This window comes from Nocardia sp. NPDC049149 (assembly GCF_043197455.1).
GTDB lineage: Bacteria > Actinomycetota > Actinomycetes > Mycobacteriales > Mycobacteriaceae > Nocardia.
Window position 1 is genome coordinate 57,672 of sequence record NZ_JBICTD010000019.1, and the last position, 42,720, is coordinate 100,391.

Genomic DNA, 42,720 nt, shown 5'->3' on the forward strand with positions numbered 1-42,720 from the left:
ATGCAGGAGCCGACGCAGCTCGGAGCCCAGACCGTCAGCGCCTACAACGACGTCCGCACGCTGAGCAGTGCCATCGTCGACCAGGATGAACACACCGTCATCGTCCTGTGTCACGCCGATACAGCGATGACCCGGACGGATGACGCCGTCAGGTAGGGCATCGACGAGCGCACGGTGCAGATCGGCGCGGTGAACCGTGTAGTACGGGGCGCCATAATTTGCGGCCACATGGGCCCCAGCGTCGATACCCTTTATGACCTTTCCCGAGTTCCACCGACGGATTTCCATCCGGGCCGGCTCGACGGCCACGGCGGCGAGGGCCTGCGACAACCCGAGACGGTGCAGCAGCCGAGAGGCGTTCGGCCCGATCTGGACTCCAGCCCCTACCTCACCGAGCTCGCTGGACCGTTCAAAACACACCACCTCGTGCCCGGCACGCCGCACCGCGAGCGCGGCACTGACACCGCCGATACCCCCTCCGACGATGGCCACCTTCAATTGCGACGCCACGAACGTCTACCTTCTTTCGGCACGGTTGGGATCCATACCTCGACTATGTCAGCTGAAGTCGACTTCAGGTCAAGCTCGATGCACGCGCGGTTCTACATCACGAAAGCCCTTGTCCCGGGCCGAATCCGCGTCCGATTGCGCCAAACGATCCGAGGCGCCGCTGCGGTGCCACGAACATCGACACCAACTCGACCATCTCGGGCCGGTCATGATCAACCACCCTGCCATGCCGATCGGTTTGCCCTCCTGCAGGAGCTGCTGCGAGGGCTGTTTCGTTGTCAGCTGCGTGGTAGTGGTTTGACGAGATGGACGACGTGGTAATCGCCTGCCGGAGTTCGCTCGAATCCCGGTAACCGAACCGATCATAGACGCGCAAGTTGTCGTGGGCGTGCTCGCCGACGAATAGCCTGAGTTCGGTAATCTGTTCCGGCACAGAGGTTTCGGTTGCCAAAAGCAGGGTTGATCCAAGGCCGTCTCCCTGTCGGTCCGGTGCGACGGTCATACGGCCGATCCGCCCGATCCGGCCGTCCAGCAGGATGCGGATGGCCGCGACGAGACGCGCGTTCTCACGGATCCCGAGGGCCATGATGTCGGGGCGGGCGAGCTGACCGAGCAGGTCCGGCAGCGTCTGTGTCAGTGGTGCCAGGTGCACATCGTTGTGGGCTCGGGCTTCGGTCACGTAGGCGGCTCGCTGGAGGGTGAGGATCTCTCCGGCATCTTCCGCGCCGAGGGCGATGACCTTCGTGTTCGAGTTCACCTGCCAGCATATGGCTCGCGTCCAGCCAATTTCCGGAGTCGATCGTGCGCTCGTTGCGCGGCAAGCACACCCATCCGGCTGCTCACTGATCAGTGATGCCCGATCCCAGGTCGAGTGCAAAACGCGGTGGCTCCCTTAATGAGCGCACCACGTCCAGACCGGCCATGGCGACCGCGTCCGTGTGCTCGGTGGCATGGGAAACCGCGTGCCGCACTACCGAATTCGGCGGCCAACACCTCGCGCGCCACCACTGGCCAGCCAGCGGTACCGAGGCAGATGAACCCTACACCCACCCGGGGCGTACACAGCGAACGAGTTCGGCCACCGCCTGCTGCGGGTCGGTGGCGAAGATGATCATCGCATTCTTCGCACGATGTCCGGCAACGATAACGTTGCTACGCCGGTCGGATCGCCGTGACGAGCTGGAAGGCTCCGTTGACTCGGCTGACGCGCGGTTCGCCGAAGCCGGCGGTTTCGAGCAGGGCGACGAGTTCGGTGTCGGAGTGCAAGTGCATGCGCTTGGCTACCAACGGTGGTACGGCGGAGCGGGGAGGTTCGGGTGCGACGGTATGCAGCACCAGGCGGCCGCCGGGTGCGAGAACTCGGCGCAGTTCGGAGAATACTGGCGGGGCGTCGACGAAGAACAGCATGTTCATCGCCGTCGCGCAGGTGAATCGGCCGGGTGGCAATGGCAGGGCCGCCGCGTCGGCTCGGAGTACCTCGAGCCTGGCTTCTCGCACCGCGCCCTCGTTGGCGGATATGGTGAGCGCAACCATGTCGGCGCTGTGATCCACCGCGGTGACATGGCAACCGGATTCGAGTGCTAACCCGGCGAACGTGCCTCCACCGCAGCCTATTTCGAGTAGCTGGTCGTCGGCGGAGAGCTGCAGTGCCGCGAGGGTGTCGCGGAAGATGTCGTGGTGGGATTTCATGTCCCGCCACATCAGTCGGGCGAAGGGGCCGCGCGGACGACGCAGCATGTGGTCGATGAACGCGTCGATGAGAGCCAAGTCGTTCCTGTCGTGAGTGGTCGGCGATCGAGTCAGATCTCCGTGCGTGCGTCGATCCGCATGTCCCCGAACACGCTTCGGCGCGACAGCGGACGCGCGAGCACACCGTGCGGATATGTCGGTGCGGTGGTAGACGCCTCCCTCAACCGGTCGAGTTGATGGTCGTCGAAATTCAGCGTCATCGCGCCGACATTGTCCTCGAACTGCTGGCGTGTGCGAGCGCCGAGAATCGGCGCGGTGACCATGGGTTGGGCCAGCGTCCAGGCGAGGGCGACCTGCGCTGGTGAGCGTCCTAGCTGACGGGCGACGAGACGAACAACGTCGGCGAGCGCCAAGACCCGGTCGGTGAGTCCGTCGCCGGCGAGAATCAGGTCTCTGCGGGAGCTTCCCACGGTGGGGCGCTCGGTGTTCGATGGTAGATCGGCTCGGGTGTACTTGCCGGTAAGCACGCCGCCCGCGAGCGGTGACCAGCCGATCACCCCCAGGCCCAGTTCTTTCGCCATCGGCAGCAGGTCGTGCTCAGCGGTCCGCTCGGCAAGGTTGTACTCCAATTGCACTGCAGTCAGCGGCGTCCAGCCGCGCAGGTCGGCGATGGTCTGCATGCGCGAGATCTGCCAGGCCGGCGTGTTCGACAAGCCTACGTACAGCACCTTGCCCGCGCGCACCAGATCGTCCATGCCGCGCAGGATCTCGTCCACTGGGGTGCGGTCGTCCCACATGTGCAGGTACAGCAGGTCGAGGTAGTCGGTGCGCAGTCGACGCAGGCTGGCCTCGACGGACGCACGCATGTTCTTGCGGTGGTTGCCGCCGGAATTCGGGTCGGTGAGCCGGCGCAGCATGGTGTACTTCGTCGCGAGTACGAGCGATTCCCGGTTGCCCGTGGCGAATTCGCCGAGCCATTCCTCGGCGGTGCCGTTGGTGTAGTTGCTCGCAGTGTCGAGGAAGTTGCCGCCCCGGCTGACGTACGCGTCGAAGATCCGCCGGGCCTCATGTTTGTCAGCGCCCCAGCCCCAGTCGGTGCCGAAGGTCATGGTGCCCAAGGCCATCGGTGACACCCGCAGGCCCGACCGCCCCAGAAGTCGGTAGCCGTCCAAACTATTATTGAAAATCGTTGTCATTATCGGTTAGTGTAGATGCGATGGATACGGGGAGCAAGGGCTGGATATGGTGACAATTGAAAATGAAGTCCGGCGTTGCGCGGCAACGGTTCTCGGAATCGATGCGAGCGAGATCGACACGCGACGTCCATTGCAGGAGCATGGTCTGGATTCCTTCCTCGCCGTCCGCTTACACCTGAGACTGGCCGAACGGACGGGGGTGCGCGTTCCCCTCGAGTCCTTCGTGGGAGCCACTCTCGAATCTTTGGCCGATGCGATCGAGCAGCGCAGTGCCGCGGCGGAATCCGCGCCCGACGACAGCGCCCCGGCAGCAGAGGTCAGGGCAACCGAGTCGGTCGAAGAAGAGGAGCTGACTCCGATTCAGGTGTCCTATTGGGTCGGCCGTGAGCCGGGCATGCCCTTGGGTGGGGTAGCGACCTTCTACTACTTCGAATACGACCGCGATCCAGAGCGATTCGTGAGAGCCGATGCCGCGGCCGAGATCGAGGCGCTGGAGACTGCGTGGAACACGGTGGTGGGCCGGCACGACATGTTGCGGGCGGTAATCACCGACGACGGCAGGCAACGGGTGCTGCCTCCGGGGCGGCACTACCGGATCGAAATCACCGATCTGCGCGATCGCGGGCACGAGGCCACCGCCATACTGACGCGGCTGCGGCAGGAGAAGTCGCATCAGGTGTGCGACACCACGACCGGACCGTTGTTCGACATCCACGCCGCCGTGCTGCCATCCGGTGCGTTGCGGCTGTTCGTGGGCTTCGACATCATCATGCTGGACATGATGAGCTGGATAGTGCTCATGCGGGAGTGGGGGCAGTTGGTCGCGGACCCGGACGCCGCACTGCCCCGGTCGCAGGCCTCATTTCTCGGTGTTCTCCGCGATCGCCGGGTGACCGACACCGCCCGCAGGGAACGCGATCGCGCCTACTGGCAGGAACGCGTAACCGGCCTACCACCCGGCCCGCGCTTGCCGTACGCCGTTGCGCCCGAGACGATTCGCGCCGCCCGCTTCCGTCGCCACGAGGCCCGGCTCAGCCCCGCGCACTGGTCGGCGCTCACTGCGCGGGCCGCGCGGCGGGGAATCAGCCCCACCGCGGTCCTATTGGCGGCCTTCGGTCTCACCTTGTCCCGTTGGGGAGCCACCGAGGCGTTCTGCCTCAACACCACCTTGTTCGACCGGCCGGACGCCGAGGCCGAGACCCGTGATGTAGCCGGGGATTTCAGCACCACCGCCCTGGTCGAGCTGCCCACGCCGAATCCTGGCGGATGGCGGGGGTTCGCCGATTTCGCGCGGCGCGTCAATACCCGGTTCTGGGCCGATCTGGAGCACCGCTCCTTCAGCGGCGTCGAGGTGCAGCGCACCCAGACCGGCGATCTCACCCCGCGTTATCCAGTTGTGTTCACCAGTGGTGTGGGGCTTGGCCAGGCCGAGAGTCCCGCCGCTGGTTGGCTGGGTGACGAGGTCTTCGGCGTATCGCAGACGCCGCAGGTGGGCCTCGACCACATCGTGTGGGACGAAGCGGGCGGATTGCGATTGGCGTGGGACGCTGTCGAAGAGATCTTCCAGCCCGGCTTCGTCGCTGACATGCTCACCGCGCACATCCGCCTGCTGCGCTCTCTGGCGGACCATGACAACGCCTGGGACAGTGCCGGATTGAGCTGGAACCCGCATTTCGAACCAGTGCGGCCGTTGCCCAGCGGCCACGGTGCCGGGCTGATAACGGACCCAGCGCACCGGCAGGTCGTCGCACGCCCCGAAGCCGCCGCTCTATTCACCAGCGCCGGCTCGCTCACCCACGCCGAACTGTCGATGCGGGCGCGGGCGGTGGCCTCGAAGTTGATCGCGGCTGGGGTTCGGCCGCGCGACCGGGTAGGGGTTCTCGCCGCCAAGTCGGTCGAGCAGATTGCCGCCGTGTTCGGAATTCTCTGGGCAGGTGCCATTTTCGTGCCGATCGAGCCGGACTGGCCGGAATCGAGGATCGCCTCGGTCTGCCGTCGCGCCGGAATCACGCACGCTCTGACGGGACCGGCGGCATCCAGCAAACTACCTGAGACAGTCAACGCGCACTGGCTCGACGAGGCTGCCGGGTCGGCAGACGCCCGAAATCCGGTCGCGACGGCGCAGGACGATCTCGCCTACATCATCTTCACCTCCGGGTCGACGGGCGAACCGAAGGGGGTCGCGATCGAGCATCGCGCCGCCCGCACCACCATCGACGACATCAACGATCGATTCGGCATCGGTACGGATGATCGCGTCCTCGGCCTGTCGGCGCTGAGTTTCGACCTGTCCGTCTACGACATCTTCGGCGTGCTCGGGGCGGGTGGGGCGCTGGTGCTGCCCGATGCCGATCGGCTGCGCGATCCGGGCCATTGGTGTGACCTCGTTGCGGCGCATCGGGTTACCGTGTGGAATACAGCGCCCGCGCTGGCCGAAATGCTCGTCGAATACGCCGAGACTGATCCTGCCGCAGCGGCCCAGCTGCGTTCGCTGCGGGTACTGCTGTTGTCGGGTGACTGGATTCCGCTGTCCTTGCCGCAGCGGCTTCGCTCGGTGATCGGCGAACATGTGCGCGTGATCAGCTTGGGTGGCGCGACTGAAGCCGCGATCTGGTCGATCTGCTATCCCATCCGGGAGGTCCCGCGCGAGTGGACCAGCATTCCCTACGGCCGGGCGTTACGTGAGCAGTTCTTTCTCGTTCTCGACGACGACGGAAACCCGTGTCCGATCGGCACACCCGGTGAACTACACATCGGCGGAGCCGGTTTGGCGCGCGGATACATCGGCGACGACGAGCAGACCGCTCGACGTTTCTTCCGGCACCCGCAGTTGGGCGAACGACTATATCGCACCGGGGATTTGGGCAAATGGCGGTCCGACGGCACCATCGAGTTTCTCGGCCGCGCCGACCGGCAGGTCAAGATTCGCGGCCACCGTATCGAATTGGGCGAGATCGAGGCCGTCCTCACCCGGCATCCGGGGATACGCCGGTGCGTGGCCGCCGCGATGCCGGGTCCCGATGATCGACCGCAACTGGTGGCCTATCTGATAAGCGGCGAAACACCGGTGAACATCACTGAACTCACTGCGCATGCGGCGCGGCACCTGCCGCAGTACATGGTCCCATCCCGGTGGGTGCCGCTGGATGCGGTGCCGTTGTCACCGAACGGCAAAGTAGACGTCTCGAGGCTGCCGAACCCGTTCCACCGCAATGGTTCAGGGACATCCGCCGGCACAGCGAACAACGGCTCCCCCGCTCAGGTGGCCGGGAACGGGCCTCTCGCGCCCGAGCAACACACCACGGCGGTCGAGGTGGCGGGTACACCGGAGGACGAGTGGCTGCTGAGCGCGGTACGGCACGCCGAGGCACACGGACTGACGCTCACACTGCGCGCGGAATCCGGCACCGGCACAATCGAAGACAACGCCATCGCGTGGATCGAACGGCTCCAGGCCGCCGCCACCACACTCGGTCTCGACGCCCATGCCCACTACGGCGACGCCGTCGAGCTTTCACTCACCACGCTCCCCTCTGCCACCCGCGCCCACCTCGAATCCGTTGTCACTCAGGTCTTCATCGACCTGCTCGGCCCTGACGTGACCCCCGCCACCCCGTTCCACGACCTCGGCGCCACCTCCCTGACCCTGGTCCGCGCCCATCGCAGACTGCGCCATCTCACCCCGGCGCTCACGGTGCCCGACCTCTTCACGCTCGGCACGGTCCGCCGACTGACCGCCTGGATCGCCGAGCACGCCGACCCGAACAAGGCCAAGCGCGAATCGCAAACGCTGCGTGTCGATCTCACCGACGCGACCGCACGCGGACGCCGACGTCGCGGCCATCGAACGAAAGCGAGCCTCACCGATGTCGTTCACTGACACCGTACGGCGGCTGCACGGCGGATTGCGCCGAGCGGCCGACCGCAGGCAGCGGTTCACTGCCCACACCGAACACCAGATCGGCACCCCCACTGAGATACGCGTGCAGATCGGACGGCACGCCCTCGTGGTCGACGAGCCCGTAGCCGCGGGCGGCAGCGACGCCGGTCCCGACCCTATCGGGGTGGCGCTGGCAGCGCTCGGATCTTGTCAGGCCGTCACATATCAGTTCCATGCGGCGCGACTGGGTATCGACATCGATTCGCTGACAGTCGATGTCAGCGGCGACATCGATCTCGGCCCGGTCTTCGGACTCACCGAACCCGCCCAACCCGGTCGCATCCAGGTGCGCGCCCGGGTAGGCGGCCCGGCGGACCCGGCTCGCTATCGCGAACTGCATCAGCTGGTCGAGGCGTCCTGCCCGGTGCTGGCCATGATCCGCGGGCAACTATCCGTGGACTCGGAAGTGGAGATCGAATCGTGAACGGCGACAACACCGATACCGAGAATGCCTGCGACGACAATGCCATCGCCATTGTCGGTATGGCCTGCCGGTTCCCGGGTGCACCTGACCTTGCCAGCTACTGGGATCTGCTCACCTCGGGCCGGGAGGGGCTGACCCGATTCGAGGATGCCGAGCTGGCAGCACGCGGAGTCCCCGCCGAACTGCGCGGGCACCGCAATTACGTGCCGGTCGGGGCGATCATCGACGGGCAGGATCAATTCGATCCGGAGCACTTCGGCATCACCCCCCAGGATGCCGCCCTGCTCGATCCGCAGCTTCGGCTGCTGCTGGAGTGTGCGTGGGACGCCCTGGGCGACGCCGGACACCGCAGCGGCGCTTGCCTCGACGCGGTGGGAGTATTCACCGGAGCACAGCGCAGCGACTATCTCGAGCACAACCTGTCGGCCTACCGCGAAGGCGCCGAACGCGATCCGCTCGGACGGCTGCAGGCGGAGATGGGCACACTCACCGATTACTTCCCGCAGCAGCTGGCCTACCGGCTCGGGCTGGCCGGGCCCGCGATGGCAGTGCAGGCGAGCTGCGCGACCTCACTGGTCGCGGTGCACCTGGCGGCGCAGTCGCTGCTGTCGCAGGAGTGCGATGCCGCGCTCGCCGGGGGTGTGTCCCTGATCGTGCCGCAGGGGCGCGGATATCTGCATGTGCCCGATGCGATCTTCTCCGCCGACGGGCACACCCGGTCCTTCGGCGCAGGCGGTACCGGCATCGTGCACAGCCAGGGCGCAGGCGTCGTGGTGCTGCGGCGGCTCGCGGACGCGCTGACCGACGGCGACCCGATCTACGCGCTGCTGCGTGGCAGCGCGGTAAGCCACGACGGCAGTGGCAAGGCCGGATTCACCGCACCGTCGGCGGCCGGGCAAGCGCGGGCGATCGCAGAAGCGCTCGCTGTCGCCGATATCGCTATCGATGCGGTGGATATGATCGAGGCACACGGAACCGCGACCCCGCTGGGCGATGAGATCGAACTATCGGCTCTTGCAGCGGTTTTCGCCGACCGTGTGGTGCCCGAGCCGATCACGCTCGGGTCGGTGAAGAGCAATATCGGTCACACCAACAGCGCGGCGGGCATCGCTTCGCTGATCAAAACCGCGCTCGCGCTGCGGCATCGGCGCATTCCCGCGACGCTGCACGCGCAGCCCACGCACCCGAACCTGGATCGTCACCGCAGACTCTTCGACATCCCCCATCACAGCCGCGAGTGGCCCGAGCGCAACGGCACCCGCATCGCCGGGGTGAGTTCGTTCGGCATCGGCGGTACCAACTGTCACATGGTGCTCGAACAAGCTCCAGTACAACAGGATTCGGCCGATTCCGACCCGCGTGCACAGCTGCTGCTGGTCTCGGCCGCGACGGAATCGGGCTGCCTGGCACAGTTGGAACAGGCCGCCACCGGTGACATCGCGGACGCTCGCGCCGACTACGCCTATACGGTTTCCCGCGGGCAGCATCCGGAGGCCGGCTGGCGTGCCAGCGCACTGCTCACCGAATCGGACTCGGGCCTGCGGCAGATTGCCATCGGGCCGTTGCCGTCCAGGCGGCCGGAGATCGTCTTCGCGTTTCCGGGTGCGAGCGCGCAGTATCCGGGCATGGGTGCCGGGTTGTACCGGGATGAGCCGGTGTTCACGGCCTGCGTCGACGAATGCGCCGAAGAATTCCTTCCGAGACTGGACTACGACATCCGGGAAATCGTCACCGGTCGCGCGGCATTGGCTGACGTCGACGAGGTGCGCTACGGACAGCCTGCCCTGTTCGCGGTTTCGCTGGCCATGGCCTTCACCTTGCAGGACTACGGTATACAACCCGACGGCGTGCTCGGCCACAGCCTCGGCGAATACGCCGCCGCCGTGGTCGCCGGCATACTCAGTCTCACCGATGCCGCCCGCCTGGTCGCGGTCCGATCCCTGGCGCTGGCCGAAACCGCGCCTGGCGCGATGGCAGCTGTCGAACTCGGAGAGCAGGACGTGCGCGCGGCACTGGCTCGCCATCCTGACGTCGCGTTGGCCGCCGTCAACGGGCCAGAGGCCTGCGTGGTATCCGGCCCGATGCTGGCCGTCGACGCATTGTCCACCGCGTTCGGCCGTGCCGGAATCTCCACCAGCAGGCTGCGAATCACCGCAGCCCTGCATTCCCCCGCCGTGGCCCCGGCAGTGCAGATCCTGCACGACGCGGCGGCGACCGTCTCCCTCGCACCCGCCACGCTGGCCTTCTACAGCACGCTCACCGGTCGGCGGACCCGATCCGTCGATGCCGAGCACTGGGCGCGGCACCTGCGTGAACCGGTGCGCTTCGCCGCGGCGCTGGACGCCGCGACGGCCGCAGGTCCTACGACTATCGTTCACATCGGGCCGGGCAGTTCACTGGCCACACTCGCGCGGCGCAATGCGCCCGAGAATCTGCACACCGCGCTGACCACCCTTCCGGATGCTGCCCAACGCGGCGACCCCGCCGCGGACCGAGCCGCCCTACTGAGCGCGGCCGGTGAACTGTGGTGCGCCGGTACCGATCTCGACGTCGACGCGATGCACCGCCGTCGCAGACGGATCCGCCTGCCCGCCCATCCCTTCCAGCGCCGCCGCGTATGGATCGACCCGCCCGCCAATCACGAACCGGTTACTCCCTCGGTGACCGAAACAGCCGACCACCATGGCACCACACCCAGACCAACCGGAACTTCCAGCCAGGGGCGGAGCAACTCCGGCACCAGCGCCGCGCCCGATTTCGACGACGCTGTTGCGCATATTCCGGACAACGGCTCGCAGGTCGGCGAGCCCCGCCACCCGAGCCTGAAATCCGACGAGGTGATCTCCGACCTACCCGAAACAGCGCTCCGCGCACGGACCCTTGGCGCGGTGCCGGCACCCCAGACCACCGATTCCGGAACCGACGAATCTATTCCGGTGTCTGCCGAGGTGATCGACTGCTCAAACGAGATGACACTCGCCTCGTCGACACCCACCGAGTCACTGGGCGGCCGGGCCGTGCTCGCGGACGCACACCCGTTCGCGAATTCAGATGAACACGCGGTCGCTGAGCTGTGGGAACAGCTGCTTGGCGAGCAAGTGACCCATGGCGAGGCGGACTTTTTCGCGCTCGGCGGGACCTCCCTGGCGGCGACCCGCATGCTGGATCTGATCAATGGGAGGGAGCGGACCGATATCCGGATGCGGGAGTTGCTCACGCAATCGACCGTCGCCGCGTTCTCCGGGCTGCTCCGGCAGCGACGTCCATCCGCACCGAGTGCGCCCCGATCAGATTCGCTTACGAGAGAAAGAACGGCGATCGAGCTTCTCGAATCGCCCGCCGCGTCCGTCCTACATGAGGACAGTGTCACCTTCCCGCTCACTCGAGTGCAGCACGCGTACTGGGTTGGCCGTTCGGGCACGTTCGGGCTCAGCGACGTGGCCTGCCACATCTATCTCGAATATGACTGTGCCGACCTGGATCTCGAACGCTACGAGCGAGCCTGGAATCTGGTGATCCGGCGCCACGAGATGCTGCGCGCCGTCATCACCGAGGACGGTCGCAATCAGATCCTGGCCGAGGTGCCACAATTCCGGATTCGCCGCCACGACCTCACCGCGCTAGCAGGCGAGACGCGCGAGGACACCCTGGCCGATCTGCGGCGGCGGCTCTCGCACCGAGTGCATCGGCCCGACCGCTGGCCGCTGTTCGATGTGCGCGCTGCGATCCTGGACAGCGCCACCACCCGCATCTTCCTCGGCATCGACGCGCTCATCAGCGACGCAGGTAGCTTCCTCATCCTCGACCGTGACCTGCGCCGGTACTACGAGGACCCGGCGGCCATCTTGCCGCCGTTGCCTACTCGGTTCGCCGATTACGTCGCCCACACACAGGCGCGCGTCGACAACGCGGATCGACAACGGGCAGCGGACTTTTGGCGGCAGCGCATGACGGATCTGCCCGGCGCGCCCGCCCTGCCGACGCGCCCACGGACTCAGACCCAGCCATGGTTCGCCCGCAGGGGCGCACGGCTCGGGCCCCAGGAGTGGCAGGGACTGCGGCGGCTCGCCGCCGAACACGGCGTCACTCCGTCGGCGGTCCTGCTCACCGCTTACGCGGATGTGCTGGCGGCTTGGTCCGGAGACGAGCGGTTCACGATCTCGCTCACGCTGGTGGACCGGCCCGTCACCCTGCCCGGAATAACCGGCGCAGTCGGCGATTTCACCACCCTGCTGGCCCACGAGGTGGACCGCACCAATGGTGGTGATTTCGCGATACGAGTGGCGCGCACCCAACGGCAACTGTTCGACGATATCGATCATCGCGCCTATTCGGCACTCGATCTCCTCTCCGAGCTTTCCACCCGCACCGGCGAACGCCGGCTGCTGCCAGTGGTGTTCACCAGCGCCCTCGAGGTCGCCGACCTGGTCGGCGGTGCACCGGATCTGGAGTGGGCGGGCAGGATCGTGCACGGTGTCAGCCAGACACCGCAGGTGTGGCTGGACCACCAGGCCTTCGTGCAGACCGACGGCCTGCAAGTGCAGTGGGATGTGCTCGAGACCGTCCTCGATCCCGCGGCTGCCGACACCGCGTTCGCCTCCTATGTCGCCTGGCTGCGCAGGCTGGCCGCGGACCCACTGGCCTGGACCGCGCCTGAGGCGGCCGTATCCCCGGTCGACCGGGACGAGGACGTGGCCGAGGCGGTCACCGCCATCTGGACCCAGGTGCTGAATCTCGAATCCGCCGCTGTGCAACCCGATTCCACCTTCGTTGCGCTGGGAGGTGACTCGGTGCTGGCGGTGCGGATGGCCACTATGGTGCGCGGGCGGCTCGGTGTCGCGGTGCCCGTGGTTGACCTCGTCGGTGACATGACTTTCGTCGACCTGGTCGCTCTCGTCGCCGAACGCCGCACCGGGACCGCGATCACCGCGATCGAGCTGTCCCGACAGGCCGATCCGGCCGCGCCGTTCCCGCTCACCCCGTTGCAGCAGGCGTATTGGGTGGGCCAGCAGCACGGTTATGCGCTCAGCTATGACTCGGCCCACAACTACGTAGACTTCCGATTGACCGGTATAGATCCGGCCGCCGTCGATACGGCGGTTCGCCGCCAGGTGGAACGCCAGCCCATGCTACGGGCGGTCTTCCTGCCCGATGGCACTCAGCAGGTGCTGTCCGTCAGCGATCCGCGCTTGGCCGGCCAACCCGTCGCGCACCTCGATCTGCGCGCAGCGACCGTCGGCGAGGCCGATGAGCGAGTGGCCGCCATCCGCGCGGAAATGCAGCGCACGGGACCGGGAATGGATCCGTGGCCATTCCAGGTCACCGCCGTCCGGCTGCCCGGTGACGAGCTCAGCCTGCACATCGTGTGCAGCCTGCTCGTGGCCGATGGCTGGTCGGTGCAGTTGATGTTCACCGAGTTGTTCACCTATCTCGACGACCCCAATACGATGCTCGCGCCGCTCACCGCGCATTTCGGTGACTATGTCGAGACCATCTCACATCAGCGCGGCGAACCGGAATGGCAGGCGCAGCGGGACTGGTGGTGGGATCGGATTGGCGATCTGCCACCCGCTCCGACATTGCCGCTCGCGGTGCCGTTCGATCAGGTCCGCCCAGATACCTTGGAGCGCCGCGAATTTCGGGTTACCGGTGAACGCATGACGGTGTTGCGCGATCGCTGTGCCGAATACAACCTCACCCCGACCGCGGTCTTCGCGACTTGCTGGGCGCTGGCCCTGGCCAGGCTGGCCGGGCATCGCCGGTTCCTGCTCAATGTGTTGTACCTCAACAGATTGCATCTCCCCCGCGATCTCGACCACGCCATCGGCCCGTATGCGGGGACCGTACTGCTCGATATCGCGCTGCCCGCGCGGGCCGACTTCGTCACCGCCGCCCAGCACGTGCAGGAGGCTACCGCCACCATGCTCGATCATGGGCAGGTCACCGGCGTGGAGGTGCTGCGGGAACTGGGCCGTCGGCGGCGGGACACCGCACCGCAGGCGCCGGTCGTCTTCCACAGCACGCTCGGGCTGCACCCGCCGGGCGGCACTCCCGATACCGTGCAGGTGCGCGACTTCTACCAGCGTGTCCGCACGCCGCAGGTTGCTTTGGATATGCAGGTTTTCCAATGGGATTGGGACGACTCGGTGATGGTGAACCTGGACGCCGTCGCGGAACTGTTCCCGCCCGGCGTGCTCGACGCCCTGTTCGCCCAGGTGCACGAAACCGTCGACGCTCTCGTGGATCGGCCCGAAACCTGGACGGCGACAACTGATCTGCCCGAAGCCGAACAGCCTGCCCGACCCGATGATCCCGTCCCGGCAGCGCTCGACGGCCCGCCCGCGACTGCGACCGAACGTGCCGTCGCCGAGCTGTGGACCGACCTGCTGGAGATCTCGGGCGGCATCCACCGTGGTACCGACTTCTTCACCGCCGGAGGCGACTCCGTGCTCGCCATTCGGATGCTCAACCGGCTGCGCGGCGAGCACGAGCTCGGGTTGACACCGCGCGAATTCCTCGCCGACCCCACCCTGGCGGCCGTGGCCGCCGCCGCACGAGACGATCGCCGCGAGGCGGCGATCCCACGCGATTGTCTGGTCCCGCTGCGCGACGGCACCGGACGGCCCCTGTTCCTGATCCACCCCACTGGCGGTGACGTGCTGTGCTACGTCGATCTGGCGCGGACTCTGGACACCCACGCACCGATCATCGGCATCCAGGACCCGGCACTGGCCGGGGCCCCAGGCCCGGAGACCGTCACCGAACTGGCACAGGTTTACGAGGGTGTGATTCGCGCGCACCAGCCCACCGGCCCGTACCGGATCGGTGGCTGGTCGATGGGCGGCATCATCGCCCACGAGGTGGCCCGGCGACTGTGCGCGGCAGGTGAGACAGTCGGAGCGCTGGTATTGCTGGACGCAAATATCGCCGACCGGATCCACCACGTCGACGGTTACCAGTTCTGGACCCGCTATCTCGGTTCACTGGCGGCGTTCCTGGATTTGGATGTCGAAACGAATTCGATTGGAACGGACTTCGACCGGCTGCCGGACGACGAGCAGCGCGCTGAGATCCGCCGACGGCTGGCCGCGGTGGGGTTGGCTGAGCGTGGTGACCAGGCCGACCAGCGATTGGTGGAGGACATCTTCCGGCGTCATCTGCGTGCCCTCGGCATGCATCGCACCGGCGCGCTCGACGGCCCGGGACTCGAGGTGCTCCTGGTACGGGCCGACCAACGTGCACCACACAACTCCGGGGTGGGCATGGGTGTCGACGACTGCGGTGATCTACCGGACCTCGGCTGGGCGGCGCACACCGGCGTCGCGATCGACACTCGGCCCGTAGCGGCCCACCACTACGCCATGCTGCGCCGGCCTGCCGTGGCCACGGTGGCCCATCTGGTGTCGGAACTGCTCGCGACCCTGGATGATTCGGAGAAGCCGTGACCGACAACTATGCCGCCGCGGCGGAGTTCTACGACCTGATGGCCATCCCGTATATGGCCTCCGTGGAACCTGCGTTGACGAAGCTACTGACCGGGGTGGACACCGTAGCCGGACCGGTCGTCGACATCGGCGCGGGCACCGGCCTGTCCACCATGCTGATCGCCGACGCCCTGCCCGACGCACGGATCATCGCGGTGGAACCTGCCCCCGCCATGCGCGCGGTGCTGCTATCTCGGTTGGCCGCCCGTAAGGATCTGCGAGAGCGAATCACCGTGCTGCCCCACGGATTCCTCGAAACCGGACTGCCGCACATGTGCGCGGCGGTGGTCGCACTCGGCGTGATCGGGCATTTTGATACCGCTACCCGGCCCTGGGTGTGGTCGACCATCGCGGAGGCGCTGGTTCCCGGTGCGGACGCGATCGTGGAGATTCAACGCCCTGGGCGCGTGGAAATCTCACCGGAACGCCGTTACACCAGCGCTCAAGCGGGCGAGCTGCGCTACGAGGGCTGGAGCCGTGCGGACCCGATGGACGCCGACTCGCTGCGGTGGCGAATGACTTACCGCACCTACCGCGGCGACCGACTGGTCCGGGAAGTCGTCACCGACCACCACGTCTGGCCCGCCGACATCGACCGGCTCACCACCGAGGCCCGCGCGGCGGGCCTACACCGAGCCGACTCCGATCCGGCCACCGGCCTGGTGCGTTTCACCCGATGACGCCGCGCTACAAGCAATTTCCACCGATCACCCCGGTCCTTCCGATCCGATACGGAGAACTTCCGCAATGACCGACAACACCACCGACGCGGTGCTCACCGCGGTGGGTGACCTACTGCCGACCCTGCGCAGACGCGCGTCCGAAACGGAGCAGGCCCGCCGCATCCCTGCGGTATCCCTCGCGGAGATCACCGCGACCGGGTTTTTCGGCCTGTTGCGCCCAGGCCGCCGGGGTGGGCACGAGGCGCATCCGTCCGTCTTCTACGCCGCCGTCGCGGAGCTGGCCTCAGCCTGCGGCTCCACCGGGTGGGTTGCGTCCGTCCTCGGCGTATCCCCGTGGAATCTGGCGCTTTTCGACAGTCGCGCCCAGGACGACGTGTGGAGCGCGGACCCCGACGCGCTCATCTGCTCCTCCTACGCCATGACCGGCACCGCCACCCCCGCCGCGGACGGCTACCGGCTGACCGGCACCTGGGGTTTCGCCTCCGGTTGCGACCACGCCCGCTGGGCGATGCTGGGCGCGCGGGTAATGGTCGACGGTGAGCCCGTTGATTCGTGCACCTTCCTGGTACCTGCTACCGACTACACCATCGCCGACGTGTGGGAAGCGGTCGGACTGCGCGGCACCGGAAGCAATGACATCGCGGTGGACGGGGTGTTCGTGCCTGCGCATCGTGTGCTGGGCGCGGACGCGGTGACGGCCTGCCAGACTCCCGGACAGCGGGTCAATGCTGCCGCACTGTACCGAATTCCGTTCGGCTGCCTGCACACCAGCGCGATCACCGCGGCCATCGTCGGCATGGCGCGCGGCGGCTACCACGCCCATCTCGAGCAGCAACGCGACAGGGTGCGCGCCGCGCTGCCCGGCGATGCCCGCAAGGACACGGGTTATGCTGGTGACGCTTTCCGTGACGATCCGGCCACCCTGGAGCGGATCGCGATCGCCGCCAGTGAGATCGACGCCGCCTGGCGCCAGCTCACGCACAATATCGACGAACTGTACCGGTTAGCGTCGGCCGATGCTCCGATCGGACCGCTGGACCGGGCGCGGCTGCGGCGCGACCAAGTGCGCGGTACCGAGCGCGCCGTGACCGCCATGGACCGGCTGTTCGAGAACTCCGGCGGTAGGGCGCTGCGGCCGGACAATGTGCTGCAGCGTTTCTGGCGGGACGTGCACGGCGGGCGCGCCCATGCGGCCAACGATCCCGAGCGGGTGTACCGCATGTTCGGCGCCGCCGAACTCGCCGCCGGATCGCAGGCACGGAAACCGTGACGGCTCAGCTGGTTTCCGTGCTCGGCCGCCACCCGTGGGTGGGCTCGGCGTGCTGGGACGCACGCCACGCGGCGATCGTGGTGCGACCCGCGGCGGCGGCCGTCGCGGTGCGTCCCGAGCCCGGCGCACTGTGCACCGAATATCTCGAGCATTGGCGGCACCTGTACGAACACGTCTACTCCGCCGCCGAACTACGCCACAGTGATGATCTCGACTTGTCCGGGTGGCGGGCCTCCGATACCGGCGCGGCGCTGCCTCGGGAGCACATGCTGGAGTGGGTCGAGCACGCCGTCGGTCTGGTACGGCGGTCCCTGCCCAGCGCGGAACGGCCCGGGACCGTCCTCGAGATCGGCTGCGGCAGTGGACTACTCGTCCATCGACTGCACTCCTCGACCCGCGGCTACCTCGGCCTCGATCCGGCCGAGCCGGTGGTCGAACGGCTTCGCGCACAGCGACTTCCGGGCGTCGCGGTATTGCGGGCCGGCGCGCACGAGCTCGCCGCGCCGCACATCACCTCGGCCTTGCGCGCGCTGGACGCCGATGGACGGCCGGATTGCGTGGTGCTCAACAGTGTGACGCAGTGTTTTCCGGATGAGCGCTATCTGACCGCCGTCGTCCACGACGCCCTCGATCTGGTCGCGCCCGGTGGCACGGTGGTCATCGGCGATATCCGCAACCTCGCCAGCGCCGCGGCTTTCGCGCATTGGCTCGAACACGCCCGCAACCCTGATGCCGACACCGATCAGCTGGCCCGCCGGGTCGCCGCTCGTCTACGATCAGAGGAGGAATTGCTCTGCGATCCAAGGTTTTTCAGCCAGATCGCACAGCAGCACCCCCGGCCGGTGCGGGTCGCCTGCTTCGCCAAGACGATGCGCGGGGATACCGAACTGACGCGCTACCGCTATGACGTGGTGCTGACCGCAGACGCGCCGCCGTCCGCCACCGTTCGTCACATCGCGTGGGGAGAACTCCCCGGTCACGGCACCGTCGAGCGCCTCGCTACCCTCACCGGCACACTCGACCTGGACTCCCTCCTGATCACCGGGATCCCGAACGCCCTGCTCGAAGCCGAAGCCACGGATGCGGTGGCGCCCGCTCACCTCGCGGCGGCGCTACCGCCGGAGTTCGCGGTGCTGCTGGACTCCGCCGACGGCCGGCGGCTCGCGGCCGGGCGACCCGAACACCACACCGAACTCGAGGCCGTACGCCCCGACCCGCTGTCCGACGTCTGCAACGACCCGTTCGCCCGCTACCTGCGCCGCAGGATGCCGGAAGTACTGACGGACTATCTCGAATTACTCTCCGCCGCATCGGATTATCCACCCATCATCGTTGCCGAGGAGCTGGCCGGATGACCACGACACCCTCTCTGGACTATCTGACCGAACTGCGCGCGACCTGCCGGGGCGCCATCCTCGTGCCGAGCGATCCGGATTACGACCGGGTGCGGCAAGGCTGGAACACCGCCGTCGATCAGCGGCCCGCGGCGATCGTGCAGTGCGCGCGGGTTCCCGACGTGCGGGCCGCCGTCACCGCCGCGCAGCAGCACGGACTCGCGGTGGCGGTGCGCGGCGGCGGCCATGAGGTGGCCCGGCACGCGGCGGCCACCGGCGCACTGCTGATCGACCTTTCCGGACTGCGGACCGTCACCGTCGATCCGATCACCCGGCGCGCCACCGTCGCAGCGGGTGTCACCTGGGCGGAGTTCGATCGTGCCTGCCATCTCCACCGGCTGGCCGTGACCGGCGCGGACGTGTCCACGGTCGGCGTGGTCGGCTCCACGCTGTGCGGAGGGAGCGGATGGCTGCAGCGGATGGCCGGATTCACTTGTGACAGTGTGCGATCCGCGCAAGTGGTGCTGGCCGATGGCAGTCTCGTCCACACCACCCCCGAGCACCGGCCCGAGCTGCTGTGGGCGCTGCGCGGCGGCGGCGGAAATTACGGGATCGTGGTGGCCCTCGAGCTCGCACTGCAGTCGATCGGCACCCTGCACGCGGGCTCTCTACTGTTCCGGCTGGACCGGGCGCGCCACGTCTTTCGCGAGTTCCGGGAGCTGTGTGCCACCGCGCCCGACGAATTGGCATTGCGTGCCACCCTGCTGCACTGGCCACCGGCCGCACCCGACGGGCCACCGATGGCGGCAGTAACCGCAGCCTACTTCGGTCCACCTGATCGAGCACGGACGGTGCTGGATCGATTGCGGCGCTTGGGCGAACCCGAACTGGACCTCATTCGGCCGCTGGAATACCCGGAGTTGCAACGCAATACCGAGCAGGCATTCCACGAGGGCCACGGCACGGCCACCGGAACCGAATGGCTGCGCGCGTTCGACGACGACGCCATCGACGCCCTCGTCGACCTGGCGGCCCGCATGCCCACCCCGCACTCGCTGGTCTCGGTGCATCAACTCGGCGGCGCACTATCCCGAATGCCGTTGGACGCCACCGCATTCGGCTACCACGACGCCGCCTTCCACGCCGTCATGTTCGCTGGCGGACCGGCGGGCACGGACCTGGCGAACGCGCGCCGCTGGATCGCCGACGTCGTGGCCGCACTGCAAGGATGTTCGGCAGGCGGGCCCTACATCGGCATCCTGGACGACACCGCATCGCCGGAACGGGTGCGCCGCGGCTACCATCAGACTTCCTATCCGCGCCTGCAACAGCTCAAAGCCGTCTTCGATCCCGGCAATCTGTTCCGGTGCAATCACAATATCCCGCCGCTGGACGGTGCGCCGTGACCGACGAAACCCTCGACGTGGCCGAGCATGCGCGGGCAGCGGTCGCGGATTTCGATGCGCGGCAATGCCTTTCCGCCCGCGACGATCTCGATCTGTTCGGACTGCGGACCATGGCATCGGCATTGCGACCGGCATTGCCCGACGGCGCGGTGTTGACCGAAGACGACCTCGCGGTCCGGTTGAACGTCGCGCCGAGGCATACCTGGCTGCTGCGCCGCTGGCTGGGGTTGCTCACCACGCACGGCTGGCTGGAGCACGAACCGCGCCGAGGCTATTCGACGCTGCGGGAGCGCTGCGCGCCTGTTCGTGCCGATCTCGATCGGGTCTGCGCAGATCTCGGTTTACCGGCGCAGCTGGCCCGGTTCTTCACCGCTGCCAACCGGCAGGCACTGGATCTGCTGCAAGACCGGGTGCTCGCGCAAGAACTACTGTTCCCGGATGGCGACCTGTTCACCGCGGAGGCTGCCTACCGGCGGAATCCGATCAATCAGTACCTGAACGCGGCGGCCGGTGCGCTGATCACGAGGGCAGTAGACGATCTGGCCACCGACCGGCACCCGGTGCGCATCCTGGAACTCGGTGCGGGAGTGGGAGGCACCACTGCCGATTTGCTTCCGGCGCTCGACGGCATGCCCGTCGAATATCACTTCACCGACGTGTCGCCGTTCTTCCTCGACGCGGCCAAGACCCGCTTTTCGCGATACCCCTGGCTGCGGTTCGACCTGGTCGATCTCAACGCCGAACTACCGCCACCGGGTACCTTCGATATCGTCCTGGCCGCGAATGTGCTCCACAATGCTCAGCATTGCAGTATCGCACTGGAGCGGCTGCGTGAATTGCTGTGCCCCGGCGGCCACCTCATCATCATCGAGTCCTGCCGCGAACATTACCAATTGCTCACCTCGATGCACTTCCTGATGTCGCCGTGGCCCGGTGGCGTCCACCCAGGAACCGGTGACCTACGCGCCGGCACCGACCGCATCTTTCTCACCGAATCCCAATGGCGCGCCGAACTTCACATCGCCGACCTGACACCGTGGCTCGTACTCCCCGGGCCGGATCAGCCCCTGGCCACACACGGTCAGCGAATCTTCGCTGCCCGTACACCCCGGTGACCCGAGGAGCCCACATGTCCCCGCACCCCATCGAAGGTCGCCGATACACCGACACTGACCACTACGAGGTCAGTCGCGAGAAGATCCGCGAATTTGCCCGCGCCGTACAGGATTTCCATCCCGCGCACTGGGACGACGCCACCGCCCGGAGTTTTGGTCACCGGGGCCTGGTCGCGCCTGTCACCTTCGCCTCGACGGTCGCCTCCCTCGCGCAACGCTCGCTCATGCGCGCCGCCCTCGACGGGTACGATCCAGCCCGGCTATTGCACGTGGAGCAGGACATCCGCTGCTGCCGACCGGTGACCACCGGGGACCGGCTCACTCACGAGATCACCGTTGACTCCCACCGTCCGATCCGCGGCGGCGACCTCATCGCCGTCACCACCGTCATCCGAGACCAGGCGGACGAGGTGGTACAAACCGTGCACACCACGCTCGCAGGACGCCCGCACGATTCGGCGCCGACCATGGAAACTCTTGCCATGCTCGATATTCTGGGCCCGGCATCCGAGCCGAGAACGCCAGAGCCCTCCGCCGTACCCGCGAAACACCCTGCCGATCGTCGGATCGTCGCACCGAACCTCACCGCCGGACAGTTCTTCCCGCGTCGAACCTTCCGCCTCACCCGCGGCGAACTCGTCTACTACGCCGGAATCTCCGGCGACGTCAACCCGATCCATTGGCATGACCAATCCGCCCAGCATGCCAACCTCGACCAGGTGGTCGCCCACGGCATGCTGATCATGGGCCTGGGCGCCGCCTGCCTGACCGAATGGCTGGGCGTCCCCGACCGCATCGCCGCCTACTACACCCAATTCGCGACACCGGTACTCATCCACACCACTCGCCACTCCGAAATCGAGTTCAGCGGCACCGTCCGCGCGGTCGACTACACCACCCGGCAAGCAACCATATCCCTCACCGCCCAGTGCGACGGTACCGCAACTTTCGGTGCCGCTTCCGCGACAGTGCTCCTGAACTGAACTGACCGCACTGCAGCGCCTCAACCTTCCCCTAGCAACAAGAACAAAGCTGGAGCGCACACCGAGAGGGACTGTACATAGCTCCTCCGTCAAGCCGCGGTGAGCGAGCCGGCTGGAGTACTAAAGGCACGCCAGCTCCTCATACTGTTCGCCGAGCGAAACTTGGTGCCGCGAAATGTGAGTGGGGCCGGCGGGCGGGGCGAAGGACGCGCTCTAGTTGAAGTCGGGGTCTAGCCAGCGAGCCATTTCGACGCGAAGGCCACGCGGACCTTGTTCCTCGCGGCCTGTCCAGCCGAAGCCATGCCTTCGGTAGACGCTGTCGGCGCTCAGGTCGGCGCGGGGTGGTGGTGTCGTATCGAACGTTGAACCATTACGCAACAACGGAATTGGGGTTCGGGCAACGCAAGACCACGGTACGGGTGGCCAACTGCGACCCCGGCGCGGAGGTCCAGATCGACTTCAGCCGGCTCGGTTGCTCACCGATGCGAGCGACGGTCGTCGCGTGACGCAGAGCCGGATCTTCACCGCAGTGTATTCGCGGCACATGTTCGTCTGGCCGACCTACCGGCAGACATCGAACGGTGATCGCCGGATTCGAGACCGCGTGCGCGTTCTTCGGCGGCGTATTAGCGGTCACGATTCCCGACAACATGAAAGCGATCGTCGATCGAATTGCTTTGCTGGAGAAAGGTTCCGGGACCTAACTGACTGTCACGAACGCGCGGCCAGCTGATGCGGCCGTCGCCAGGACACGAGTGCACGGCACTATTCGACTACGGCCGGTCGAGGTGTTCGACAGCGACGAACTACTTGCGCTGAAGCCGCTGATCGACGAGCCGTTCGACAGCCCGACCTGGAGTCATCCCAAGTTCGCCCCGACTATCACATCCAGATTTCCAAGGCGCTGTACAGCGTTCCGGTGAACTCGTGAGCTGCCGCCTGGTTCACTACCAGAACTCTTGACTGACCTTCACTCGATGGCTCGTGTGTGCCGCCATGCGACGCCGAAGCCAAGAACTGTGAGGAAGATTGAGACGAGCACAATGGTCATGTATCCGAAACCGGGGATGAGCGCGAGTCCAACTGTGCTAGCGATCATGCGAAGCAGCCCGAGGATCGTCGCTTGCAACGAATAGTCCGTTGCCGATGAATCCGCGCGGCTGTTATCCATGTAGACAGTGTTTGTCCAGGTCATGATGGCCGCATAGCCGATACTCATCATGAGGATCCCGGTTGCCGCGACAGTGGCGGATACGTCGCCGCTGGCTATCGGGAGTGTCGCCGCGGCGGACAGGATCCCGGCGACGCCGATCACGATGAGCGGACGGGCCCGCCCCCACCGTGAGATTGCGGCGCCTGCTGCCAAGCCCGCGATTACGCCGACCACCGGCGCGTAGACGCCTTGGAGCGTCGCGATATCGCTCAGGCTCCATCCTCGATCCAGCAATAGCGCACCTTGAACGGCAGTAACGAGATACGCGCCGGAAACCAGGAGAGGTGCGACGATCAGCGCGAAGGTGCGTCGTGTCGTCGAGGTGAAAAAGGTACCTATCCGCGACCATTGGATCGCGGCCGGGGCCTCGCCTGCGGGTTCCCGGAAGCCGATCAGCATGGCGGCTGGGATCGCGAATAACGCCGCGAGAATCAGCAGAGTAACGCGCCAACCCCCGAGGTCGTAGAGAAGCAGCGCGCCGCCGGTGCCCAGGACGATCGACGCAGTGGCGGCGGCGACCTGGATGCCGTTGCCCAGCCCTCGTTCGGTGGGTCCCAGAATCCGTACCGCGAGCCCGTTGGTCGCAGTGTCGTTCAGTGCAGCGAACACGAGCAGGATCATCAGTCCGGCAAACACGAGCGGCAGGTCATGTGCTGGATCAACCACAGACAGCGCGGCGAGCGACGCAGCCAGGGCTGCTTGAGTCGCCCAGAGCCAACTGCGGTATGGCCCCTTACGAGACGGGTGGCCTCGGTCGATAATCGGACCGGCGATGAATCGCAGCACGTAGACCACACCGAACAGCGGCACAAGCGCCACCAGCTTCTTGGGGTGGCCGAGGCTCAGCAAAATCGTCGTGAGCGCCCCGAACAAGAAGGAGAACGCGATGTCGCTGACCAGGTAGAGGCTGACGATCAGCGAATAACGTCGCAATCGGCCCGTGATGGGGTAGTGGTCCAGACTGCTCGACAACGGGGCATTCACGAGACTCCTCATAGAGCCGATACTATGCAACCGACTGACCGTCGGTCAATGAGATTGTGTCAGACGAGAATGGCTCTTGCCACGTCGGTTGTTCTGATGAATGAGGCCACGACGTCGGTGACACGACGATCGTGCATGGGCGGCGGTAGCTGTCCGCCAGTCGCACCGTGCGGGCGGTGGTAGTTGCAATGTGTATTCCACACCCTCAGGGCGTTCGAGCGTTGCTGCTCGGAGGTCCAAGTTCGCCTTCGCGTCCGGCAGAGGTTCGGTGTAGGCGAGGCGGGTGTGGCCGACGACAGCGGAGTGCGGGCACTACCGTCGACCACACCCGGCCGCCGGAAACCGCATCAGGGCCTCATACATCTAGATGTTGCGGGTCAGGACGTTGGTGACGCCCTCGTCACCGCCGCCCCTGCGGTTGGCGTCAGCGGCGGCTGGTGCGTAGGTGGATGCGTTCGCCGGATTTTCCGAAGAGGCTGAGGACTTCGACACTTCCATTGTCGACGGCGCCGAACCAGTGCGGGATGTGGCAGTCGAACTCCGCTGCCTCGCCGGCGCTCATGATGAAGTCGTGATCGCCCAGCCGTACGCGTAGGCGCCCGCGAAGTACGTAGAGCCATTCGTGTCCGTCGTGAGTGCGCAGGTGGGGTTGTTCGTCGTGCGCGGGGATGATCAGCTTGTAGGCGCGAGGTTCTCCCTGATGCCGCGATAGCGGGATCAGCACGCGCCCGTCCTTCTTGGAGGGCTGTTGGGGCACGCGTGGGTCGACGATCCGGGGCGCGGCGACGATCTCGTCGAGGGGGATGCCCAATGCTGCTGTGATCGGTAGCAGCAGTTCTAGGCTCGGTCTGCGTTGACCGGATTCCAGCCGAGAAAGCGTGCTGGTCGAAATGCCGGTGGATCGCGCGAGGTCGGCGAGGCTGACGCCCTTGTTGTCCCGGGCGCGCCGCAGCCGGGGTGCGATCTGCTCGATCACGCCATCGACGGTGGGCTGGTCCATGACCGCAGTCAACCAATGTGTCCCGAAAACAGCAACATTGTTTGTCGATTTCGGATGAATCTCCCGATCCTGTCAATGGAGGTGATCCAGATGGACACAACATGCCGATCGGGCGAATTGCTCGCAAAGACGGTGTGGGACAGCATCATTATCGGTGGCGGGGCTGCCGGCCTGTCGGCGGGGATCGTGCTGGCGCGGGCCCGGTTCGCGACCCTGGTCGTGGACGGCGGCGCGCCACGGAACGGGCCGGCAGACCACATGCACGGGTACCTGACGCGGGACGGCATGGCGCCGAAGGAATTCCTCGCGGCCGGGCAGGACGAGTTCACCCGGTACAGCGGAACACTGACTCGAGCGACGGTGACAGACGTGCGCCGCGCCGAGGACGGGATGTTCGAGTTGCGGCTCGATGACCAACACTGCCTGCGGACTCGGTCGATTCTTGTCGCCACGGGGCTGACCGACGATCTCCCCGACGTTCCCGGCCTGTCCGCAGGGTGGGCATCGCTGGTACATCACTGCCCGCATTGCCACGGCTACGAGGTTCGAGGGCGCACAATCGCGGTCATCGGCAGCTCAATGGCTCCACACTCGGCACACCTGGCCGCTCTGATGCGCCGCTACAGCTCGACGGTAACGTTCTGCGTCAACGGCGCCGAGGTCGACCTCGCCGAACGAGGACGACTCACTGCCTACGGTGTACGTCTCATTGACGCGCGCGTCAGCCGGGTTGTGACAACCAGCGGCGATGAAGCGCTGGCGACGATCGAACTGGACGACGGCGCGACGGTGCCGTGTGAGGCGATCTTCGTTGGGACTCGTCCGGTGCCGAACGTTGCGCTCCTGACCACGCTCGGTGCGGAACGGGATCGGGTGAGCGGGCTGGTCTCGGTCGATTCGGTCGGCGCAACGTCCGTCGAAGGGGTGTGGGCCGCTGGGAACGTGGTCAACCCGCGAGCCCAGGTCGTCACGGCGGCCGGTGCGGGCTGCACTGCGGGCATCGCCATGACCAGTTGGCTGCTCGACCGCGAGCTGTCCGCCGCAGTCTCCGGCAACGGGGGTGCGAGCTGATGACCAGCAACCCGATCGAGACGTCCCGCTGCTCCACGAGGCTGCCCCTCGGCGTGTACCTGCTCGCCTTCAGCCTGTTCGCGATGGGCAGTGCAGAGTTCCTGCTCGCGGGTGTGCTGCCGGCCGTGGCCACCGATCTCGAGGTCCCGCTGTCCTCGGCGGGGTTTCTCATCACCTCGTTCGCACTCGGTGTCGTAGTCGGCGGGCCGCCGTTCGCTGTCCTCAGCCTGCGTTGGCCCCGACGCAGCGCGTTGATAGCCACTCAGGGTGTGTTCGCGGCCAGCGTCGCCGCCGGACTGGTGGGCAACTACGAAGTCCTGCTGCTGAGCAGGGTGATCTCGGGCGTGGCCTACGCCGGCTTCTTCGCCATCGCGTCCGTGACCGCGATCAGCCTGGTCACACCGGACCGCAACGCCCGCGCCTCGGGGGTCATCGTCAGTGGTCTGAGCGTGGCCATCGTGGCCGGAGGACCAGCAGGCACCCTGCTCAGCCACTTCACCCAGTGGCGAGGCGGATTCTGGGCCGTCATCGCCCTAACTCTCACCGGGATCGTCGGCTGCTTGATCGGGATCCCCGCAGCCGACACCGGCTCCCGGTCGACGACACAACCGAGTGTGTCACGGGAGCTTGCCACCATCCGCACACCGCGGCTCTGGGGCATCTACGGGATCACGATCCTGACCACAGCGGCCTACATGATCACGTTCAACTACCTCGCGGCCATGCTCGCCGACATCACCGGTATACCTGCGGTCTGGATCCCCGCGATCCTCGCCCTCTTCGGGATCGGCGCCTTCGCCGGCCTGTCCGTCGGCGGACGCATCTCCGACCGTCGCCCGCATGTCGCGCTCCTGAGCGGAACCGTTGCGATCCTGATCCTTTCGGTCATCATGGTCATCGCAATCCACCACTCGTGGGCGGTTATTCTCACCGTATTCCTGCTCGGGATCGCTGCGTTCGTGCTGAACCCGGCGATCTACGGACGTGTCTTCGCTATTGCAGGCGACGCTCCGACGCTCGCTGGGGCTATGACGGTGTCGGCTTTCCAGCTCGGGATCAGCTGCACTCCGGTCCTCGCGGCAGCCGCACTCACTCGAGGCACCTCCCTCACCTGGGTCAGCGTCATCGGAGCCGTCCTCGCCGCGATCGCCGTCCCTCTCGTCCTTATCGACCGCACCAGGCTAGAAGCTGACATCACACCCGACAAGACCACCACAACCCGGCCAACCACCTCACGGACCTCGCAGTGACACTGCCGCAACGCCCCTCAGTCCATCGGGGGACGACTCGCCGAGCGGTGCCGAACCAGGCCGATCGCACACGTGGTGGCCGAGAGGGGATCTCGCGGGCGTGCACGTCCAAGTGGGTGGGCCGGTGGCGCAGGTCTAGGGACATCGGCCCGATGGACCGGTCGTCCACGCCGCCGCCAATCGACAACGACGCCACCTAAGGTCGTCGAGCAGATCGAGACCTCATGAACGGTGAACTCGGCCCACGAGTTCTCCCAAAGCCGCACGATCGCTGGATATTTCGTTCCCAGACCTGGGCGAAACTCTTGAAACCGTCCCAGCGCCGCAGTCTCAGTGGGTGCGTGTAGACCGGTTTTTATGCATTGGCGGCGTTGCCGCTGCTCGGCCTCGTTTGGTGCGCCGAACTCCCCGAACCGAGAAAGGAAACTCACGAGCGAGTTCAGTTATCGCGGTAGCGACGGCTGCCTAATCCATGTCACTACCGTCGGCGACGGCGATCCGCTGGTTCTGTTGCACGGCGGCAGGCCCGATCACGCGAGTTTGATCCCATTAGCCAATCTGTTGGCCGATCGCTACACCGTGGTTTGCCGGATATCCGCGGGTATGGTCGATCGGTCTGTACCGACCCGGCTCTTCTTACCTGGGCGAAGTACACCGATGATGTCATCGCACTGTTGAATACGCTCTGTGCCCCCGCGCGCTCTTGGGCGGTACCGGCCTGGGCTCGACTATCACCTTGCGCATGAGCATTGCTCATCCAGACCGGGGCAAGGCTGGCGTCTTGATCGGCATCGAAGATATCGAGGATGACGAGGATGCCCAAGCCGCGACGGCCTTACTGGATGCCTTCGCCGAGCCGGTCCGGACTGAAGGACTCGAGGCGGCTTGGGCGCCGATCTTGGAGCTGTTCCCACCAGTGATCACGTCCACGGTGCGCGAAGCAATCCCCAGAGTTGATGAACGCGTCGGGCGCGGTGCTCAGAGATGACGGGTGCGGGGGGTGAGGAGCTATTACAGCAGTTGAAGCGGATGGCGGAGGGCATGGTCGAACTGCTCAGCCGCAGGACCGGTCCCCACCTGAGCGACACGTTGGGCGACCTGGCCGATGAGGTCCGCGCGACACGCAGATTCGGCTGCCGACGAACTCGGCCCCCGGCATGTCGAAAGCAGCGTGAGAGAGGCTGAGGGAACCGGGCACGAGTCGAGCGCGCCGCTGCGAGGTAGAGATCCAGATTTTTTCAAAGATAGATGTGTGGAAATAGTAGTCTCGCGCCCTGTCATGGAGTTGGTGGCTAGAGATTTCGAACACGCTATGGGAATCAGGCTGCCGCTCGCGTCGGATTTCAGGGTAGATCTGGACGCGTATCCTGATCCAGATGTGTGGCGTGAGCGAACTCCTGGGTCGTTTGAGAACTTCGTTTCCTATATTGACCGGAAAGGATTGGGCGAGGGCCAATTCACGGTTGTGGACAACGGCCTGCGCGGCAGCGCGCAAGAGATAATGACTCACGCCCTGGGAAAGGAGATCAATGGACACTATGCCTTTCTGTCAATATCCCCAAACGATCCGAACCCACGCGCTAAGAAGGGGCACGTATTCCACCTTCCAGCAAGCGAATGGCAAGGAGGAAACGCCCGTACCCTACCCGACGATCCGAGACTCACTTTCTTACACACCAGGTCTCTTTGGGTTATCGAGTCGCTCATGCCAGGCCCGGCGCAATCAGCGGTGGCGATTGAGCGGCGCGGGCCGGTGCAAACGTTACCTGATCTACTGCCGAGTCGTATGAAATTTCCAGGACCTCTAGATGGGGCATACCGGGAACCCGGCGTGGAAAAATACTGGGAGCCTGGCGTAGAGGAAGCAAGCAGAGTATCCATTCTCCTCGCCGCCACGCATCACGCACAAAGCGGCAGTCCCGGAAATTTGGATAATTTCACCGACCAGTTGAGAAAGTGGCTCCAGCGTGACGAAAGCCGCGATCCTGATTTGGCAAGACTTACGTCGGCGCTGAGCCTTTACAACGCACACTGAAGGCATCCCACCGACCTTCGTACGGTGCAGCTGTGAACCCGGCCCGACAGCGTCCCGCAGCCAGGACAGCCGACCGGATCCGCACCGGTCCGCACAGATCACCTCGATCCGCAAACCGTCCAGATGCGGGAACAGGACACTCATCAGTCCAAGATCAGAACACCAGCGACATGATGAATCAACCGCCCTTCACATCCCGAACGGGTCACTCACCAATACTGTGCCAGATCCATTTTCACGAGTTGCCGACACAACCGTGTCACGCCCAACCTCTCCGGCGTCAAATTCAGGCTGACATGGCCGCAGCGGACACGCGACTGCAGTCGTTCCTCGGAAGGCCGGAAATTGATCTGTCCGAAGCAGTCCTAGAGCTCGGGGAGGATGAATGAGCGGCACCAGCGGCGTACCTCGGCGATGACTCGCTCGGTGAGCGCTGGGTCGGCGGCGTGGAAGAGGTAGTCGGCGCCGTGATGGATCGAGCCGTACAGCAGCACGGCTGTGGACTCAGGATCCACAACTCGCAGCCCTCCGGCGTCGCGTCCGGCCGTCAACAGCGACCTCAGTACCTCGACATGTTGGAATCCGACCTCCTCGCTACCGGCATCATCGCCGGTCGATCCATGCGGCAAGTGGAACAAAGTGTTGTGCTTGGCTGGATCGAGCAGGAAGGTGCGAATTCCGGCGACGAGCCATGTCTCGATGCGACCGGCCCAGTCATCAGGGTGCAGGAGTGACATCGCCTCGTTCTGCGCGTCGAGCAAGGTCTCGATGTATCGCGCGCGCAGGGCTCCGAGAACGTCCTCGCGGGCTCGGAAGTACGAGTAAAAGGTGCCTTTCGAGACGCCGGCAGCCTGGGTGATGTCCTCGACCGTCACCGCGGCGATGCCCTTCTGTGCCAGCAGTTGCTCTGCGGCGTCGAGAAGTTCGGAGCGCCGTTGCTCCGCAGGTTTGGTCCGAGCCACTCACTGCCTCCTGATCAGGTGTCTGTTGACCTATCGTGCCATATGTTAAGTTATTGACTGACGGTCAGTCGATTTGGAGGCAGTTGATGACTTTGCTGGTTAAAGGTGCGGATGTGTCGGACGACAAGGTCGACGGGCCCGACCGGCCCCCGCGGTCCGCAGTGCGCGACCTGCTGCGCCCGGTTCGCCGGCAGCTGTATCTAGGAGCGGGTCTGGCGTTCGTCAGCTCGATGCTCGGCCTGCTTCCTTACGTGGCGGTGGCCGAAATAGGTCGCGAATTGACATCTGCACAGCAGGTCGACGTCGTGTGGATGTGGGTGTGGGTCGGTGTCGTCGGCGCTGCGGGGCGGTTGCTGCTGATGGTGGTGGCGAATCTGGTGACGCATTACGCCGATGCCGACTTGCAACGCTCTCTGCGCGCTCGGCTGGCGCGGCATGCGGCCGTGCTTCCGTTGGGTTGGTTCACCGGCCGCGGTTCGGGCGAGCTGAAGAAGGCGATGGAAGACGACATCGAGGACATGCACCACATGGTCGCCCATGCGGTCCTCGACCTTGCCAGCGCGATCGGGCTCCCGATCGTCGCACTGGTCTATCTCACGGCGACGGACTGGCGAATGACCCTGGTCACCCTGGCGGTGCTTCCCCTGGCGTCCTTCGCCATGGGAGCTGCGCACCGGACCCTGCCTGCGCGGATGGCCGAGCTGACTGCTGCCCAGGTCGAATTGAACAACGCGACCATCGAATACGTCGACGGCATCCAGGTCGTGAAGGCCTACGGCGGCGCCGGGCGGACCTATCGCCGTCTGTCCGAGGTCATCGACCGGTTCTGCGATACCCTAGCTGCCTGGACCGCTGAGGCAGGGCGGGCGATGTTCCTCACACTCCTGCTCCTTTCGCCCGCCTCGGTACTGCTGGTCGTGGCAGGAGCGGGGACCGGATTCGTCGCGGCCGGCTGGCTCGACCCGGTGGACCTGCTGCCCTTTTTGCTCGTCGGCGTCAGCCTGCCCACGCCGTACATGACGATCGTCCAAGGCACTCAACAGCTCCGTAAGGCTCGTGTCGCCGCAGAGCACCTGCGCAACGTGCTCGACCAGCCAGTACTTCCCGAGCCCGACGCACCGCAGACCCCAAGGGCGTACAGCATTCGATTCGATGCGGTGACCTTTGGCTACACCGCCGAAGAGCCCGTGCTGCAATCGGTGGACCTCCTCTGCCGGCAAGGCACCGTTACCGCTGTCGTGGGACCATCCGGCTCCGGCAAGACCACTCTCAGCAGGCTTATCCCCAGATTCTTCGATGTCGGCGCTGGATCGGTAACCATCGGCGGTGTCGATGTGCGTGACATCGAGCAGGAAAAGTTGCTGGCCAGCATTGCCATCGTGTTCCAGGACATTGTGCTGGTGCGCGACACGATACGGGAGAACATCCGCCTGGGACGTCCCGGCGCAAGCGACGCCGAGGTCGAGGCGGCTGCTCGCGCCGCCCGGATGCACGAGACGATTCTGACGCTGCCTGATGGGTACGACACGGTGATCGCCGGTCGTGGCGGCGTGCTCTCCGGTGGGCAGCGGCAGCGAATCACCATCGCTCGCGCCATCCTTCAAGACGCCCCGATCGTGCTGTTGGACGAGGCGACCGCTTATGTCGATCCCGAGAACGAACGCGCCGTCCAGGAAGCTCTGGGCAGATTGGCCCGCGGACGCACTGTGGTCGTGGTCGCGCACCGGTTGTACACGATCCAACACGCCGATCAGATCGTCGTTCTCGACGCCGGACGAGTGGTCGAACGCGGCACCCATGACGAACTGCTCTCCGCCGGTGGCCGCTACCGGGCCATGTGGACAGCGCAGAACCAGCCCCCTCAGGTCACGACCCCGCAAGAAAAGGACGAGTCTCGATGATCCGCCGCATCCTCCAGATTTGGCCGCACCGCGGCATGATCAATGCGCTCGCCCTGCGCTACATACTCTCCGGCGTCCTCCAGGGCCTCGTGCTTGTCATGCTCCTGCCGTTGCTGCGCGAGCTGTTGTCCGACCCGATTCGCATTGGAGATGTGCACTGGTGGTTGCTCGCGATCGCCATCGTCGGAGTCGCATATCTTGCGAGCGTGTGGTGGAGCCACGCGGTGGGATACCCGACCGCCAACCAGATTATGCGCGACCTGCAACATAGCCTTGGTGAGCACCTCGGGCGGCTCCCGCTGGGTTGGTATGTGAATCAGACACCGGGGCGCATCGCGCGCGTCGTTGCCCAGAACACCCCCTCGGCGGCGAGCATCGTTTCGCACGTCTGGCCTGAGCGGATTGCGGCGATCGCCACTCCGGCCACGGTCGTCGCCGGCGTGTTTTTCGTGGATTGGCGGATCGGCCTAGCCTTCCTGGCGGCGGTGCCCGCCGCCGTATTTGTGATGCGCTGGTCGGCTCCGATCATCCGCGACACGCAGCACCGCATGGACGAGGCTTCTGAGGAAGCAGCTGCCCGCGCCATCGAGTTCGCCCAAGCCCAGCCGGTGCTCCGGGCCACCGGAAGAGCCAGTGCTGGCTTCGCCCCGATGGAGCAGGCTCTCGACCAGCAACGACGCGCGTTCCGTCACGCGCTCGCCCGACATACACTGCCGCAATACGCCTACGTCGGGATCGTCCAGATCGGCTTCACCCTTGTCGTGGTCACCGGAGCCTGGCTCGCCACCCGCGGCGAGCTCGCCGTGCCTGAGGCCATTGCGCTGCTCGTGCTCGCGTCACGCTTCATCGAACCACTCGCCGCGATCGCCAGCCTCTCCGGCGCGATCCAGGTCGCAGACGTGGCCCTCGAACGCGTGGGCACCATCCTGAACGCCCCGCCCCTTCCCGAGCCTACGAGCGGTCAGGCTCCCACTAAGTACGACATCACCTTGAACCGAGTGAGCTTCGCCTACGAGCACACTCGTGTCATCGACGACGTCACCGTCGCAATCCCCTCTGGAGGTATGACAGCGATCGTCGGACCATCGGGATCGGGCAAGACCACCCTGCTCCGACTCATCGCCCGCTTCTGGGATGTCGATTCCGGCTCGATCCAGATCGGCGGGATCGACCTTCGTGAGATCCCCACTCCCGATCTGATGCGCACTCTGGCGATCGTCTTCCAAGACACCTACCTGTTCGACGGCACCATCGAGGACAACCTGACTATCGCTGCCCCGGACGCCGATGAGGCACAACTCCACCGGGCCTCGGCCGCCGCCAGACTTGATGAAATCATCGAACGGCTCCCCGAAGGCTGGCAGGCCCGTACCGGCGAAGGCGGTATCGCGCTCTCCGGCGGGGAACGCCAGCGGGTCGCGATTGCTCGTGCTCTGCTCAAGAATTCGCCCATCGTGCTCCTCGATGAAGCCACCGCCGCGCTCGACCCCGAGAACGAGGCCGCTATCAGCGCTGGGGTCAGTGAACTCGTGGCGGCAGGCAGGACCGTCGTCATCATCGCCCACAAGATCGCCACCATTCAGCACGCCGATCAGATCCTCTTCCTCGACGACGGACGACTGGCTGAGACTGGGACTCACGCCACGCTCCTACGAGCCGGCGGCCGCTACGCCGACTTCTGGCGCGAACGCCACGCATCGGCCGAGTGGAGCATACGCCCGTGATATCCGCGATACAGGAGGCACCCAGCCCCATTCGGTACCGAAGGTCATCGTGTCAGAGCCGACGATGCACCCGGGAGTCCGGGCCAGCCGAACAGCCGTTGCTGTCGAGCCCAAGAGCCGATCGCGACGAAATCAAAGTTCTCGGACCAAGAGGGAAGGCTCTAATCGCCGTTGCGCCAACATCTTCCGCCACTTGCAGCGGTTGCTGCACGCAGTGGCCTTCCACACGGGAATTGATAATGAACGCCATTTTCATTAAAATGGTGAAGTCAGCGACCTGGAGCAGGGACTGGAGACAGTGGTGACAACGGCGCATAAAGTGCGTAGATGCACTGGGACGGTACTCGCTATGCCAGCAGACGATGCCGGTCCAGATCGCCGCTTACAGGACTCGGTTCCTCGTGGTCCGGCTGCACATGCGGCTGGCCGAGCGCATCGACGCGCATGGGCCACTGGAGCATTCGTAGGTGCCACGCTCAATTCGCTGACCGCCGAAATCGACAATCGCGACACCGCGGCGCCGGTTGACGAGAACCTCACGGATGCAAGCGAAAGCCATCCCGATCGGCCGATTGTTGTCGAGGCGGAGCTGACACCAATCCAGGCGTCGTACCGGGTGGGCCGGCGTCCGGATCTTCCCCTGGGTGGCGTATCGACCCACTCCTTCTTCGAAATTCGACGCAGCGCAGCGACATTCGTCACCGCCGATACGCTCGACGAGGTCACGGCACTGGAGGCGGAACGGAACCGCCTGGTCGATCACCACGAGGTACTGCACGCGACCGTCCCAGACGAGGGCAGACAGAGGGTCGAGCCCCTGGCCTGCAGTACCGGCTCGGCGTCACGGACCTGCGCGACCGGCAGGCGCGATATCAGTGGCTGCTGGCTGCGCGAACTCACCGACCGCAGCCAGCTGAAAAGAGCAAGCCGATGACACGCAAACGGAGAACCCGGCACATCGAGATGGTAAGCACTGTCGATGTGCCCATCGAACAGGTCTGGGCCACGATTACCTCGCCCGAGGGCATCAACGCCGAACTGCGGCCCTACCTGAAGATGACCGTGCCCAGGACGTTCCGAGACCGCACTATCGACGACATAGCACCCGGAACCCGGCTGGGTCGCAGCGTCCTCCTGCTATACGGCTGGCTCCCCATCGACTTCGACAACATCACCGTCGCCGAGATCGATCCTGGAACACGGTTCCGCGAGGAATCGACCATGATGTCGATGAGGGTCTGGGTGCATGAACGCACCCTGCGTCCCGTCGGCAACAGCACCGAGATCACCGACTCCGTGTCCTTCGTCTCACGCGCACCCCTTGGGCTGCTCCCATACTGGGGCGCGGCCCTGCAGGCTACCCTGACGTTCTTGTTCCGCCACCGGCACCGGCGGCTGCGGACCTACCTGAACGCGACACGGACCGACCGCGAAAGATCATGACACAAACCCGCAGCGATCACGCTCGCACCGCCGACCCAACCGGAAACCCTCGCCGAAACGCGGAGGAGCGAGGCATCCTTCGAGCCGCTGGCCGGCTCCGGACACGGCGACCTTCAACTCACCCTCGACGACTTCCACCACGTCTGCGGCTCGTACTACTTTTGTATCGACAAGGGACTCACACCTGGAACCGATCCGCGGCGCCCTCGCCCGATTCCTCGACCAATGGACCCATCAACTCCAGTTGCTACACCAGCACCCGCCCCAGGCATTTCTGCCTTTCGACGTCCACGACCAATACACAGGCTGGCTACGCGTCTCCTCCGAAACACCACAACAGCCGTCATCGAGGCCGGATGGAGCAACATGAGGGCTACAGTTTCCTCCCCTCCGGCACCACCGAAGCGGCCGAAACAGTGCACGACTTCAAACCGATCGCCAATGCCGCCCTGTAGTGCGACCTCGACGACCTCATTGCAACCATCGCCAACAACCGAGACACCCTCGCCTCACCACACTGAACCCACCAATCCACAGGTTTTGACACTATCTCGTCCCGGCCCGGGGGCTGCTGACAGAGATACAGGCGACTGACCTCGGACGACGGTCAGTTCGTGGCTAGCGCGCGGAGCGTGAGTTCTACCTGGTGCGCGATTGTGTTCCGCTCGCTGTCTGGCATCAGCTGCGCGATGCGGATTAGTCCGAGGAGCTGATAGGCGATGTCGTTCGCCGTCACATCGGGAGCGACGGTTCGGTCGGTGCGGGAGCGGTCGACTGCTTCCTGACCGATTCTGGTGAGGTGGGCGAGGCATCGCTCGAGGTCTGCGTCTGACGGGGCTCCGCCAGCCAGTACGTCGATCATCGCCTGGTTGGCGATGAGACCGGTGAGCGTGGTGGTGAAGAACTCGCGGAGGCTGTCTGCCGCAGTTTTTCCAGCAGGCAAGGCGGCGTGTGCGAGCGCGGCGAGATCGGTCCCTGTTGCGGCCTGTACGAGGTGCTCGCGGCTCGGGAAGTGCCGGTAGAGCGTGCCGATGCCGACGCCGGCCGCTGCGGCAACGGCCCGCATGTCCACGGCCATACCGGACTTCCGGAAGGCCTCGCTTGCCGCGGCCAGGATGCGTTCCCTGTTCGCGGCAGCGTCTCGCCGCCGCTTGCCGTCCAGTGCCATCCCCCCACTGTAGCCGATTCGGAACATTCGTTCCGCTTGATGTTATCCTGAGCGGAACACATGTTCCGTTACGAGAGAGGCGCAGGCGCCATGAAGACGATCGTGATCACAGGGGGCACCGACGGTATGGGCGCGGCCCTGGCCCGCCACTACCTCACAGCCGGGGACCGCGTCACGGTGATCGGCAGGAGCCGCCGCAAGTTCGATGCCCTGGTTGCCGCCGCGGCCAGTGAGGATCCGTCGGCGGTGGCGCGGGCTGAGTTCATCGCGGCCGACCTGTCCCTGGTGGCCGACAGCCGCCGCGTCGTCAATCAGCTCCTGGCCCACCACAAGCGCATCGACGCACTGGTACTGGCCGCCTCCTTCATCCGGCAGCACCGACAGACCACAGCCGAAGGACACGAGGCGTCCTGGGCACTGTTCTTCCTCAGCAAGTACCTGCTCGTCACCGGGCTCGCCCCGCTGCTGCGTGCGGTGGAACAGCCGGTGATCGTGAACACCGCCGTCCCCGGCACACGGGCCGATGCTGTGGATTTCGAGGATCTGGAGATGGTCCAGGGGTTCACCTTCATGCGCTCCAACGCCCAGCAGCGCCGCGCCAACGAACTTCTCGGCATCCTCGCCACCGACGACAACCCGAACCTTGCCTACCTCACCTGGGGACCGGCCTGGCTGGTGCGCTCCAGCTTCGCGGGCGAAGTCGGCAAGGGCATGCGCATCACCGCCGCCGTTCTCGGGCGGCTGCTGGGCCAGCGCCCGGAAGCAGCGATCCGCCCGATCATCCGCCTCATCGATGATCCGAGCCCAGGACGGGCCGCCTACCGCGGCGCCACCCAGCACACCCTCACCGTCGGTGACCGGGACGAGAAGGACGCCACACGTCTGGCCGCAGCGATCGAGGAAAGCCTGCGATGACTCATCGGAACGCCCCACTGTCCTACAAGGGAGGCCTCCGGCTCGTACGACGCTGGCGCACCCGACCGATCGCTCACGTCGCCGCGTAGATGGGCATCTCACGCGCCTGTGCAAGCAAGTGGGTCAACCGATGGCGGCGCTTCGGCGACGTCGGCCTCCACGGCTGCTCCTCGGCCCCGCACATCAGCTCGAACGCGACCCCGGCGTGGGTCATCGAAACGATCGAAAGCTGGCGGCGCGAGCACAAGTGGTCAGCCCAGCTCATCACCGACGAACTCGCCTACCTGAAGTTCACGATCGACCGGCGCACCGTCAGTCGGCACCTGGCCCGACTCGGACTCAGCAGTGGTAGCCGGAACTCGGCACCGCCAAGGCCGATCAGACCGCCGCTGACACCGATAGCGGCTCCAGCACTGAACACCGCCACGAGAGAACTTCGCGGACCGCAGCCACCGTCGGCGACGAACCGGGATCCGGACTGCGTCGCTCACACTGCCGGACCCTACTGACACGTCGCGGACAGAATCAGGCCCGCTGACGAGGAACGAAGGAATGACTGAGTGAACTGGGCCCGATGGTTCTGAAGATCATCAATGCCCACGTTCGCTCCTTCTCAGTCGCCGGCGCCGAGGAGGAACCCCTCGTCCTGGACGCGTTCACCAGCCGGTCGCAGATTTCGTTAAATCGCCACAGCTGGCGGCGGCGACTGCAGCGTCCGCTGGTCAGCGTCTTTTCGCGTGCCCGCGCGACAAACGGGCGTCAATGTCCGTGGCCAGATACGGGCACTCGGTCGCGGGAAGGTCGCGGTGGCAGTGCAATGAGTGCTCGAGATACTCTCTGGCCGCAGTGAGCCGCTCGATCTGGGCTTCGAACGAATCGATTCGAGCGCGTACCAGGTCATGCCAGTCCCGATTGGCGGCGCGACCGGCCAGCACCGCGGCGATATCGTCGAGGCTCATCAGCCCGGTTTCCTGCAGGTACTGGATTATCGCCAGCCTGCGTACCTCGGCCTGGTCGTAGTACCGCCGACCGCCCCTGCGATCTCCCGGCGAGATCAGACCTTCCTTCTCCCACCAGCGCAGCGTCGACGTCGCCACGCCCAACAACTCGGCGACCTCGCCGATCGACATCGACTCCACCATGCAAGACAAGCGCATCACGCGTCTCACACGCAACCTATTTGACTTGAAGGCGACTTCAACTGAGAGCCTCGCCATGACGATCGCTATGACGAGGAGGAAACGACGATGTGTGGTATCACGGGTTGGGTCGACTGGGAGCAAGACCTCACCCAGCAGCGTCCGCTGCTGGAGGCGATGACCGACACTCTCATCCCGCGCGGTCCCGACGCGGGCGGCGTGTGGCTCTCGCCCCGGGCCGCGTTCGGTCACCGGCGGCTGGCGGTGATCGACATCGAGGGCGGTGTGCAACCAATGCAGGCGTGCCGGGAGGGCGAGCAGCCGTGTGTGGTGACCTTCAGCGGGGAGATCTACAACTTCCGTGAACTGCGTAGCGAGTTACAGGGACTGGGCCACCAGTTCCGTACACGCTCGGACACCGAAGTGCTGCTGCGCAGCTACCTGGAATGGGGCGAGCAGTGCTTGCCCCGGTTGAACGGCATGTTCGCCTTCGGCATCTGGGACCCCAACCGGCAGGGTCTGCTGCTGGGCCGTGACCGGCTGGGCGTCAAGCCAATATTCTACCTGCCCTACGCCGCCGGGGCGCTGTTCGGCTCCGAGCTGAAAACGCTACTGGCTAACCCGATCGCCCCTGCGGAGGTGGGTATCGAGGGCCTGGCCGAGGTGCTGTGTGCAACTCAGACCCCCGGTCACGCGGTGTTCCGCGACATTCGCGCACTGCGGCCCGGCCACTACGCGTGGATCGACCGCCGGGGCTGCCGGGAGCAACGATATTGGGCGCTGGACAGCGGTGGGCACCCTGACGACCTGCCGACTACCACCGCTGCGGTGCGAGAACTGCTAGAGGACATCGTGCAGCGTCAGCTGATCGCCGACGTGCCAGTGGGCACGCTGCTCTCCGGCGGGCTGGATTCCAGCGCGGTGACCGCACTGGCCACCGGCGTGCTGAATCGGAACGGCCGCGACCGGCTCGCCACGTATTCGATCGACTTCGAGGGCAACCAGGACAACTTCCAGCCCAGCGCGATCCGGCCGGAACAAGACACCCCGTTCGCATGGATGGTGGCGGAGCACGTACGCAGCGACCACACCTCGTTACTGCTACGCACCGACGAGGTGATCAAGGCCCGGTCCGAAGTTTTGCGTGCCCGCGACCTGCCCGGGCTCGCCGACACCAACGCCGCCCAGTACCTGTTGTTCCGTGAAGTCAAGAAGCACTCGACGGTAGCGCTGTCCGGCGAGTCGGCCGACGAGATATTCGGTGGCTACCCATGGTTCTTCGATCAGAGGATGCTCGCTGCCCCCACATTCCCGTGGACGGTCTCGGTCACCGCGTTCGAGCCGGTACTCGACCCCGAACTATGGCGGCTGCTGCGGCCGCATGAGTACATCGCCGACCGCTACGCGCAGACCATGGCCGAAGTACCGGTGCTGGACGGCGAGGCACCCGCCGACGCGCGGATCCGGGAAATGTTCTACGCCAACCTGACTCGATGGCTGACCATGTTGCTGGACTTCAAGGACCGGATGAGCATGCGAGTCGGACTCGAGGTCCGAGTGCCGTTCTGCGATCATCGGCTGGTGGAGTACCTGTGGAACACCCCGTGGGCGTACAAGACCTCCGGCGGGCGGGTCAAAGGTCTGTTACAGAATGCGGTCGCCGACCTGCTGCCGACTCCGGTGCTGTACCGCAAGAAGACCTCTTTCCCGGTCAGCCAGCACCCAGCCTACGAACAGACGCTACGGGAGCGGATGCGGGCCGAACTCGCTGACCCCAACTCACCGCTGCTGCCGCTGGTGCGCCGTGAAGCCATACTCGCCTTGCTGGCCGGGCCGCCCGGTCAGCAAGGCATGTGGCGCTCCGCGGACACGCTGTCGTTCCTGCTGCAGATCGCCGAGTGGCTGCGCATCTACCACATCAGCATCCGATGAGACTGTTGAACCGCAAGGTGGGCGTAGGGCAGCAGCCGTATCCATTCTCTCAGCAGGGGTCGTACGTCAATATCCAGGGAGAGGATCGGTGGATCGCCCTAGCGCAGGTAGAGGTCGTTGGGGTCGTGAAGGACCGACGGGTCGCGGTTGGCCGCCGTCAATGGGCGGGGCCGAGTGTGGTGTCGTGGATCAGGACGGCGACGTATTCTGCTGTGCGATCGTAGAAGTCGCCACTGCGGGTTTGTCATGATCGTTCGCTGTCGGCCCGTATCACAGTCAATTGGGTCCTCGCCGGTGCTGGTGGCGGAACAACAAGGTCAAGGTAACCTGCAGGGCTGTGCCCCAGCAGGGAGTAGCCGGAGGGGTGCGCGGGGGACGAAGGACACGGCGTCGGTGATCTCGGTGCTGTCACCCCGGACGCTCAAGCTCGATGCGTTCGGGGTGACGGTCAGTTCTGGCGAGACGAGTCTGCGATTCACACCGTCTGAGTGCGCCGTCGACCAGGTCCGTCATGTCGTCCGGCATACCGAACTGCGCCCCGAGTGCCAGCTCGAGCCGCTCGAGCGACTGCCCAGTGAAGTCGAGTCGGAAGCCGTCCTCACTCTCCAGTGCTTCCAGCGCGTGCAAGTTGAGGCTGATGTCGTCCAGCCAGTCATCGTGACCCCGGTATTTGCTCGCGGTGCGGATCGCACGGTACGCGCCTCATGACTAGGGACCCACCTCCAGCGACGTCCGCTGGTGAAGTAGGTGTGCGTATTGGTTGTGTCCCCCTCCGGACACCAGTGCTAAACCCAGGGAGGCTGGCACTGACAACAGCGAGCTGTTGTCGGTGCTGGTACCAGACTTGGACGTTCAGGGCTTCGTAGAGAAGCGCCTTATCCTCCGGAGCTCCAGCAGTCAGTACGGCGCGGATATCTCCAGCCGATTCGATCAGCTTGTGCATCTCGGCTTCGGTCAGTCGAATCGGCTTTGGTATCGCATCAAGTTCGGCTTCGGCTGCTGCCTTCTCCGCTTGTGCCGGGTTCATCGAACTCACGAAAACTGTCGGATCGACTCCCGCCTCAATCGCGGCGACATGCCGTGCCAACTTCGTCTCGGCATCGGCAACTTGGCGACGCAGCAACGCACGACGGGCATCAGAATCGTCAGCATTCTGCGCTTCGAGCAGAATTGCAACGGTTTGGTCTCGATGTTGCCGGTCGAAAAGGGTTGAGAGCCAACCATCTAACGGATCCACCAGCACTGATTCTCGAAGGTTGACCGTCTTCGGATGATCAGCCAACTCAGAGCTGCCGGGTGCGAGAGTTCTTGCACGGCAACGGTAGTAGACATTCGGGCCGACAAGTTCGGCTTGCATCTTGCGATTGCAGGCGTCACAACGGATATGTCCGCGCAGCAGGTACGGACGCGGGATCAGAGTTCTGATCCGCTCCAGCTTTGCGCGGTCTCGGTTGTTGATACCGGCACTTGCCCCGTGAGTGTGGGGCGGTATATGCGGTCACCGACGCTCACGGCTCTAGGTAGAGACGTTCATTGGATAGGCGCGGCAACCCTTCGGCGTTGCCTGCAATGACGGTCAGTGGCTCGTGACGGCGGCGAGTTTGCCAGTCCTGAACGAAGATCAGGGCCGCGGTTAGGCATGCCGCGTAATCCATTCGCACACCGGGGAATTGGATTGAGAGATGTACGTCTATCTCATCAGGATGAGGCGAGTCCGGGCTATCCACCGCCGCTCCCCTGCCCTGGTGTCGACACACAGGATCGGATCGCCTCAACGACCGCCATCCCGGACGGCCGGAATCCGTCAACGGGGTCGTGTACCCATTCTCGGTATCCCAACAGCGGATCGAATGGGGTCAAGTCCCGGGGCGTGGTGTAACTGAGTGGTCACCGCATGATCCGAAGTATGGTCAGGCGGTGAGTTCTGCTGGTGCTGGGTCCTCCTGTTC

Annotated in this window: 31 protein-coding genes and 1 pseudogene (1 of these 32 cut by a window edge); 23 read left to right on the forward strand and 9 right to left on the reverse strand. The window is 65.5% G+C overall.

All coding sequences use genetic code 11. The features are described from left to right. The 4 genes from ACGFNJ_RS42835 to ACGFNJ_RS42850 all read right to left on the reverse strand — a co-directional run. Positions 1-492 carry the beginning of an FAD-dependent monooxygenase gene (locus ACGFNJ_RS42835; protein ID WP_393462248.1) on the reverse strand. It extends 687 nt beyond the left edge of the window, so only the first 492 of its 1,179 coding nucleotides appear in the window; it begins with the start codon at positions 490-492; the stop codon falls past the left edge of the window. A 115-nt stretch (positions 493-607) separates the two neighbouring features. After that, positions 608-1,267: a GNAT family N-acetyltransferase gene (locus tag ACGFNJ_RS42840; protein WP_393462188.1), complete on the reverse strand. Its 660-nt coding sequence runs from the start codon at positions 1,265-1,267 to the stop codon at positions 608-610. A gap of 395 nt (positions 1,268-1,662) precedes the next feature. Further along, positions 1,663-2,277 carry a class I SAM-dependent methyltransferase gene (locus ACGFNJ_RS42845; protein ID WP_393462190.1) on the reverse strand — a complete coding sequence of 205 codons (615 nt, stop codon included), beginning with the start codon at positions 2,275-2,277 and terminating at the stop codon, positions 1,663-1,665. A 32-nt stretch (positions 2,278-2,309) separates the two neighbouring features. Then, positions 2,310-3,395 (reverse strand): aldo/keto reductase, encoded by a 1,086-nt coding sequence (locus ACGFNJ_RS42850; RefSeq protein ID WP_393462192.1) that lies wholly within the window; start codon positions 3,393-3,395, stop codon positions 2,310-2,312. Between the two features lie 46 nt (positions 3,396-3,441). Between ACGFNJ_RS42850 and ACGFNJ_RS42855 the strand changes: the two genes are divergently transcribed. The 10 genes from ACGFNJ_RS42855 to ACGFNJ_RS42900 all read left to right on the forward strand — a co-directional run bounded on the left by ACGFNJ_RS42855 (position 3,442) and on the right by ACGFNJ_RS42900 (position 22,738). Then, complete coding sequence (locus ACGFNJ_RS42855) at positions 3,442-7,275, forward strand: amino acid adenylation domain-containing protein (RefSeq protein ID WP_393462194.1); 3,834 nt, start codon at positions 3,442-3,444, stop codon at positions 7,273-7,275. Continuing rightward, on the forward strand, positions 7,262-7,759 hold the full coding sequence (locus tag ACGFNJ_RS42860; protein WP_393462196.1) for an OsmC family protein: 498 nt from the start codon (positions 7,262-7,264) through the stop codon (positions 7,757-7,759). The genes ACGFNJ_RS42855 and ACGFNJ_RS42860 overlap by 14 nt, the downstream gene beginning before the upstream one ends. After that, positions 7,756-15,204 (forward strand): beta-ketoacyl synthase N-terminal-like domain-containing protein, encoded by a 7,449-nt coding sequence (locus tag ACGFNJ_RS42865; RefSeq protein WP_393462198.1) that lies wholly within the window; start codon positions 7,756-7,758, stop codon positions 15,202-15,204. Before ACGFNJ_RS42860 ends, ACGFNJ_RS42865 begins: the two co-directional genes overlap by 4 nt. Next, positions 15,201-15,923 carry a class I SAM-dependent methyltransferase gene (locus ACGFNJ_RS42870; protein WP_393462200.1) on the forward strand — a complete coding sequence of 241 codons (723 nt, stop codon included), beginning with the start codon at positions 15,201-15,203 and terminating at the stop codon, positions 15,921-15,923. The genes ACGFNJ_RS42865 and ACGFNJ_RS42870 overlap by 4 nt, the downstream gene beginning before the upstream one ends. Before the next feature lie 67 nt (positions 15,924-15,990). Continuing rightward, positions 15,991-17,196, forward strand: a complete 1,206-nt coding sequence (gene hsaA, locus ACGFNJ_RS42875) for a 3-hydroxy-9,10-secoandrosta-1,3,5(10)-triene-9,17-dione monooxygenase oxygenase subunit (RefSeq protein ID WP_393462202.1) — start codon at positions 15,991-15,993, stop codon at positions 17,194-17,196. Further along, on the forward strand, positions 17,193-18,551 hold the full coding sequence (locus ACGFNJ_RS42880) for a class I SAM-dependent methyltransferase (protein ID WP_393462204.1): 1,359 nt from the start codon (positions 17,193-17,195) through the stop codon (positions 18,549-18,551). Before hsaA ends, ACGFNJ_RS42880 begins: the two co-directional genes overlap by 4 nt. Further along, positions 18,548-19,936, forward strand: coding sequence for an FAD-binding oxidoreductase (locus tag ACGFNJ_RS42885; RefSeq protein ID WP_393462206.1), 1,389 nt, complete (start codon positions 18,548-18,550; stop codon positions 19,934-19,936). The genes ACGFNJ_RS42880 and ACGFNJ_RS42885 overlap by 4 nt, the downstream gene beginning before the upstream one ends. Beyond that, positions 19,933-21,051, forward strand: coding sequence for a class I SAM-dependent methyltransferase (locus tag ACGFNJ_RS42890; protein ID WP_393462208.1), 1,119 nt, complete (start codon positions 19,933-19,935; stop codon positions 21,049-21,051). The genes ACGFNJ_RS42885 and ACGFNJ_RS42890 overlap by 4 nt, the downstream gene beginning before the upstream one ends. A gap of 14 nt (positions 21,052-21,065) precedes the next feature. Next, positions 21,066-22,034 carry a fused (3R)-hydroxyacyl-ACP dehydratase subunits HadA/HadB gene (locus ACGFNJ_RS42895; RefSeq protein ID WP_393462210.1) on the forward strand — a complete coding sequence of 323 codons (969 nt, stop codon included), beginning with the start codon at positions 21,066-21,068 and terminating at the stop codon, positions 22,032-22,034. 581 nt (positions 22,035-22,615) lie between these two features. After that, positions 22,616-22,738 (forward strand): hypothetical protein, encoded by a 123-nt coding sequence (locus tag ACGFNJ_RS42900; RefSeq protein ID WP_393462212.1) that lies wholly within the window; start codon positions 22,616-22,618, stop codon positions 22,736-22,738. A 266-nt stretch (positions 22,739-23,004) separates the two neighbouring features. Here the strand turns inward: ACGFNJ_RS42900 and ACGFNJ_RS42905 are convergent, their stop codons facing one another. Together ACGFNJ_RS42905 and ACGFNJ_RS42910 are read right to left on the reverse strand one after the other, a co-directional pair. Continuing rightward, positions 23,005-24,231: an MFS transporter gene (locus ACGFNJ_RS42905; protein WP_393462214.1), complete on the reverse strand. Its 1,227-nt coding sequence runs from the start codon at positions 24,229-24,231 to the stop codon at positions 23,005-23,007. Between the two features lie 424 nt (positions 24,232-24,655). Then, a complete protein-coding gene (locus ACGFNJ_RS42910; RefSeq protein ID WP_393462216.1) occupies positions 24,656-25,231 on the reverse strand; it encodes a helix-turn-helix domain-containing protein in 576 nt (191 codons plus the stop codon). Between the two features lie 90 nt (positions 25,232-25,321). Between ACGFNJ_RS42910 and ACGFNJ_RS42915 the strand changes: the two genes are divergently transcribed. The 4 genes from ACGFNJ_RS42915 to ACGFNJ_RS42930 all read left to right on the forward strand — a co-directional run bounded on the left by ACGFNJ_RS42915 (position 25,322) and on the right by ACGFNJ_RS42930 (position 29,587). Further along, positions 25,322-26,302: an NAD(P)/FAD-dependent oxidoreductase gene (locus ACGFNJ_RS42915; RefSeq protein ID WP_393462218.1), complete on the forward strand. Its 981-nt coding sequence runs from the start codon at positions 25,322-25,324 to the stop codon at positions 26,300-26,302. Continuing rightward, on the forward strand, positions 26,302-27,552 hold the full coding sequence (locus ACGFNJ_RS42920) for an MFS transporter (RefSeq protein WP_393462220.1): 1,251 nt from the start codon (positions 26,302-26,304) through the stop codon (positions 27,550-27,552). Before ACGFNJ_RS42915 ends, ACGFNJ_RS42920 begins: the two co-directional genes overlap by 1 nt. A gap of 742 nt (positions 27,553-28,294) precedes the next feature. Continuing rightward, positions 28,295-28,540 carry a hypothetical protein gene (locus tag ACGFNJ_RS42925; RefSeq protein ID WP_393462222.1) on the forward strand — a complete coding sequence of 82 codons (246 nt, stop codon included), beginning with the start codon at positions 28,295-28,297 and terminating at the stop codon, positions 28,538-28,540. A 291-nt stretch (positions 28,541-28,831) separates the two neighbouring features. Beyond that, the gene (locus tag ACGFNJ_RS42930; RefSeq protein WP_393462224.1) at positions 28,832-29,587 is read left to right on the forward strand and encodes a hypothetical protein; all 756 of its coding nucleotides are present in this window, start codon (positions 28,832-28,834) and stop codon (positions 29,585-29,587) included. A 365-nt stretch (positions 29,588-29,952) separates the two neighbouring features. On the opposite strand, the gene ACGFNJ_RS42935 is transcribed toward ACGFNJ_RS42930, so the two are convergent. Further along, the gene (locus ACGFNJ_RS42935; protein WP_393462226.1) at positions 29,953-30,549 is read right to left on the reverse strand and encodes a TetR/AcrR family transcriptional regulator; all 597 of its coding nucleotides are present in this window, start codon (positions 30,547-30,549) and stop codon (positions 29,953-29,955) included. An 86-nt stretch (positions 30,550-30,635) separates the two neighbouring features. On the opposite strand from ACGFNJ_RS42935, the gene ACGFNJ_RS42940 reads away from it, so the two are divergent. The 4 genes from ACGFNJ_RS42940 to ACGFNJ_RS42955 all read left to right on the forward strand — a co-directional run bounded on the left by ACGFNJ_RS42940 (position 30,636) and on the right by ACGFNJ_RS42955 (position 35,617). Further along, positions 30,636-32,450, forward strand: a complete 1,815-nt coding sequence (locus ACGFNJ_RS42940; RefSeq protein WP_393462228.1) for an ABC transporter ATP-binding protein — start codon at positions 30,636-30,638, stop codon at positions 32,448-32,450. Beyond that, the gene (locus tag ACGFNJ_RS42945) at positions 32,447-34,174 is read left to right on the forward strand and encodes an ABC transporter ATP-binding protein (RefSeq protein WP_393462230.1); all 1,728 of its coding nucleotides are present in this window, start codon (positions 32,447-32,449) and stop codon (positions 34,172-34,174) included. Before ACGFNJ_RS42940 ends, ACGFNJ_RS42945 begins: the two co-directional genes overlap by 4 nt. A 349-nt stretch (positions 34,175-34,523) precedes the next feature. Continuing rightward, the gene (locus tag ACGFNJ_RS42950) at positions 34,524-35,108 is read left to right on the forward strand and encodes a hypothetical protein (protein ID WP_393462232.1); all 585 of its coding nucleotides are present in this window, start codon (positions 34,524-34,526) and stop codon (positions 35,106-35,108) included. Further along, on the forward strand, positions 35,105-35,617 hold the full coding sequence (locus ACGFNJ_RS42955; RefSeq protein ID WP_393462234.1) for a hypothetical protein: 513 nt from the start codon (positions 35,105-35,107) through the stop codon (positions 35,615-35,617). Before ACGFNJ_RS42950 ends, ACGFNJ_RS42955 begins: the two co-directional genes overlap by 4 nt. Positions 35,618-36,224: 607 nt before the next feature. Here ACGFNJ_RS42955 and ACGFNJ_RS42960 read toward each other — a convergent pair. Then, a complete protein-coding gene (locus ACGFNJ_RS42960; protein WP_393462236.1) occupies positions 36,225-36,785 on the reverse strand; it encodes a TetR/AcrR family transcriptional regulator in 561 nt (186 codons plus the stop codon). 90 nt (positions 36,786-36,875) lie between these two features. Here ACGFNJ_RS42960 and ACGFNJ_RS42965 point away from each other — a divergent pair, with 90 nt between their 5' ends. Then, on the forward strand, positions 36,876-37,700 hold the full coding sequence (locus ACGFNJ_RS42965; protein ID WP_393462238.1) for an SDR family NAD(P)-dependent oxidoreductase: 825 nt from the start codon (positions 36,876-36,878) through the stop codon (positions 37,698-37,700). Further along, positions 37,697-38,080: pseudogene (locus ACGFNJ_RS42970) on the forward strand (helix-turn-helix domain-containing protein); the annotation flags it as partial. The gene ACGFNJ_RS42965 and the pseudogene ACGFNJ_RS42970, both read left to right, overlap by 4 nt. Before the next feature lie 342 nt (positions 38,081-38,422). Here ACGFNJ_RS42970 and ACGFNJ_RS42975 read toward each other — a convergent pair. Next, a complete protein-coding gene (locus ACGFNJ_RS42975; protein ID WP_393462240.1) occupies positions 38,423-38,830 on the reverse strand; it encodes a MerR family transcriptional regulator in 408 nt (135 codons plus the stop codon). Between the two features lie 117 nt (positions 38,831-38,947). On the opposite strand from ACGFNJ_RS42975, the gene asnB reads away from it, so the two are divergent. The 3 genes from asnB (at position 38,948) to ACGFNJ_RS42990 (ending at position 41,984) form a co-directional block, all read left to right on the forward strand. Then, complete coding sequence (gene asnB, locus ACGFNJ_RS42980) at positions 38,948-40,771, forward strand: asparagine synthase (glutamine-hydrolyzing) (protein ID WP_393462242.1); 1,824 nt, start codon at positions 38,948-38,950, stop codon at positions 40,769-40,771. 393 nt (positions 40,772-41,164) lie between these two features. Then, a complete protein-coding gene (locus ACGFNJ_RS42985) occupies positions 41,165-41,479 on the forward strand; it encodes a hypothetical protein (RefSeq protein ID WP_393462244.1) in 315 nt (104 codons plus the stop codon). 121 nt (positions 41,480-41,600) lie between these two features. Next, positions 41,601-41,984, forward strand: a complete 384-nt coding sequence (locus tag ACGFNJ_RS42990) for a hypothetical protein (protein WP_393462246.1) — start codon at positions 41,601-41,603, stop codon at positions 41,982-41,984. The last annotated feature ends 736 nt before the right edge of the window (positions 41,985-42,720 follow it).

Coding starts and splice junctions, on each gene's coding strand:
- ACGFNJ_RS42975 (WP_393462240.1), bottom strand. CDS start 38,830: ATGTCGATCGGCGAGGTCGCCGAGTTGTTGGGCGTGGCGACGTCGACG.
- ACGFNJ_RS42910 (WP_393462216.1), bottom strand. CDS start 25,231: ATGGACCAGCCCACCGTCGATGGCGTGATCGAGCAGATCGCACCCCGG.
- ACGFNJ_RS42860 (WP_393462196.1), top strand. CDS start 7,262: ATGTCGTTCACTGACACCGTACGGCGGCTGCACGGCGGATTGCGCCGA.
- ACGFNJ_RS42960 (WP_393462236.1), bottom strand. CDS start 36,785: ATGGCACTGGACGGCAAGCGGCGGCGAGACGCTGCCGCGAACAGGGAA.
- ACGFNJ_RS42920 (WP_393462220.1), top strand. CDS start 26,302: ATGACCAGCAACCCGATCGAGACGTCCCGCTGCTCCACGAGGCTGCCC.
- ACGFNJ_RS42895 (WP_393462210.1), top strand. CDS start 21,066: ATGTCCCCGCACCCCATCGAAGGTCGCCGATACACCGACACTGACCAC.
- ACGFNJ_RS42855 (WP_393462194.1), top strand. CDS start 3,442: ATGGTGACAATTGAAAATGAAGTCCGGCGTTGCGCGGCAACGGTTCTC.
- ACGFNJ_RS42925 (WP_393462222.1), top strand. CDS start 28,295: ATGAGCATTGCTCATCCAGACCGGGGCAAGGCTGGCGTCTTGATCGGC.
- ACGFNJ_RS42950 (WP_393462232.1), top strand. CDS start 34,524: ATGCCAGCAGACGATGCCGGTCCAGATCGCCGCTTACAGGACTCGGTT.
- ACGFNJ_RS42945 (WP_393462230.1), top strand. CDS start 32,447: ATGATCCGCCGCATCCTCCAGATTTGGCCGCACCGCGGCATGATCAAT.
- ACGFNJ_RS42885 (WP_393462206.1), top strand. CDS start 18,548: ATGACCACGACACCCTCTCTGGACTATCTGACCGAACTGCGCGCGACC.
- ACGFNJ_RS42915 (WP_393462218.1), top strand. CDS start 25,322: ATGGACACAACATGCCGATCGGGCGAATTGCTCGCAAAGACGGTGTGG.
- hsaA (WP_393462202.1), top strand. CDS start 15,991: ATGACCGACAACACCACCGACGCGGTGCTCACCGCGGTGGGTGACCTA.
- asnB (WP_393462242.1), top strand. CDS start 38,948: ATGTGTGGTATCACGGGTTGGGTCGACTGGGAGCAAGACCTCACCCAG.
- ACGFNJ_RS42955 (WP_393462234.1), top strand. CDS start 35,105: ATGACACGCAAACGGAGAACCCGGCACATCGAGATGGTAAGCACTGTC.
- ACGFNJ_RS42965 (WP_393462238.1), top strand. CDS start 36,876: ATGAAGACGATCGTGATCACAGGGGGCACCGACGGTATGGGCGCGGCC.
- ACGFNJ_RS42850 (WP_393462192.1), bottom strand. CDS start 3,395: ATGACAACGATTTTCAATAATAGTTTGGACGGCTACCGACTTCTGGGG.
- ACGFNJ_RS42930 (WP_393462224.1), top strand. CDS start 28,832: ATGGAGTTGGTGGCTAGAGATTTCGAACACGCTATGGGAATCAGGCTG.
- ACGFNJ_RS42940 (WP_393462228.1), top strand. CDS start 30,636: ATGACTTTGCTGGTTAAAGGTGCGGATGTGTCGGACGACAAGGTCGAC.